The following is a 57,671-nucleotide window of genomic DNA, read 5'->3' on the forward strand; positions in this document are numbered from 1 at the left end:
TTAACTGCATTTTTATAAGCACTTGTAATCGCTTCTTGTTCTGCATCTTTTAGTAAAGAATCTTTATATCTATCCAAAACAACATTTACAGGAACTTTGCCTTTTCTAAAACCAGCAACTTGCATAGTTTTACTAGCTTTTACAGCTATTTCTTTAACCTTTTCATCTATTAAAGATTTTTCTATAACACCACTTACTGAGTAATTAATTTCATCAATTTTTGTTGTACTAAGTTTCATTAAACTACCTTTTGTAAAATATTTCGCACAATTCTAGCTAAAAAAATTAATCATTGGCAAAATATAAAGGTAAAGAATGCAAGACTTAATTAAAAATTTATTAATAAAAATTGGTGAAAATCCAAATAGAGAAGGATTAGTAAAAACACCTGAAAGGGTTCAAAAATCATATGAATTCTTATGTAGTGGCTATACAAAAAATCCAAAAGAAATTTTAAACGAAGCTATTTTTAACACTGATAACAATGAAATGGTTTTAGTAAAAGACATTGATTTTTATAGCTTATGCGAACACCATTTATTACCATTTTTTGGAAAAGTTCATATTGCTTATATACCTAATGGAAAAGTAGTTGGGCTTTCAAAATTACCTAGACTTGTTGAAGTTTATTCAAGAAGATTGCAAATCCAAGAACAATTATGCGAACAAATTAGCCTAGCTTTATATGAAATATTAAAGCCAAAAGGTGTTGCTGTAACTATTGAAGCTGAGCATTTATGTATGCAAATGCGTGGAATTCAAAAAGTAAATTCTAAAACAATAACAAGTTCTCTTAAAGGCATATTTTTAAGTGATGAAAGAACTAGGAAAGAATTTTATTCACTAATAAAATGAACTTAGAAAAACTTAAAAATAAAATATCAAAAATACCAATTTCACAAAATTTTGGCTTTATATACAAAATCTCTGCAATTAGTATAGAGATTAAAGGATTAATCACTAGCGTAGGCGATGTTATAAGACTTGAAAACGAGGAAAAAACCGCTTATGCAATGGTTGTTAAGATTGAAGAGCATATTTCATTTTTAAGCCCTTTTGATTTTGTAGAAGGCTTTAAAATCGGAGATAAAGCATTTTTAGAAGAAGCAGGAATGAAAATTCCTTGCTCTATGGAATTACTTGGGCGTGTGGTTGATCCATTTATGCGTCCAAAAGATGGAAAAGAAAAAATCACACCAAGTAAAATGATGCCCATTTTAAGAGCACCAATAGACGCACTTAAGCGTGGGCTTATAAGCGAGCCTTTTCCTGTTGGTATTAAAAGTATTGATGGGCTTTTAACTTGTGGAGTAGGACAAAAATTAGGCATTTTTGCTGGCTCTGGGGTTGGTAAATCAACTCTTATGGGAATGATAGTTAAAAATGCCCCTGCAGCCGTTAAAGTAGTTGCTTTAATAGGTGAGCGTGGTAGAGAAATTCCTGAGTTTATACATAAGAATTTAGGTGGTAAAATGGATGATACCGTTATGATAGTTGCCACTAGCGATGATAGTGCATTAATGCGTAAATATGGGGCATTTTGTGCTATGAGTGTGGCTGAATTTTTTAAAGAGCAAGGAATGGATGTATTATTTATAATGGATAGCGTTACTCGTTTTGCTATGGCTCAACGCGAAATCGGTCTTGCTCTTGGAGAGCCACCTACTGCTAAAGGCTATCCACCAAGTGTATTTAATCTATTGCCACAATTAATGGAGCGAGCTGGTAAAGAAGAAGGTAAAGGAACTATTACAGCATTTTTTACCGTGTTAGTTGATGGCGATGATATGAGTGATCCTATTGCTGATCAAAGTAGGTCAATTCTTGATGGGCATATTGTATTAGATAGAAGCCTAACTGATTTTGGAATATATCCTCCGATTAATATTCAAAATTCAGCAAGTAGGGTTATGGGAGATGTAGTAACGCCTGAACATAAAAAAAATGCGGCTAAGTTTAAAAGGCTTAATTCAGTTTTAAAAGAAAACGAAACTCTAATTAGAATTGGTGCTTATGTAAAAGGTAGCGATAAAGAGCTTGATTTTGCAATGAGTAAAAAAGATTATATGAATGATTTTTTAAGACAAGGAAATGATGAGGCTTTTGCTTTTGAAGAAGTTTTAAGTATGCTTGAGCAAATTAATTAATCCGAATTAATATTTAAATTCTTATAAAGAATTTAAATATTTTAATAAAGTATCTATTATATCATCATCGCTTTTGCTTGGTGCTTTTAAAATAATTCTTTCATCATTATCTTTTAAAAGTTTTATATTTTGCTCATAATTACTAACTTCACAAAATCCGTGCTTAATACATAAAATTTTAATTGCCATAAGTGAAAAATAATTTCTTGTATAGCTATCGCATTTGCCAAATCTATCGTTAAAAGAATCTTGCATAGTAGATAAACTAGCTAAATTATCGCACTCATTTATTTTTCTATAAAGGCTTAATCTTAGCTTATCGTTAGGCACTAAATAATCACTTATATAAGCATTTACTAATAATTTTTGCTCGTATTTAATCTCTTTTGTGATATTTCCTTTACTTAGTCGATTAATTTCAGCTTCTAGCATTTTAATATAAAGCGCATAGCCAAGTTGTTCTATATGACCGCTTTGTTCAGCACCTAATAAATTACCACCACCCCTTATTTCTAAATCCATTTGAGCTAGAGTGCTACCACTGCCTAAATACGAATTACTAGCTAAGCTTAATAATCTTTTCTTAGAATCTTCACTAACACTTTCTTCGTTATCAACTAGAAAATAACAAAATCCTTGTATTTTGCTACGACCTACTCTACCACGAAGTTGGTGCAAATCAGCTATGCCGAAATGATTTGATTTTTCTACTATTATGGTGTTTGCATTTGCTAAGTCAATTCCACTTTCAACAATGCTCGTGCATAATAATAAATCATATTTTTTCTCTTCGTATTCAAATAATTTTTCTTCAGCTTCATTTGCTGGTATTTTTGAATGTAAAACTAAAATTCTAAGCTTTGGATAAAGCTCTTCTAAATAGCGTTTTTTATGTTCAATTGAAGCTATGTGATTGTGTATGTAAAATACTTGCCCACCACGCCTAAGCTCTCTTGCTATGATTTCTTTAATTAAAGCGTCATCATAAGTTTTTACAAAAGTTCTTACATCTAATCTATCATTAGGTGGAGTTAGAATTTGAGAATAAGTCTTAAGTGTGCTTAAGGCTTGATTAAGCGTTCTTGGGATTGGGGTAGCACTCATACTTAATTGATGAGCTTTTATGCTTATATCTTTTAATTTTTCTTTTTGTTTTACACCAAATTTATGCTCTTCATCAATTACGATTAGCCCAACATCATCAATTGCTAAGCTAAGTAAAGCGTGAGTTCCTATAATAACCTTTGGCTCTTTTGTATTCATAATAGCTTTTTTAGTATTAGAAAATCTATCAAGTCTAAAAACTTGAATTCCAAAAGGCTCTAAACGATTTTTAAGTGTTTTATAATGTTGAGAGCATAAAAGTGTAGTCGGGACAAAAAATAAGGCATTTAAACCATTTTTAACACAGGCAAAAATTGCGTGCATTGCGACTTCGGTTTTACCAAAACCAACATCAGCACTAAGTAATCTATCCATAGGAGTGCATTTGCTTATCTCTTCAAAAATATCATTAACTGCTTTTTCTTGATCACTTGTTAAAACAAATCCTGCTTTAGCCTTAAATATCTCATAATCAAGTGGTTTTTTAATAGCCTTTGTTACAATTAACTGCCTTTTTGCTGCTAGTTCAGTAATAGCACCTGCAATTGCTAATAATTTAGTTTTAAGTTTTTCTTTGAGTTTTACAAAAGTATTTTTGCCTAATTTATCAAGTTCAGGAATTGAGCTTGAAATGTATTTATCAAGCAAATAAAGTGAGCTAGTTGGAAGTAGCAATTTGTTTTCATTTTGATATTCAATCACAATAAATTCTTGCTTTTTTCCTTCATTTTCTATTAATTCTAATCCTAAAAATCTACCTACGCCGTATCGCTCATGAACTACATAATCATTTTTTATAAGCTCATCTAAAACTATGCTTGATTTATATTTTTTCTCTTTTTTATAATATTTATTAAGACTTAATATTAATTCATCATCGCTTTGAATATTTAAAACTGCATTTGAGATGATTTTTTCTACATTTTCACCTAATTTATAATCTAAGAATTTATTCTCATTACTAGCTAGTAATTTTATTTTTTTATTTGAGTTTAATTTGAAAAAATCATTGCTAGGATTAAACACCATATCGCTATATTTTTTAGCTTTAGAAATTATATTTCCTAATTCAAATTCTTTCGTGCAAACATAAGAAAACTCTAAATAATTACTAAGTTTTAAATGCCAATAAAATACGCTTTCGTATTCATTTAAATCATCATTATTTAAAATACTTTCTTTGATTTCTTCGTATTTTTCTTCGCTTACATAAGAAATTAACGGCAAAATATCGCAATATTCACACTCTTCTTTATAGCTAAGTCCAGAACTTGCATCAAAATATTTAATACTTTCTACTTCATCATCAAATAAAACTATTCTAATTGGATTTTCATATTTCAATGAAAAAATATCAATTTTTTCATGACCTATGCTGAATTCTCCTGGACTTTGAACCATATCAACTAAATTATAATTTAACCTTAAAAGCTCTTTTGCTAAAGAATTTAAATTAATCCTATCGTCAAATTCAATCTTTAAACACTTTAAATTATCTTTACTTGGAAGTGGTTTTTTAATAGTATTAATAGGGATTATTAAAATCTTTTTATCTTGATAATCGTAATAATCACTTAAAACTTTTGAAATATCAAATAATTCCATAGAAAACGAGCGTAAATCGTCATTAATCTCTGCTCTAAAATCAGGTAAAATAAAACTATTTATCCCTAAATATAAAGCTACATTTGATAAAGATTTTGCTTCGTTTAAGTCTTCACATATAATAATTTTTGCATAATTTTTATTATTTATTAAATACTCATAAAGATTTGCTTGCATAAAATCTCAAAAACCTTTCTACTAGCATAAAAGAGCCAAAAACTGCATAATTTTTATCTGTATCAAAATCACTAAAATCACTACATTTAATATCTAATTCTTTGCAAATCTCTTTAACATTTGCTAAGGCTCTATGTTCGCTTTCATAGTTAAAAACCAAAACTTCATTAATACTTGGCTTTAAAATACTTAAAATATCTTTTACATCTTTATTAGCAAAAAAATTAGCAATTAAACTAACTTTAGTTGGGAATTGTTTTTTAATTTCTTGATTTAAATTCTTTGCAGCTGCAGCGTTATGCCCTACATCTATTATTAAATTACTTGCTAATTTTTCACATCTTGCTCTTAAATCTAATTTAATTGCTTTACCTATATAAAAATGTTTTTCTAACTCAAAATATGCAAGTTGAGCTAAGCTAAAATTATGTTTTAAAAACTCATTTTCATCAAGGCATAATTTTGAATAATCAGCACTCAAAAAACTAGCCTTAACTCCTTTTTGAATGGCCGCTTTTAATATCATCTCATTTTTATTAGCAAAAATATTAACACCACACATTGCTTTAATTTTAGTTCTAAAAATATCATCTAAATTAGAACCTAAAATATCAGCATGGTCAATACTAATCGGAGTAAATACACATAAATCTCTTTTAAAAATACTTGTAGCATCGTATTCTCCACCAAGTCCAGCTTCAAAAATAACATAATCACACTCACTAAAAACAATAGGTGATAAAAAGCATAAATATTCAAAATAACTAAGATTTTCTTTTAAATTAAGATTTTTTAATTTATCTTGCAAAATATTATGAGCTATGTCTAAATCAATATCTTGCATAACTTGATTTTGAAATATACTAAATCTTTCTTTGTAAGAGAATATATGTGGACTTATAAAATGCCCTACTTTATACCCGCTATCACTAAGCATTAAAGCAAGGTATCTTCCCGTACTACCTTTACCATTAGTGCCTAAAATTTGCACTACTTTTGTATCAAAATCATAATTTAGCAAATGCTTAAATCTATGAGCCTTAAAAAGGTCAAATTTCTCGTAAAATTCCGCTAAATTATCTAAATAATTTGAAAGTTTATTTTCTACTTGCACTTTTTATATTATTTCTACCTGCATTTTTTGCTGCGTATAATAATTTATCAACAGCTTCAATAAATTGCTCTTGGGTCTCATAGCTTCTTCTATCACTAACCCCACCGCTTACTTTTATACTAATAGTCTTACCTTTACATAAAAACTTTTGCTCTGATACTAAAACTCTAATTTTTTCAGCAAATTTTACTGCATCATCAATTGATGAATGTGGAAGAATTACCATAAATTCTTCCCCACCATATCTCCCCGCACAATCTAATTTTCTAATGTTATTTAAAATAATATTTCCTAAATTAGCAAGTATAGTATCTCCTGCTGCGTGTCCATAGGTATCATTTATAAACTTAAAATGGTCAATATCAAAAAATGCTATTGAATAATTTATATTATATCTTTCATAAGATTCTTCGGCTAATTTTAATTGTTCTTCTAATTGACGCTTATTTGCAAGTTGAGTTAGAAAATCTACTTGAGTTTCTTCTCTTAGTTTGTTAATTTCTTGCTCTAGTCCTTGAACTTTAATTTTAAGATCACCTAAAGTATCGGCATCTAATTTTGTTTTTTCTTTTAAATCTATTATTTCTTTTTCAAACATAGCAACTATAGCTATCAATCTTGCTTTAATAGTCTGCATAGCTTCATCTTCAGCTTTAATACTTTCAATTTCTTTTTTAATTTCTTGAACTTTTTGTTGAGAATTTGTAGCCATGCTAAGAATACTTACAATCTTATCGCTAATTTGCTCTAAAACATCATTTAAAACTTTATTTGAACTTGAAATTTCTGCTCTATCAATATCTATTCTTTTTTTAACTAGATTTCTAAATTGCTCTGTAATTTGCTTTACGCCTAATATTTGCGGTTCTGCATTTATACTCTCACAAAACTGATTGATTTCATCATTTACATAATTAGCAATTGATGGAGTTAAAGAATAAGCCACAGATGGAGCTAAATTTTCACACACTGCATTAGAATTATTTCTTTCAATTTTTAAAGATAATTCATCTAAAATTTCTAAAAAATCATCTCTTGAGTTTAATCCTAAATGTTGAATTTTATTATTAAGTTCTAATAAATCATCATCTACCCTAATCCAATCTTTTTTTAATTCTTCTAATGTTTTTAGACTTGAATTATTTAATTTATTTAAAGCTTCTTCACTAAGAGTTTTAGTTGATTTATTTGGTAAATTTGATAATATTTTTAATAATTTTTTACAAATTATATTATAGTTTATTATGAGCTTTTTATCACTATTATCTTCTTTTATACCATTAGCTTTAGAGATTAAAAATACTACTAATTCTTCTAAGCTTTTTACATTTCTTCCTTTTACATCTTGAGCTAATGTGGGATTTAATTTAGAAATATACCCTTGAATTTTATCAATATTTTGAGTTGTTCTTCCATACTTTTTAGCAATCTCATCAAAAACTTCTGAATAATTTTCAGGAGTTAATAATAAGTTCCTTTTGGTAAGTTCTACAATTGTTTCTTTAGCAATCACATTAATATTAATAGACATTTTTTCTCTTTAAAATTTTTTCTTAATACTAACAAAACAAAATTAATTATTAACTACATAATAATTCTTAAAGCAAATTCGTTAAACGCCTTTTGGCTAGCTAAATTAATAGCTCTACTTTTTTGCTCATCACTTAAAACACTAATTGTATTTGTATTAAAAATATGCTCGCCTGAAGTTATAATTTTTTTAGTTGTTTCATCTTGAAAAGTTACATTAAATTCTAATCTAATAATAGCTTTATAGCTCTTAGCGTATCCAAATTCATCATAATATAAAGGTATAAATTCACTACTAAGAATTCTTAAAATAATCTTACTATCTGCAGTTTTACTAACACTTTTATGCATATAATGTTCTACATAATTCGTAAAATTATCATTTAAAGTAATACTATCTTTAGGTTCAGCCTTATTTATAATAGTAATTACATTGACACTTTCGCCTAACATTTTGCTAGTGGCTACATTCAAAGGTGCATAGCCACAAGCACAAAAAAATAATGTAAAACTTAAAAGTATTTTTTTCATTTAATTACAATATTTACTAATTTATTAGGAATATAAATTTCTTTTACGATAATCTTATCTTCTAGCCATTTAGCTGCTTTATCTTTTGCTATTTTGATAATTTCATCTTGATTAGCATTTGCATCAACTTCAATCTCTGCTCTATTTTTACCATTAATACTAATTCCAAGTTTTATTGTATCACTTACAAATACTTCTTCTTTTAATTCATAAGTTTTAATATTTGTTCTATTAAATAATTTCTCACTTAACTCACTTGCTAAATGTGGAATAATTGGGTCAAGTATGCTTAAAATTATTGCAAAACCTTCACTTAAAACTTCATCACTACTTGCGTTATTTAAAGCATTTAAGCCTTCCATACAAGCAGCTATTAATGTATTAAATGCGTAAGTTTTATTAAATACATCATCAGCCTTTTTTAAAGCTTCATATACTTTAAGTCTTGCTAATTTATCATCTTTACTAAGATTTGCGTGATTTATATTACTAAAATCAACTACATTAATCCCTAAAGCCTTATCATAAAGTCTATTTAAAAATCTATAAGCACCTTCAACCGCACTATCATTCCATTCTAATTCTTTTTGAGGTGGTGCAGCAAAAAGTATGAAAAGTCTTGCAGTATCAGCTCCGTAATTTTTAATAATATCATCAGGATCAACCGTATTACCCTTGCTTTTACTCATCTTAGCACCATCTTTTAAAACCATACCTTGAGTAAGTAGGCGTTCAAACGGCTCATCTACATTTAAATATCCTAAATCCCTTAAAGCTTTTTGGAAAAATCTAGCATATAATAAGTGTAAAATCGCGTGTTCAATACCACCAATATATTGATCTACATTCATCCAATATTTTGCTTCATCATCAATTGCTTTTGTATTCCAATTGCTAGGATTACTTGCAAATCTTGCAAAATACCAAGAACTTTGGAAAAATGTATCCATTGTATCGCTCTCTCTAATTGCGTCTTTTCCACATTTAGGGCATTTACATTGTTTAAATGTAGGGTGTTTTTCAAGTGGATTTCCTTCTCCATCAATTACTACATCTTCAGGTAAAGCTACAGGCAAGTTATTCTCAACTACACTTCCACAAGTATCGCATTTAACAATCGGAATAGGAGCTCCCCAATATCTTTGACGAGATATACCCCAATCTCTTAATTTATAATTGATTATACTTTTACCGATTTTTCTATTTTCAAATTCTTTAGCAATCGCAATTCTAGCACTAGCACTATCTAAGCCACTAAATTCTGCACTATCAAATAAAATTCCATATTCAGTAAAAGGTTCATTATCTTTTTTATTTTCGCCATTTATTACATATTTTATATTTAAATTATATTTTTTAGCAAACTCAAAATCTCTTTCATCGTGAGCTGGAACTGCCATAACAGCACCACTACCATAATCAGCTAAAACGAAATTTGCTACCCATACAGGTAATTTTTCTTTAGTTATTGGATGAATTGCATAAATACCTAAAAATACGCCTTCTTTTTCACTTTGAGCTCTATTTTTAGCACTCATATTTTGCATAGCTTTAATTTTGTCTTTATCATTTTCACTTATTAAATTAGTTTCTAAAACTTTTTTAGTAATTTCATGTTCAGGTGCTAAAGCAAAATAAGAAAGTCCAAAAATCGTATCAGCACGGGTTGTAAATACACTGAATTTTAATCCATCTAAATCTTTATTAGAACTTGATACATCTAATTCAAATTCCAATCCATCGCTTTTGCCTATCCAATTTTCTTGCATTGTTAAAACTTGATTTGGCCATTTATCTTCTAAATATTTTAAATCTTTTAATAATTCTTCAGCATATTTTGTAATTCTTACATAATAGCCATTCATAGATTTTTGCTCTACTTCATGACCACATCTCCAGCATTTGCCATCTTCAACTTGTTCGTTTGCTAAAACGGTTTTATCATTATCACACCAATTTACATTAGCTTTTTTTGTATAAATTAGACCTGCTTCATACATTTTTGCAAAAATTTCTTGCTCAAATTTAGTATAAATCTCATCACTTGTAGCAAGCAATCTTGTCTTAGAAAACGAAAAACCTAAAGAATAAAGCTCTTTTTTCATATAATCAATATTTTCATAAGTCCATTTTTTAGGATGAAGCCCATATTTTATAGCAGCATTTTCAGCAGGCATACCAAAACTATCAAACCCTAGTGGGTGTAAAACATTATAGCCCATAGTTCTAAAGCGTCTTGCTAAAGCATCACCTATTGCATAGTTTCTTACATGTCCCATATGGATTTTACCACTTGGGTATGGAAACATTGATAATATATATTTTTTTTCTTTACTAAAATCATTACTAGGTTCGTAATAATTCTCTTTATCCCAAATTTCTTGCCATTTTTTCTCAACTTCTTTTGCGTTGTACATAAATTAGTCCTTAAAATTCATCTTTATTTTTAATAGCTTCAATCAATACTAAAATAAGTGTAAATATATTTGATATTACAGCACCTATTGTCATACTATATACCAAATCACTCATACTAGTTCCATAAATTTGAGTTAAAACAAAAGCTATTATTAAATGCACATCAGTTACAAGTGAACTTGCAAAAATCTCTGTGCTTAAAATATTTCTAACACCAATTTTTAAAAGTGTTGAAACCAAATTAATGCTAGCTGCTATAAATAATGCCACAGGGCTTTGATAATATAAAAAGCCAGCCGTTGTAGTTAAGCTCATCAATGTAAAGAATATATGAATTACTCTTCCAAAATCCATTATAATTGTCCTTTTTCATACATTGCTCTTAGGCGTTCTTTTTCTTCTTTTTTCTTAATTTTATCAAGTTCTTTAGTTCTATAATTACTAACACTAAAATTAAACCACATTAAAAGTGGGCTTGCTACAAAAATTGAACTTAAAGTTCCTGCAATAACCCCAACTATTAAAGCAAGAGAAAAGCCGTGTATCATATCTCCACCATAAAAAAACAAAATTAAAACCGTAAAGAGTGTTGTTCCTGATGTAAGAGTTGTTCTTGATAGGGTTGCTGATACGCTTTCGTTAATAATACTGCCTAAATTAGTGCTTTTACTCTCTTTTATGCTTTCACGAATTCTATCAAAAATAATAATTGTATCATTTAGTGAATAGCCTAAAACGGTTAAAATAGCTGCTAAGGTATCAAGATTAACATCAATTTGAAAAAGAGAAATCGCTCCAATAACTATTACAATATCGTGAATTTCACTAATAATTGCAGCCATAGCAAAACGCCATTCAAACCTAATAGCTATATACACTAAAATAAGTGCAAAAGATACTAAAATAGCCATTAAACCTTTTTGTCTTAATTCTCCACCAACTTTTGGTCCAACAATATCAACTCTTCTTAGCTCAATATCACCTGTTGAAGATAACATTTTTACAATAGTATCTCCTACATCTTTACCTAAACTATCACTTGAACTTGAAAATCTAATTACTACTTCATCACTACTTCCAAATTCCGTAACGCTAGCACCTTTTAAAGCTTCATTTTGATTTAAAATATTACGAATATCATCTAAAGGAGCATTTTTATTAGTATATTTTATCTGAACTAAAGTCCCACCACTAAAATCAATTCCGTAATTTAGACCTTGTGTAAATAATAAAATAATAGAGCCAATAACTAAAACAAAAGATAAGCCAATAGATGCAAATCTAAGCCTCATAAAATCATATATTTTTTTACTAGAAAATACTTGCATCACACTCTCCTATAACCAAACCAAAGTCTTGTATTGCCACTTTTTTCAATTCTATTAGCAAACAAATCAAATAAAGCATGAGTTCCTATAATTGCTGTTATCATAGATGCAATTATTCCTATACTCATAGTAACAGCAAATCCTTTAATAGCACCAGTTCCATAAGCATATAATGCAGCACTTGTAATTAAAGTAGTTAGATTACTATCCAAAATCGCACTCATTGCGTTATGATAACCATTATTTATAGCATCTCTTAAATTAACGCCATCTCTTATAAGCTCTCTAATACGCTCATTAATAATAACATTCGCATCTACAGCCATACCGACGGTTAGAACAATTCCAGCCATACCAGGAAGAGTAAGCGTTGCTCCAAAAAGTGCCATTACTGCTACTAATAAGAATATATTAGAAATTAGAGCAATATTTGCAAACAAACCACTAATTCCGTAATAAACTCCCATAAAAACAACAATCATCAAAAATACACCTAAAAGTGCAACTAAACTTTGCTCGATACTATCAGCACCCAAACTTGGTCCTACGCTTCTTTTTTCAAGTAATTTAACAGGTGCTAATAAAGCCCCACTTCTTAGTGCAATAGCTAAATCGTGTGCTTCTTCAACACTGAAATTCCCACTAATTTGTCCGCTACCACCACCTATTCTTTCATTAATTCTAGGAGCTGAATATACCTTACCATCTAAAACTATTGCTAATTGATGACCTACTTTTTTACCTGTGAAATCTCCAAATATTTTTGCACCTTCTGAATTAAGTGTAAAATTAATAACAGGTTGAGCAGTTTTATCAGAAAATCCTACTCTAGCATCAATTAACATAGAGCCATCTAAAATAGGTAATTCTTTTAAAACATATTTAATATTTTTATCTTTTACATCAGGTAAAATAATATCTCCATAACTTGCTGCTTCTTCAGGACTTAACATATTGCCTTGATCAGCCTTAGCTCTATCTACTTCCATCAGTTGTAAATGTGCAGCTTTAGCTATTAAATCTTTAGCTCTTTGCTCATCTTCAGCAGTTTTTACGCCTGGAATTTCAACCAAGATTTTATCTTCACCTTGTTTAGCAACAGTTGGCTCTGAAAGTCCAAATAAATCAAGTCTATTTCTAATAGTTTCTACAGCTTGATCTATTGCAAATTTAGCAGTTTGAACTTCTTCTTCAGGTGTTAAAGTAATCTCATAAAAAGAATTATTAACACTAACTTTTAAGCCTTTTAGTTCTTTAATTATTTTATCTACTTTAGCAGTATCATCTTTATCTAGTAGTTCAAAATGTATTACACCATCATTACTTTTAAATCCATCAGTTAAAATATTTTCTTTATTAAAAGAATAATTAATACTTGAAGCGATTGATTTTACTTTAGACTTTATAGCTTCATTGGTTTCTACACCTAAAAGCATATGAAGTCCGCCTTGTAAATCAAGCCCTAAATTAATCTTAGGACCATTTATAGAAAAAAAGCTTGGCACACTTAAAAATATGCCAAAAAGTGTAACAAAAACTAAAACATAAAAACGATATGTGATACTTTTTGTTTTTTGATTACGCATTATTTTGTTGCTTCCGAATTATTTGTGTTTTCTACTTTTCTAGCTACAAAATTTTTATCTAATTTAGCAACAACATCATCATTTAATCTAATTTTTAAATAATCATCTTCAGCTTTTACAACTTCAACAATTAAACCACCATTAGTAACTATTTTATCACCTTTAGTAAGTGAATTTAGCATTTCTTTATGTGCTTTTGCTTGTTTTTGTTGTGGGCGAATAATTAAAAAATAAAAAATCGCAAATAATACGATTAATGGTAAAAATTGAACTAAAGCATTTTGTTCCATAGAATATCCTTTTAAAAAATAAAATAGTTATCATTCTACATAAAAAGATTTAATCTAAAGTTCTTACTATAAGGCTTGTTGGTAAATTAAATTCTTTTATTAGCTCAATCTCTTTTGCTCTCATTTCGCCATTATCTATTTCGTGGTCATACCCTAATAAATGTAACATTCCATGAATAAATAATAAAGATATTTCATCTTCTAAACTATGCCCTAATTCACAAGCTTTAGTTTTTGCTAGTTCGGTATTAATAACTAATGAGCCTAAAAAATTAGTATCTAAAAAAGAATTATCGTGTGGAAAACTTAAAACATCAGTAGTTTTATCAATATTTCTTGTATTTTTATTGATTTCTTGCATTTCATCATTATTGGTTAAAACAAGCTCAATATCTTTAGAGCTTAGATAATTTGCTAGTTTTTCAAGGTAGGTAATTTCTTCTAAATTATCGTATAAAATCATAGTATTTTGCCCCAAAAAGGGGCTAAGAATTATTTATCTCTAATGTTTAATTCGTTAATTAATTTAACATAAACATCGTATTTTGTAGCTTTTAAATATTTTAAAAGTCTTTTTCTTTGACCAACTAATTTAAGTAGTCCTAGTCTTGATGAAAAGTCTTTTTTAAATACTTTTAAGTGTTCTGTTAATATTGCAATTCTTTCTGTAAGTAAAGCAATTTGAACTTCAGACGAACCTGTGTCGCCACCAAATCTTGCATATTTGCTGATAATTTCAGCTTTTCTTGCCGAATCCAAAGCCATTTTGACCTCCAAATTGGTGTAAATTAAAAGCTGTGATTATAAAACAAATTGATTAATAAGATTATTAATTTTTATAATTATAATAAGATTTTTTTGGGGTGCTTTTAGCTGAGATTAAACCCATTGAACTTGGACAGGTAATGCTGATTAAGGAGATATTATGAGATTATTTTTAACTTCGCTTATTTTTAGTTTAGCTTTTGCTTATTTTACCAATTCGAATGTTTTAAACTTTTTTGCCCTTTTTACTGGAATTTTATATGTATTATTAATGGGAGTAAAAAATAAATTATGCTTTATTGTAGGTGTATTTAATGCTTTAATTTATGCTTATATTGCTTATATAAATAGACTTTTTGGAGAAGTATTTTTGTATTTATTATGCTATTTTCCTATGATGATTTATGGCTATTTTTATTGGAATAAAAATACTTTAATTAAGACTTTAAGCTTGAAAAATTTTATATTAATTTATATAGCAATTTTTATTATTGCTTATTTTTATTCTTTTTATTTACAGAATTTAGAATCAAGATTTATTTATCTTGAAAGCTTTATATTCTCAAGTGGGCTTATAGCAACTATTTTAAGTCTAAAAAAAATAATAAATCATTATATTTATATAAGTATTTCAAACATTGCTTCTATTTATATTTGGACTATTCTTTACATTGAAGATAGTTCTAATTTAGCTGTATTAATGCTTATGATTTTATTTTTTATCTTAGGTATTATTTACTTATTTTCTTGGAAAAAGGATTTAAAATGACTTGCGTGATTATGGCTAATGGGGAGTTTTGCACCAATAAAATAACCTTAAATTATCTAAAAAATGCTGATTTTTTAATAGCTTGTGATGGGGCTGCTAATTTGCTTTTGGCTAATAATTATGAGCCTAATGTAATTATTGGGGATTTAGATAGTTTTCAAAATCTAAAAACAAAAGCAAAAATAATTAAAGTCAAAAATCAAAGCACAAATGATTTAACAAAAGCCTATAAATACGCTTTATCAATGGATTTTAGTGATATTTTTATCCTTGGTGCTGGGGGCAAAAGAGATGATCATTTTATAGCAAATATAGCTTTATTGTTTCAATATTTTAAATTAAAAAATCGCTTTAATAAGACAATAAATCTAAAACTAATCACAAATTACGGGGAATTTTTTATAAAAAATACTGATTTTACTGCTAATTCTTATAAAGGTCAGCAAATATCATTATTTTGCCTTGATAAAAGAGCTAAATTTAGCTCACAAAACCTTAAATATGAGCTAAATAATTTTAATTTTAAATATCTAAATAGTGGGACTTTAAACGAAGCATTAGGCAATACTTTTAGTATAAAAAATCATAATAATAAAGAACTTTTAGTATATTTGAATTTTACTTAATTTATAAATTAGAATTTGATTTAAACTCTTTAATAATTAAATCTAATTTTTTTTCATATTTTTTATAATCTTTCACAACATCTTCATATATATTTAATTTATCATAATATTTTCTTCTTGATAAAAATAATGATTTTTTACTATTTTCTAATTCATCTAAAATATTTTTATCATCAATTTTTTTAACCCAATTAAAAGCATTAGAAATTTTCGTAGGCATTAAAAATTCATCTTTTTTTAAGTATTTTCTAAAAGAATTTAAATCATATAAAAATAAAGCTATTTCGTCTTTATTGTTTTTATCCAATACATAATTTACAAATTCCTTAGTTTTTTTAAGATAAGTATTAAGAAATTTTCTTTCATCTTCTCTTAAACTACTGGTTAGAGTTTGAGCGTATTTTTCACTTCTACTAGCTATTAATAAAAGCAACATATGTTTTTTATCAATTAGGCTAAATTGTGATATTTGTATTCTATCTACAAATAAATCTAAATCAGAAAAAATTATTCCTTTATAAAGGTTATAAAATTTAATAGAAATAATATTTTTTACAATATTACTAAGATTTAAAGTGTCTTTTGAACTAGCTATGAAATTTGCTTGTTCTAATTCTATAAGTGCTAAGGAATTATCCTTAGCAAACTTATTAAATTCTGTTACAAATTCTATAACTTTTTTCATCATTTATTCATTGAAATATAGCTATTTAATGCACCTAAATATGCCTTAGCACTAGCTTTCATAGTATCAAGGTCAAGCCCGTGACCAATGATTGCACGCTGACCTTCAAAGCTAACTTTTACACTAACTTGAGCTAAAGCATCTTTACCTTTACTAACCGCATCAACCTTATAATCAAGTAAGCTACCATTTACCTTGCTAGCTCTATCAATTACTTTAAATACCGCATCAATTACACCATCTCCAATAGCAGCTTCGCTAAATATTTCTCCATCGCACTCCATAGTAACAGCAGCAGTCGCAAGTGCTGATGAACAATCGCTTACTTGAAGATTTATAAGCTTAAATTTCTCTTCTATTTTAATCTTATCAGCAGCCACTATTGCTATTAAATCCTCATCAAATACTTCTTTTTTCTTATCGCAAAGGTCTTTAAACTCTGCAAATGCACGATTTAACTCATCAGTATCTAATGTAAAGCCAAGAGATTTTAATTTATCATTAAACGCTGCTCTTCCACTATGTTTTCCTAAAACTAAATTATCTTGAACTAATCCTATATCACTAGCTTTCATAATCTCATAAGTTTCAGGGTGTTTTAACACGCCATCTTGATGAATTCCGCTTTCGTGAGAAAAGGCATTTTTACCTACTATTGCTTTATTTGGTTGTGGATTTACACCGATTATATTTGACAATAATCTACTTGATGGATAAATTTCTTTATGATTAATTGTGGTATAAAACTCGCCTAATTCATCAGCTCTAACCTTTAAAGCCATCACAACTTCTTCTAAAGCAGCATTTCCTGCACGCTCACCTAAGCCATTTAGAGTTACTTCAATTTGTCTAGCACCACCTTTAATAGCAGCAAGTGTGTTTGCAGTAGCTAAACCTAAATCATTGTGATTGTGTGCTGATACTATAAGTCTTCCTTTTGTATAATCGCTAATTTCTTTAAATACCTTATAAATCTCATCAGGTAATCTATATCCAACCGTATCAGGGATATTAAATGTCCTTGCACCTGCTTCATAAACTGCATCAGCCATTTCTTTTAAAAAATTTACATCACTTCTTAAAGCGTCTTCACAAGAAAACTCAACATCATCGCATAAACTCTTAGCTAATTTTACATTCTTAACTGCAGTTGCTAGAACTTCTGCTGGAGTTTTTTTAAGCTTGTATTCCATATGAATTGGACTTGTCGCAATAAAAGTATGAATGCGTTTTTTAGCTGCTGGCTCAAGTGCTTTACCTGCTTGAATAATGTCGTTTTCTACACATCTTGCAAGAGAACAAACGCTTGAGTTTTTAATAATTTGTGCAATTTTATTAATCGCTTCGTAATCTCCTGGACTAGATGCTGCAAACCCTACTTCCATAACATCAACACCCAAACGCTCAAGCGCTAAAGCAATTTGGATTTTTTCTTCTGTATTCATTGAAGCACCTGGACTTTGCTCACCATCTCTTAAAGTTGTATCAAATATTATAATTCTTTCACTCATTTTTTCTTTCCTTTAATTTAATGTATTGTTAGTATATGTATTATTAATAAATTTTTAGTCTATATCGCCCTTGTTTGGGCGAAGGAGTGTAGAATTTTTCACAAGATAATAAGTACATCTATCATCAGATACTTTTTCTTGATATTCCTTATGTTTTAAAATAAAATTCTCAATTAATTGTCTAAAACTACTAAAACCATAATTTTTAGCATGAAAATCAGAATATTTTTTCTGCATATATGTATTTATTACTGCATATTCTGCTCTAGTTTTTTCATCAATTAAATTATCTATTATTTGTTCTAATTCTTTTAATTGCTCTTTTGGAATTGCTTTTAATCTGTCTTTATCACTACTTTTAACTTTTTCATTATCCAAATAAAAAAACTCATTAAATGAATTTACATATGATTTTAAAGATTTATTAGTCCCTATTCCAATTACTAATTTTTTGTTTTCTCTTAATTTTTGAGCCAAACTCGTATAATCACTATCACCTGAAACTATAACAAAAACATCTATTTGTTTTTCATAAAATATGCTTAAAGCTTCGGTTGTAAGATACATATCAGATGAGTTTTTACCCGATGAAGTAGAAAATTGCTGCATTGCAATAATGCCATAATCAAATATTTTTTCACGCCAATTTTGAATATTTTCTTTACTCCAATCAGCATATATTCTTTTAATAATAACATTTCCATAATTAGAAGCGTAGTCAAATATTTCTCTAGCATATTTAGCAGGTATGTTTTCTGCATCTATAAATACTGCTACGCTACTATTATCCAACATATTTATCCTACTTTTTTAATCTTTTTTATATATAAATTATAAATCGCTCTTGATAAACCATAAATAACATAAGCGCTCATTATTAAGGTAAAAATCTCTAAAGGGCGTAAATATATAAGAGAACAAATAAAAATTAAAATCACTAAAGCTTTTAAAATATTTGCTTTTTGAAATTCTATCTTTTTAAAACTTGGATACCTTACATTACTCACCATCAAAAACGACAATAAAAACGTAAGAAATATAATAAAAATTTCTATAAATGAATTATTATCAAAATGGTGCTTATAAAACACAACCCAAATACCTAAAACAACCGCAGCTGTTGGAATTGGAAGACCTATAAAAACTCTTGGGTCATATGTGCCTGTTGTAACATTAAATCTAGCCAAGCGAATTGCACCAAATATTATAAAAACAGCCATAGCAAGAGAACCAAGTCTTCCATACTCTTGACCTAAATTAAAATAAAATAGTACCGCAGGTGCAACTCCAAAAGCAATAATATCAGCTAAACTATCAAATTCTACTCCAAATTTTGAAGCTGTATTTGTAAGTCTTGCCACACGACCATCAAGGCCATCACAAATCAAACTTACTATAATTAAAATCATAGCTTTATCATAATCGCCTTTAATAGACGCTAAAATACTTAAAACGCCTAAAAATATAGATGCTGCTGTAAATAAATTAGGTAAAATATAAGCTAATTTATGAGAATTTTTTTCCATTTTATTCTCCAATCTTTGCAATATCTGCATTAGCTAAGATTTTATCGTGCATTCCAACTAATAAAGTGCAATTATATGGTAATTTTATATCAACTAATCCTGTTGAAAAAAATCCAATTCTTTGACCTTTAAAAGCTTTTTTTATGTCATAAAAAGAATTTACACAATACTTAGCAGGTTTTAAAATTAATGAAATATCTTTATTGAATACTATTTCAGTAGCATTAGAATAAAAATTATCATTATATTTTAAACCATTAAATTGCTTTTTATAAATATCTTCAGACTTTATCACACTTCTAACTTCTGAAGAATTTAAAAATAAGCTAAAATAATTTTTTTCTAAAGTTAATACTATATTTTTATTATCTTCATCAACATATATTCCAACTACCTTTGCATCAATTGGACTTACTATAGTATTATTATCATAATCAGTGATTTCTCTCTCAACCCTTTTATAAAATAAATGTAGTAATACTAAAATTAAAAATAACAAACAAGAAAAAGAAAATATTAAAGTAAATAATATAAATATTATCCAAGCAATTAATATTATCTTTTTTCCACAATTTGCTATTAAATTCATTTTTCTATCTCACTTAATCTAGTTTCAAAATTATTTTCTATTTCATAATTTTTAATTATTTCTCTTACTTCACTACCTTCTATTACTTCTTTTTCATAAAGTTTTTCAACCATTGTTTCAATTGCTCCACTATATTGTTCTAAAGTAGCAACAACAGATTTAAATCTCTCATCAAGTAAGTTTTTAACATATTCATCTAATTTATGAGCCATATCATCTGAATAATCCTTGATAGTTTGACCACCACCTAAGAATTGATTTCTTTGTTTTTCTAAAACCATAAGCCCAGCAATATCACTCATACCATACATAGAAACCATTGCTTTTATAATATCGGTTGCTCTTTCTAAATCATTACTAGCACCTGTTGAAATCTCTTTAATAAATACATGCTCAGCTGCACGACCACCTAAAAGAACATCAACTTCTGCAATCAACTCATGTTTTTGCATTAAGAATTTATTTTCTTCAGGAGTATTTAAAGTATAACCAAGCGCTGCTAAACCTCTAGGAATAACAGAAACTTTTGTAACTTTTTTAGCACCTTTAGTTGTCTCTGCTATTAAAGCATGTCCACACTCATGATATGTTACAATTTTTTTCTCTTTATCACTTATTCTTCTTGATTTTTTCTCAAGTCCTGCAATAGCTCTTTCAACTGCTTCAGTTAAATCGCCTTGCTCTACTTCTTTTTTATTATTTCTTCCTGCAAGTAATGCAGCTTCATTTATTATATTTGCCAAATCAGCCCCAGCAAGTCCTGCCGTAAGTCTTGCAATATCTTCAACTTTAACTTCTTTAGCAATTTTTACATCTTTCATATGAACGCTTAAAATATCGCATCTTCCTTTAAAATCTGGCTTATCAACTAAAACTTGTCTATCAAAACGACCCGGTCTAAGTAATGCTGCATCTAGCACTTCAGGTCTATTTGTAGCCGCTAATACAATTACAGGGCTTTCTGAACCAAACCCATCCATTTCAGCTAAAAGCTGATTTAAAGTTTGTTCCCTTTCATCGTGCCCGCCCATATGTGAACCTGCTGCACGAGATTTACCAATAGCATCAATTTCATCTATAAAAATAATTGCCGGAGCTTCTTTTTTAGCGTTTTCAAATAAATCTCTAACGCGGCTAGCACCAACACCTACAAACATTTCTATAAAACTTGAACCCGAAACACTAAAAAATGGAACATCAGCTTCACCTGCAACTGCTTTTGCTAAAAGAGTTTTACCTGTGCCTGGAGGTCCAACCAATAATAAACCTTTTGGAATTTTAGCACCTAATTTAATATATCTTTCTGGGTATTTTAGAAAATCTACTATTTCCTTTACTTCTTCTTTTGCTTCTTCAACACCTGCTACATCATCAAATTTTACTTTTGGTTTTTCAGAGTTTACTAATTTTTTTGAGTTTCCAATTCCTAAAATTCCGCCACCCATTTTCTTTTGCATTCTATTTGTAATAAATCCCCAAATAGCAAAAAATATAAAAATTGGAATTATCCAAGTAAATAATAAATTAGATAAAAAGTTATTTTCAGAATAAGATGTGTAATTTACATTTTTACTATCAAGTAAAGTAGTAAGATTTGAATCTCTTACTAAGTTTGCAGTATAACTAGAGTTAAGACCGCTACCTTTTATTTGAGTTTGTCCTATTTGAACTTTTGTTATTTCACCTGTCTCTATTTTTTTCTTAAAGTCAGAATAACTTATTTTATTTCCATTATCAGCTATTCCACCTTCTTCAAAAAATAAAGAAAACCCACCAAATACCAATAGTGAAAAAATTAAAAATATAACTATTGGATTTTTATTAGAATTCTTATTTTCATTATTATTCATTTTTCACCTTATAAACTAAAGTTAGCCAATCTCCTTTTATTTTCTCATCAACTAAAGTTAGTGAAGAAAATTGACTTTTAATCCTTTCAGAATAAGTATTTAAAATACCAGAAAGAATTAAAACTCCGTTCTCATTAAGACTTTTTATCAAATCACTTTTAATAATTAATATCACATCGGCAATTATATTTGCTACTACTAAATCATATTTCTTTTTGGCTTTATCGCAAGAACCTTGCCAAATATTATTAATTTTAAGATTATTTAACTCAAAATTATTTTTAGTACTCATAATTGCTAATTCATCAGTATCACAAGAATCAACACTAATGCCATAATTAGCCATAACTAAAGATAAAATTCCACTACCACATCCTACATCAAGGCCTGTTTTACAACCCTTATAATATTTTTGCAAAAATTCTACACAAGAATTTGTGCTTTCATGATGACCTGAGCCAAAAGCTAAAGCTGGGTCTATTTTTAGATTTACATAGCCTGCTTTAGGCTCTTGCCAAGTAGTATGTATATATATATTATCTATTAAAATTGGCTTTATATTTTTCTTATATTCATTAATCCAATCCTTATTCTCTTTTTCACAAAGTTCATAAGTAAGATTAATATTTAAATTAGCATCATTAAGTTTTTGTTTTAACTCGCTTAATGCAAAAACTAAATCATCAAGATTATTATCACTTCTTACAATTAATTCATCATTTTTTTCTTCAATTGCATCAACATCAAACGCAAATACAAAATCACTAATAAACTCCAAATTATTTGTTTTAATAACTAATTCTTGATAAGTATTACGCATAATTATCCTAAAACATCTTCTAATTTTTCTTTTAATACTTGTGGAGTAAAAGGTTTTACTATATAGTTATTAACACCAGCTTTTAATGCTGTAATAACTTCTGCTTTACCACCTTCAGTAGTTACCATAATGATTGGCATATCTGCATATTTAGCTTCAGCTCTTACTTTTTTAACAAGTTCAAGACCATTCATTTCAGGCATATTCCAATCTGTTATTAAAACATCAATATCGCTATTTGCACACAACAATCCCCAAGCTTCCACGCCATGTTCAGCTTCTAAAACATCCTCATGACCTAATCTTTGTAAAGTATTTTTAATAATTCTTCTCATTGTAGAGCTATCATCTACTACTAATAATTTCACTTCAAAATCCTTTTATAATATTATTTTTCATGGTGCGTTTAGCGAGACTTGAACTCGCACACCTGTTGGCACTACCCCCTCAAGATAGCGTGTCTACCAATTCCACCATAAACGCAAAAAAGGCTACAAAAGTAGCCTAAAATTATCCTAAAAATGGGTTAGCGTATAATAATACTAATCCAATAACTAGAGCATAAATTACTTGTGCTTCAATTAACGCAATAGCAATAAACATAGTTGTTGATAATTTACCACCTAAACTAGGGTTTCTAGCAGTTCCTGCAATAGTCGCAGCAGCAGCATGACCCATACCAATAGCACCACCAAGTGCAGCAACACCTAAGCCAATACCAGCAGCTAAAACAGAACAAGCTTTTAATAACTCGCTACCAATTTCAGTTTCTGCAGCAAAAGCAACACTAGAAAAAGCAAGTAAAACTAATAAAAACTTTTTCATAAAATCTCCTAATAAAAATATATATAATTTTCCTTTCGGCTTGCGTATCCCTACTAAAAAAATTATGCTCTATATTCTATTAAGCTAAAGTAAATAAATTAAGACCTAGTAAAAAAACTAAGAGTTGTGTTGCCGAATTTTTTTACCTTAAATAAGGTATATTTTAAAGATACAAATTCAACCTTGCTAGAATGCTCTATAATGACAATATCACAATCTAAATTCTCATACAAATTCTTGATTTTCAAATATACATCGCTAAAACCATCTCTAATATCAAATGGCGGGTCTAAATAAAGAATAGTTTTTTCATTTTGTAATTTAGTAATAATATTAGGTAAAGCTTTAAAAGTATCGTCATTTAAAACTTCTATATTTAAATCTTTTGTATTTTTTAAAGCACTTTTATACGCTAATTTATCAATCTCAATAGCAAATGCCTTTTTTGCATAATTACTAATAGCCTCAATCGCCATACTAGCACTACCGCCAAATGCTTCTATAAAAACATATTCCCTTAATTCATCTCTTAAAACATTAAAAACACAAGACTTAACTATACTTTTTGTAGCTCTTGTAGTATCTTTTGATGGATTTTCTAAAATTTTACCTTTTAAAAAACCACTCTGAACTCTTAAAACATTATTTTTCATACATTAATTGAAGTAAATCATATTTAAATTTATTAAGTAATTTATCAAGTTTTTCTTCAAAACTTAAAACCTTATTATCATCTTGATTTATTGTGCTTGAAAACTCATATAAAGCATCAATTAATTGCTCTTTACTAAAAGGCAATTTTAAATGTGCATTATTAAAACCTATTATAAATTGTGGTTTTTTTGCGTGCATTAATTTTTCATCAGTGATTAAAAAATCGCAATCTTTTTTATTTGCTAAATAATCTTGTAAAAATAATATTAAAGTCTTTTCTAATAAAATATCCTTGCACGCAATGGCTATTTTCATACCAAACTAACCTTTAATTTATGTTCTTTAAGACTAGCTGGAATATTACCATTAGCTAAACTTATAAACTCAGCCATATGTAAAATATAAAAATCACTAAAATCTCTATTAGATACTTTTTGTAATTCACCACTTAAAGTATCAAACATTTTAAAGCTTAAACTATCGCCAACCACTAAAAAATCAGCACCGCTATCATAAGCATCTAAAACTATCTTAGCTGCTTTTTTATATGCTACTTGTTTATCAAAATCTAAAAATCTAAAACCATTTTCAAATTCTTGAGTTTCGTAATTTATTAATTTTGCCTTAGTCTTTTTTAAAAAATGTAAAAATAAATCAATGGTAAAACCACGATAAACAGCTACATTAAAACCATTAAAATCGTTTTTAATTTCTATATTTTGTAAATCTTGAATAATACATGAAGCGTTTTTATAATTTTTCTTTGCATAATCTAAAATACTAGTATCGCAGATTAAATTCATCTCTCCTAAACAAGAATCAAATTCTTTTTTATATTCATCTGCTTTATATTCACTCATAAAACTAGGTGTTTTTACATAGGTTTTTCTATAATCACCTTTTAATAAATTAGAAAAATTAAAATCATCATTTATTAAAGTTATCATCTAATCTCCTTTTGATGTTTTAAAGAATTTTTAATTTCTTCATATTTTTCATAATCACTATATAAGAATGGTTTTAAGCTTACACTATACTCAATTCCTTTTTCCTTATCAAAAACAATATCTAAAATATCTTTTCTTTTATTAGGATATTTTTCTAATAATTTATTTGCAAACACAAATGCACTATCACCTAAAAATTCATCATTATATTCACGAATATCACTTGCATAATATAAAAATTTATAAGTTAAATAATCTTTATAATCATCTGCATTGCAAATATTTTTAAAATAATCAAAAACTTTTATAAAATCACTATCATCACACATTAAATCAAGCTTTGCTCTTTTTAAATCAATTGCACTTACACAAAAATCATTTCCAAATTTTTTAATAAGTTCATTTATGTTTGTATTAAGTGATAAAACTTTATTTTCAATCCTTACAAATTCATTACAATCTGGCATATTAAAATATCTATCTTGTTGTTTTACTAACCCTAAAACATCGTAAAGTGTAGAACTATCGTTAATGTCTTTTAAATTAATCTCATATGGCTTATAGTAAAACTCATAATCTCTACTAGCATCAAATCTAAATACTCTTAAAATAAAACTTCTCATAACAAAATTCCTTTTTTACTAATTTATATCAAAAAAATGTTATAAATTATTAAAAGGATTTAATATGTATTTAAGAGCAAACACTCATTCAAAAATCAATGTTTATTTTTCAAAAAATTCTAGCGATTTCGTAGTGCGTGAAATACCATTATACGAATTTAGTGGCTCTGGAGAGCATTTGATTTTACATATACAAAAGAAAGATTTAAGCACAAATGAACTTTTAAAAGATTTAAGTGCAGCAACAGGAATTAAAGCAAAAGATTTTGGTTACGCAGGTCTTAAAGACAAGCAAGGACTTACATTTCAATACATTTCAATGCCTAAAAAATACGAGAAAGAATTAGCTAAATTTTCTCATGAAAAATGTAAAATTATTGATACTTTTTTACACAATAATAAATTAAAAATCGGACATTTAAAAGGTAATTCATTTTTTATAAGATTAAAAAAAGTTAATAAAATTGACGCCTTAAAGATTGAACAAATTTTTACAAATATTAAAGAAAATGGCTTTCCTAATTATTATGGCTATCAGCGTTTTGGCAAAGATAATGATAATGCAAAAACAGGCTTAGAAATATTAAAAAACGAATTAAAATTTAAAAATAATAAATTAAATAACTTTTTAATTTCTGCATTTCAAAGCGAATTATTCAATACATATTTATCAAAAAGAATAGAAATTTCAAGATTTAGCAATGATTTTTCTAAACAAGAATTATTAGCACTTTATAAGGATAAAACTTTAGTTGAAAATCTAAAAAAACAAGAGCAATTTTTTAAATTATTTGATAATGAAATATATGAGCATTATCCTTACGGCAAGGTATTTAATGAGAATTTAGAAAATGGTTTAAAAAGATTTTTAGCAAGAGATATTAGCCCTTCTGGATTGATACTAGGAAATAAACCTAAATTAAATGAAGGTTTTTTAGGCGAAATTGAAAATAGCATATATAAAGATTATTTTGATTTATTAAAAACTCAAAATGGTTCAAGAAGATATTTATGGACTTACACAAATGATGAAAAAATTAACTATAATGAAGAATTAGCACAACTTAGCCTTGAATTTAGCCTACAAAAAGGCTCATACGCAACAGTCGTGCTTGATGAAATAATACATTTAGAAAGGAATGAAGAATGATTTTAATTACAGGCGCAGCAGGTTATATTGGCTCAATTACAAGTTATCATTTTTTAAAGAATAATTATAAAGTTATAGGTATTGATAATATTAGCACTGGAAATGCAAGGGCTTTAGAAGTGTTAAATAAATTTGATAATTTTAAATTCTACGAAGGAAATTTTGGAAATTTAGAACTAATAGAACAAATAGTAACCAATAATAAAATAGATTGTGTAGTGCATTTTGCAGCTAATACTAGCGTATTTGAAAGCACGCAAAATCCATTAAAATATCATGATAATAATGTATCAAATATGATTAATTTATTAAAAATTTGTGAAAAATACGATATTAATAATTTTATTTTCTCAAGTTCTGCTGCAACTTATGGAGAACCAAAAACTAATGAATTAATCACAGAAGATACTCCAAAAAATCCTATAAATCCTTATGGTTTAACAAAACTAATAGGCGAATATATATTAAATGATTTATCAAATGCTAAGAAAGAATTTAATTTCATAGCATTAAGATACTTTAATGTTGCAGGAGCAAGCCTAATTGCACCTTTAGGTCAATTTAGTAAATCTAGCTTGCTTATAAAAATAGCTGCTGAATGTGCTGCTAATAAAAGAGATAAAATGTATTTATATGGTAATGATTATAATACCCCTGATGGAACTTGCGTAAGGGATTATATACACGTTGATGACTTGGCTATCGCACATATTGAAGCATTAAAATATTTAAAAAACCAAAAAACAAGTCAAGCCTTTAATGTTGGGTACTCAAAAGGAACTAGCGTAAAAGAAGTAATTGATATTATGAAAAAAATCAGTGGTAATGATTTTAAAGTAGAAATGGCAGATAGACGCACAGGAGATCCTAGCTCACTTGTAGCATCTAATAAAAAAATAACTTCTTTAACAGATTGGAAATATAGTAACGACAACCTTGAATTAATTTGCAAAAGCGCTTATGAATGGGAGTTAAAAATATAAACTCAATTCCTATTTTAAATTCAATACATTTTAAGAATTTAAAATAGGAGATAATACTTTAAAATAAAAAGCAAATTAATATTATATTGTTAATTTCAATATTTTAAATATAAAGATATTTTAGAACTTATATATATTTTATTTTGTATTTGTAATAAACAATATTTACGATATTAAAGATTTTGGAATTTAAAATCAAAACTTTATATAAAATTAAAAAAATAATATCTTAAAATAGCTCTTATTATTTAATAATATTTTATATAAAAATTAAGATAACTAAAACTATAAAAACTTATCTTATAAAATGAAAATTTATTTCATTATTTAAACAGTACACTGCCTAAGCGTATCATATTTGCTCCACTTTTAATAGCTATTTCATAATCACTACTCATACCCATAGAGCAAATCTTAGCTCCATCTTTTTTAAGCTCATCATAAATCTTATAACACAAATCAAAACTCTTAATAATTTGCTTAATATCATCGCTCATAGCACCTATACACATAACTCCTACAGGCTTTATGAATTTACAATTTTGTTTAATCGCTAAATACTCATCAATCGCTTTACTTGGATTAATACCAGCCTTGCTATCTTCGTTAGCCACATTTATCTCAAGCAATGTATCTAGCTCATAATCAAGTCTAGCATCAACATATTTTGCAAGGTCTAAATTAATGCAACTTTGCCACATAACAGGCTTTGTTTTTATAAGTAAATTAGCTTTGTTTTTTTGCAAATTTCCTATGAAATGCCAGTTAATATCACTTGATAATTCAGCCTTTTTTCTAGCTAAATCCTGCACTTTGTTTTCACCAAATTCAATTTGCCCTAATTTATGTAAAGCCATTATTTTCTCATCTGTTGTGTATTTACTAACCGCTATAATTCTTATATCTTTATATTTTTCTTTTAGTTCTAAATAAGTCATTTTTCTACCTTAATGAATATAATTTTTTTCTCTCGCTTGAGCTTGGAATATCTAGTAATTTTCTATATTTTGTGATAGTTCTTCTTACTATTTTTACATTAAATTCTTTTTCTATTTTTTCTAAAATTAATTGATCGCTTAAAGGTTTTAAGTGATTTTCATTTTTGATTAATTCGCTTACAAATTCTTTGATGGTTTTATTACTTGTGCCATCGTTTAATTCTGCTGCAAAAAAGTCTTTAATAGCTATTATCCCACGATTTGAGCTAATGTATTTATTAGCTATTGCACGGCTAATTGTGCTAGTATTTCTATCAAGTTCAGTTGCTAAATCCTGCATTTTTAATGGCTTAATATCTCCACCTAAAAAATAATCATATTGATATTCAACTATCATTAAGGCGAGTTTTTTTAAAGTCGCCTTTCTCATCTCTAAAGCATCTACTAAATTTTTAGCATTTTTTACTTGTTCTTTTAACTCTTTATAGTCTTGAATTTCAATCTGCGGATAATAATCATCATTGATAATTATTTCTAATTTTCCATTCTCATTTAAAATATAAATATCAGGAATAATCTCTTTGCTATCTTCTAAATCATCAATAAAAGGCGGTAGATTAAAGCTTTTTATAATTCTTATTGCGTCTTTATATAAAGGATTTTTAGTATATTTTGATAAATTATCCAAATCATTTATAAGCTTTTTACATAATAAAAATAATTCATTTTCTAAATTCGCATTCAATAAGCAAAACTCTAAAGCTTCAATATAATTAATCGCACCAACTCCTAAAGGCTCAAGGTAGCAAAATCTCTTTCTAACTTTTTCTATATCTTCTAATAAATATCCTAAACAAATATTTTCATCATATACAAAATATCCATTCTCATCAAGGCAACTTATAATAATTCTTGCAATTTCTTGAGATTTTTGAGTAGGAAATAAAGTCTTATTAAGCTGTAATTCTAAATCATCATATATGCTTTTTTTAGCGATATTTAATTCTTCAATCAAACCACCGCCTTTAGAATATAATTGTCTTATACTTTTGTTAGATTTTTTATCATTTATTTCTTTTTTTGAGCTAATTTTTATGCAAGGATTATCTTTTGCTAGATTATTTACTTCATCTTCTAAATCATCACTACTAGCTTGAAGCAGTGGCAACCAGCTTCTAAGGGTTTGAGATAATTTTGGCTTTTGGCTTACTTGCTGACGGACTTTTAACATTATAAAGAAAAGTTTTTACCTAAATATTTGCTTTTTACTATTTCATTATTTGCAATTTCTTTAGCACTTCCACTAGCTAAAATACTGCCACTATCTAAAACATAAGCTTTATCACAAATTCTAAGGGTTTCACGGACATTATGGTCAGTAATTAATACGCCTATATTTAAATCTTTTAAATCCTTAATAATGCTTTGAACATCATTAATACTTTTTGGATCAACCCCAGCAAAAGGCTCATCAAGTAATAAAAACTTAGGCTCTAAAACTAAAGCTCTAGCTATTTCTAATCTACGACGCTCCCCACCGCTAAGACTTTTTGCAAGGCGGTCTTTTCTATCATAAATCTTTAAAAGATTTAATTTTTCTTCTATTAATTCATCTATATTTTTAAGCCCTTTAAGTTCTGCTGCAATTTGCATATTTTCCCAAACACTTAAATCTTTTAAAACACTTGAATCTTGTGGTAAATAACCAATGCCTAGAATTGCGCGTTTATGAAGTGGCTCGTTAGTAATATTTAAATCATCTAAAAAAATATCCCCAGCACTAGGACTAACAAGTCCGCAAATCATATAAAATGTAGTAGTTTTTCCTGCACCATTACTTCCAAATAATCCTACTATTTGAGAATTATCCATACTAATATCTACATTTTTTATAATTTCTATATTTTTTATACTTTTTTTTAGACCACACGCTTTTAAATTAACTAAACTCATAAAGCCTACCTTCATTATTAGTGCTAATTTTTACAATCTTGTATTCAAGTGCAAATTGCTCTAATATTTTTATAAAATCATCATCAGCCCATTCAATTAAATGAAGACCATCATTAAACAAATTCTCAAACAAACCATTTTCTATAAAAGCTTTTGTTCCTTTTTGATAAATATCATAATGATAAATCGTATTAGTATCGTTTTTATAAGTATTTAATACACTAAAAGTTGGAGAAATTGCTTTTTGATTTAATTTTTTATTTGCTATTTTATTTACTAAAGTAGTCTTGCCACTAGCTAAATCGCCTTGTAATAAATAAATCCCATTATCACCAAACTCATTTACCACTAAATCTAAATTATCTAAATTAGCCTTGATTATCATCTAGTTTTTCCACATATTCATTTGATTTTGCTTTAGCTACATTTTTAGTTGTAGGTAAAGCTAATACCTTAAATCTGATTTGCTCGTTTAAAAGATTTAGACTTATAATATCGCCAACTTTTACTTCTTTACTAGGTTTAACAACATTTCCATTTATACAAATTACGCCGTTTTTACACATATCAAGTGAAATTGAACGGCGTTTTGTGATATTTACTGCATTTAAAAATTTATCTACTCTCATAAAGAGCATTTTAGCTAGTTAGGAATAATTATTGCTTACAATTTAATCGTTTTTAAGAACTCAAATCTTTTTTTATACATTGAGCGTTTTTTTGATGGTATTTCTTCTAAATCTTTTTGCAAATATTCTAATACATAAAATGATTTTTCTTCTTTAATAATTTTTGTATTTTCTTGCCATATTTCATCATAATTTGGTATTACAAATACTCTTCCATCTCTTTTTCTATTGCGTTTAAATCTTGATACTAAAAATCTATCCTTTACTCCGCAAACTTTATTTATACCTAAAAACTCAGCAAAAATAAAAGCAAAAAATATAATAAAATTAAGCGGTCTTAAACCAAAATAAACTTTAGTAAATTCTTTTATCTCATCTTTAGTATTTAAATTACCCTGTAAGGCCGTGATTAATAAAGCATCATTTAATAAAACAAAACTTAAAGAATATAAAAGCTCATTTTTATAATGCAAATGAATTGTAAAAAGTCCTTCGCTAATTACTTTAGGATTTGAGCTAAGCGTAATTTTTAAATCAAATTCATTAAAAATAATCTCATCATTACTTAAAATATCCGAAAATCTATTTGTAATAATTTCTAAATCCCTTTTAAAACATTCATTTGAATATTCAAAAGTAAAATTAGTAGCCCCGTATTTTTTGCATAACATATCATTGTGATATTTTAAATTCTCGCTAAATTTATTAGATAATTTCGGATAATCTAGTAGAATTTGATTTAGGAATTTATGATTTTTAAAATGAATTATCTTTCTTAAAAAAAATCTAATATTTAATAATTTCTTAGTTTTCATTTCTTCGCTTTTATTTTTAAATATGTGAAAATTACAATCAATAAAACAAGTAAAATAATTGGCATATAAGATGAATATTCATCAAAAGTTTTAGCCAAACTATCTCCTAAATAAAACGCAGCATAAAACACCACAACAGCCCAAACAAAACAAGAAATTAAATTATAAATACTAAATCTAAAAAAGCTTAATTTTGAAATCTCAGCTGCTATTGGACCTAAGGTTTTAAGCCCATAAACAAACTTACAAACTAAAGTAAAAATAAAGCCATTTTTTCTAAATAAAACTACTAAAAGAGCTAGTTTTCTTTTATGCTTTACAAGATGTTTTTGAAAGTCTTTTTTACTAGCTCTAGTAAAATAAAATAAAGCTGACGAGCCTAAAAAATTACCCACAAAAGCTACTAAAATACTAATATAAGGATTTACATTATAAGCACTTGCAAACACTCCTAAGGCAAGCAGTGCTAACATACCGCCGCCTAAAGAGTATAAAAATACTAAAATATATCCGTATTCTACAAATTTTTCTATAAATTCTTGCATTATTTCGCTAGCTCCACAGCTCTAGTTTCACGGATAACATTTACTTTAATTTCTCCTGGAAATTGTAAGCTACTTGTTATTTCACTAGCTATTTCTTTAGCTAAAAGAACACTTTCATCATCATTAATTAGCTTAGCATTTACAATAACTCTAATTTCACGACCAGCATTAATTGCATAAGCTTTTTTAACTTGAGAATGTTGTTTTGCAATAGCTTCAAGCTCACTAACACGCTTTAAAAACGCTTCTAAAACTTCTCTTCTAGCACCTGGTCTTGCCGCACTTAAAACATCAGCTGTGCAAACTGCAGCAGCTTCAATACTTAGAGCATCTTCATGCCCATGGTGAGCAAAAATAGCGTTTAATACCACAGGATGCTCTTTGTGCCTTTCACAAACCATAGCACCTAAATCAACATGGCTACCTTCATATTCGTGAGTTAAAGCCTTGCCAATATCATGTAAAATTCCAGCACGCCTTGCAAGTCTTGTATTACCACCACATTCAGCTGCGATAATTCCTGCTAAATGTGCAACTTCTAAGCTATGTGCTAATGCGTTTTGTCCGTAACTTGCACGATATTTTAAACGGCCAATTAATTTTACTAATTCAGGAGCCATTTTTGTAAGTCCTAAATCCATTATGATATTTTGACCTTCATTAAACATTTCTTCTTCAAATTCTTTTGAAACTCTTTCGTGTAATTCTTCAATTCTAGCTGGCTGAATTCTTCCATCATCTATTAACAAATCAATTACTTTTTTAGCAATTGCACGGCGTAAAACATTAAATGAGCTAATAATAATTGCGTTTGGAGTATCATCAATAATTACATCAACACCTAAAACCATTTCAAGTGTTTTTATATTTCTTCCTTCTTTACCTATAATTCTTCCTTTTAAATCATCGCTTTTAAGATTTATTACGCTAATTAATCTCTCACTTGCATATTCACCTGCAAATCTAGTAGTAGCTTGTGCTAGGATATATCCTGCTTTTGCTTTTGCTTGAGATTTTGCTTCTTCTTCGCATTTTCTTACGATATGAGCGATTTCATCTCTTGCATCTTCTTTAGCTTGATTTATTACTAATTCTCTTGCTTCGCTTTGAGTTAAACCACTTATATTTTCAATACTGCTTAATAATTCTTGCATTTTTGCTTCGCAAGATTTTTTAAGTATATTTGCTTCTTCCATCAATTCATTTGCAGCTTGCTCGCTTTTTACAATACTTGCTTTAAATTCATCTAATTTTTGTTCGTTTATTGCTAGAATTTGCTCTTTTTTCTCAATTTCTAGAATTTTCTTATCGTGTTCTTTTTGAAGTTCTAAAATCTTTTCATCATAAGATTTTTTATAACTCAACTCAATCTTACCCTCACTTGCTTTGGCATTTTCTAGAACTTTATCAGCATTTCTTAGTATTTTTTCAGCTTCATATTCAATCACTTTTGCTTTTGCTTTTGCTTGTTCTTCGTGAATTTTAAAATGAGCTTCGTGTATTCTTTTGGCTACTAAAACTCCTAATGCTCCTCCTAGAATAAATACCGCTAATAACGATATAATTTCAACTAATGTCATAACTTCTCTTTCTTTTTATTGTTTTACCATTTGCGATATAAAAATCGCCTTGAATATCCGATTTTAAACAAATTTTGTTTTTAGTAACGGATTTTATATTTTGAATAAAAATAATTAATAAATCATAATCAATTTTAGAAAAAGTTCTATCGTAAAATCCTTTGCCAAAACCTACTCTTCTAAAATCCTTATCAATTCCTAAAACAGGTATAATTGCAATATCAATTTTAATATTTTCAATCTTACTTGAGCTTTCTTTTATTTTAAATCTAACTTCACTTAATGGAAACCTTAATTTATTAAAAGCCAAACTATTATCACTAAGCATTTTTGGAATATAAATATTGAATTTTTTACATAAAAATCTTTTGTATTTATATAAATTTATTTCTTTATCTTTTGCAATATAAATTAAAAGATTTAATTTTTTATTTGTTTTAACTTTAGATATTATTTTTAAAATAGCTCTAAAACTTCCGTAATTTTTACAAAATTTATAATTTTCTTTATGAAATTTTTCTCTTATTAACTTTTTATCCATAATCTAACCTAAAAAATTTATAAGCATATTACATAAGGAATTAAAATGAAAGCTATATTGCTAAGCGTTGCTTTATTGTTTTTTACCGCTTGTTTTGATAAGAAAGAAGATAAAAAAGAAGAAGAAAGCGAACAAATTACTCAAGTTGAAGTTAAAAAAGAACCTGATTTTAATAGACTAATTAAATTCTCTTTAAAATTTTATAATAGCGATGAGATTTTTGAAATTAAAAGAATTAATAATGATAATAAAGACTTAGAATTTACTTCAAATGATAAAATTATATTATTTAATTTCTTTACTACTTGGTGCCCACCTTGCAAGGCTGAAATTCCACACTTAAATGATTTAGCATTAAAATATAAAGATAGATTAAGAGTTATTGGTGTTTTATTAGAAGATAAAAGTGATGAAGAAATAGCTAAATTTATTAAGGATAATGGTATTAGCTATGATATTGTTACAGGTGATAATAATTACACATTTTTAAAAGTTTTAGGAGAAATTAACGGCATTCCATATATTGCTTTATACGACCAAAATGGTAAAAACATAAACAACTATCTAGGTGCAGTTTATGAAGAAATGCTTGATATTGATATTCAAAAGGTTATGAAATAATGTTAGATTTTTTAAAAAAAGGCTTAGCAAAAACACTTGAAGCTATAAATCAAGTAAAACCAAAAAACGAAAAAATAAGTAAAGATTTATTAGAAGAAATGCTAGTAAATGCTGATATTACTTATGAAATAGTAGAAGAGATTTTATACTACTTACCACCTAAAGATATAGTTGAAAGAGCAGATTTAGAAAGAGTAATGAGCTCATATTTTATGTATGAAAATCCTAATTCAAATTCTAATGATAAACCATTTGTAGAATTGATATTAGGTGTAAATGGAGTAGGAAAGACTACAACCATAGGAAAATTAAGTAATTTTTATAAAAATCAAGGCAAAAAAGTTTTACTAGGAGCTTGTGATACTTTTAGAGCAGGTGCAATTATGCAACTTGAACTTTGGGCTAGTAAGAATAATTGCGATATTGTAAGCACTAAACAAGGGCATGACCCAAGTGCAGTTGCTTTTGATACCATTACAAAAGCACTTAGCAAAGGTTATGATAATGTGATTATTGATACAGCAGGAAGATTAGAAAATAAAAAAAATCTAGCAAATGAACTAGAAAAAATAATAAGAATTTCATCTCGTGCTTATGAAAACGCTCCACATAGAAAAATTCTAGTCCTAGATGCAACTCAAGGAAATAGTGGTATTAATCAAGCAAAAGTTTTTAATGATTTAGTAAAGCTTGATGGAGTAATTATTACCAAACTTGATGGAACAAGTAAGGGTGGTTCATTATTTGCAATTGCAAGAGAATTAGAACTACCAATTTTATATTTTGGATATGGAGAAGGTGCAAATGATATTGCTCCTTTTAAAGCAAATGAATATTTAAAGGTTCTTTTAGACGGAATTTTTAACAATGGCTAAGAAAAAATCAAGCCTTTATGAATGCCAAGCTTGTGGTAATCAGCAAATTAGATTTTTAGGCAAATGCCCTGAATGTGGGGCATTTAATTCATATTTAGAATTAAATCAAACTCAAATTGAAGTATTAAAAAACGAAATAAAACCAAATTCAAATAAAGCAGTTAGTATTAAAGAAGTTTTAATTGAGCAAGTTGATAGATTTTCAACTTATGATAAAGAGCTTGATTTGGTTTTAGGTGGTGGGCTTGTTGTAGGCTCATTAGTTTTACTAGGTGGCTCTCCTGGTGTTGGAAAATCAACTTTACTCTTAAAAACCGCTGCAAACTTAGCAAAAAATGGCAAAAAAGTCCTTTATGTTAGTGCTGAAGAGAGTAAAAGTCAAATAAAACTTCGTGCAAATAGATTAAATGCTAATGAAGATAATTTGTTTTTACTTACAGAACTTTGTTTTGAAAATATTAAAAATGAAGTTTTAAGCAATAATTATGAAGTCTTAATTATAGATAGTATTCAAACTATTTATTCAGAAAATATAAGTTCATGTGCTGGTTCAATCACTCAAGTAAGAGAGCTTACATTTGAGCTAATGAAACTAAGCAAAAGCAATAATATTAGCACATTTATAATAGGACATATCACTAAAGAAGGCTCAATTGCAGGACCTAGAGTGCTTGAGCATATGGTTGATGTGGTGCTTTATTTTGAAGGTGATGCTAGTAAGGAATTAAGAATTTTAAGGGGATTTAAAAATCGTTTCGGAAGCACTAGCGAAATAGGCATTTGGCAAATGAGCGAAAATGGACTTATAAGTGCAAACAATATTAAAACTAGATTTGTAGGTAAAAATCACGCAGGAAGTGCTTTAACTATTATTTTAGAAGGTAGCAGAGCAATTACTCTTGAAGTTCAGGCTTTAGTATGCGAAAGTGCATATCCTAAAAGAAGTGCAACCGGATTTGATAGAAATAGACTTGATATGATTTTAGCCTTGCTTGAGAGAAAATTAGAAATTCCACTTGCAAGATATGATGTATTTATAAATATTAGCGGTGGGATAAAAGTTAGTGAAACTGCTGCTGATTTAGCAGTTGCAGCTGCTATAATATCTAGCTTTAAAAATAGAGTTTTAAGCAATGAGAGTGTATTTATTGGAGAGCTTAGTTTAAATGGTGGAATTTGCGAAGTTTTCAGCCTTGATATTAGACTTAATGAAGCAAAAAATCAAGGTTTTAAAAATGCTATAATTCCAAATAAAAGTAATTTTAAAGGTATTAAATGCTTTGTAGCTAATGAGTTAGCTCAAGTTTTAGAATGGATGTAAGTATGAAAAAAGCTTTTACTATGATTGAATTATTAGTTGTTATGGTTGTTGGTGCTATACTTAGCGCGGTTGCTGTTTCTAAAATACACACAAGTGAATTAATAGATGCTGCTAGAAGTATTGCAAACGATATTAGATATACAAAAATTCTAGCGTTAGGAGATGACGCTTATGATGGAACAAATGGTTATCATAATAAATATTATCGCTTTACAATAGCTTCTAATAAGATTTATAAAATTAGTAAAACCGAATACAACACAAAAGGAAGTACGCCTGTTTTAGCAGAATATGCTGAAGATTTTTTAAATCCTGATAAAAGAATATGTGATTTTGAAAACAATGAAAATTGTGCTACAAGAACAGCTATTCTTAAAATTAAAAAATACAATATAACATTTACCCCAACTACACCAACAACAACTCCTGCTAGCGGTCTAACACCTACGGATACTATTATATTTAATGAATTAGGAGAGCCTTTAAACTTTAATCAAAATCCAAGTGGATTTAAAATAGAAATTTCAAAAGGTAGTGATATAGCTTGTATTTATGTAGAGAAATATTCTGGATTCGTACATATTGACAAAGCTGCGTGCAAATAAGCGTGGCTTTACTTTAATTGAATTAGTTTTAGTTTTAGTTGTAGCTGGAATACTCTCAAGTATAGCAATATCAAAAATCAATTCAAATTCTTTAATCCTAGCAGCTAGGAGTTTATCTCAAGATATTTATATACTTCGTGATTTAGCACTAAATTACGATGTATATGATTATACGACAAATTACGATAAATCATATTGGCAAATATATTTTCATTGTGTAGCAAATACAAAAACTTCATATAACAAATACAAATGCAATCATCAAGAATTTGGATATAGTATTTTTAGCGATAGCATAGGTTCTAGCTCATCAAATCCAGATGCAAATGAATTAGCAAAAGATTTATTTGATAAAACAAAACTAATTGGAGCTAGATATGCAGGAATAAGCGTAGATGATAATTTGCTTACAACAAGGACAAATCTTACAAAAAGCTTTGGAATAACTAAAATTGATGTATTTTATAATCTAAATAATAAATACAAAAAAACTCATAGAATAATGGTAAATGAATTAGGAGAATTATTTTCAAGTTCATATACTAATAAAACAAAAACTTATAATCTAATAAAAGCTAATTCATATATTATTAGACTAAGCAAATCAACTAATATAGACCAAAATAACTCAATATGTATTGTAATAAATAATATAGGTTTTATAACAATTCCTAAAAATAATAACGGACAACTTATTTCTAATATCAAAAAGCCTATATATTGTCATAATTTATAAATTACTAAAATATAAAAATACAAATATAGAATTAACATTTTTTAAAAAGGAGATAATATGAAAAAAATTTTATCAACACTAATATGTGTAATCAGCCTAAACGCACAAAACTTCGTAGGTGCTGATTTTATGGTAGGAAAAGCTAAAGATTACGGGCTTAATTTAAGCGATAATGGTATTTATCAAGGAAGAATTTTTATAAATTCTTATAAACTTAGTAATTATGATAATGATTTTATTTTTGGTGCAGATTTAAGCATTCACGACTTTGATTCAGAATATAAAAATAATATAGAAAGTGGCAAAATTTCAAGCACTTATACTGCTGTTAATGTATTAGGTGGTATTGGATTTTTTAATAATAATGTAGGAGTTAAATCAGGCTTTAATATCTTAGGTGGCTTAGGTCATGAAAAAATCAAAAGCAAAACTAATACTAAAAATTTAGTAGCTAATACTAATTTAATCAAATTAGGAGCTAGCACTATGAATATTTTTGATGAAGGATTAGTTGTTGAAGCTAGTGCTTTTGCAAAATTTTATTTAGATAATAAAAGAGATAAATTATTTAACGAGCAACAAAAAAGACTAAATTATGAAGCAAATCTTATGCTAGGTTATAAATTCACTCGCAATTTAGACGGCTTTTATGCAGGAATTAAAGCAAGTTATACAAATGATGTAATAGCTAAAGGTATTAGATACGGAGTTAATTTAGGATATAGCTTTTAAGAATTTAAAACTAGGAATTAAAATTCCTAGTTTGAATATATTTTTACTAAATTAAGTGCTACTTCATAAGATTTTTCAAGTGATTTAACAGGTAAAAACTCAAATCTTGAATGAAAATTATGTGCTCCTGTGAAAAAATTCGGGGTAAAAAGACCCTTTACACTCAACGCACTTCCATCAGTCCCACCACGCATAGCAATTGTATTTGCTTTAATATTTGATAATTCAAAAGCTTTATATAATTTATCTAAACTATCTTTATTATCATCATTTAAAGCATCTTTTAGATTGTAATAAGTATCGCTCATTTCTAGTTTAAAACTAGCTTTTTTATATTTATTTTGCATAAAATCAACGCAAGTTTTAATGTATTCTTTTTTCTCTTCAAACTTAGTTTTATCGTGGTCTCTTATATTTAAACACACACTAGCTTCGTTTTGATTTGAGTGCATTTCATTTATCCAAATATATCCATCTTTATCTTTAGTATTTTCAGGAGTTTGCAATCTATCAAAAAGATTTATAAACTCATTTGCTAATAAAGTTGGATTTAGCATTATTTTATAAGCATTCATTGGGTGTGCTGATACACCTATTATATTAAGCTTTGCACTTGCTGCATTAAATGTCTCATACATTAATTCCCCAACCTCACAACAATCAATAGTATAAGGATGAGTTGTCCTAAAATCATCTAAATTAAGCTGCTTTGAGCCTAAAAGCCCTATTTCTTCATCTGGCACAAAAGCTAAAAATATATCAGGATGATTAATATCACTATTTTTAAGAGTTTTAATTAAGTTTATAATAACAGCAATTGCAGCCTTATTATCAGCCCCTAAAACAGATGAGCCATCGCTAAAAATAATGTCTTCATTTAAATACTTCATAATTTCAGGGTGTTTAGAAATCTCTAAAACCGCTTTACCTAAATCTAAATCCTTACCTTCAAATCTTAAAATCTTAGGATTTACACAAGGACTAAGCCCAACATCAATAGTATCAAGATGAGCTACAAAACCTAAGCTAGTCTTAGTTTTATCACCAGCTAAAAGTGCGGTTAAAATACCATTATCATTTAGCTTAATTTCGCTAAGTCCTAAATTCTCTAGCTCACTTTTTAATAATTTCGCTAATTGCAACTGCCCTTCGCTAGTAGGAGTATTACTCTTACTAGCGTCGCTTTGAGATGAGATTTTTACATATTTTATAAAGTCTTCTACCAACATATCTAACCTTTAAAATTATAAACATAAGTAGTATCAAATCCTAATGGAAGACCTAAAGCCCAGAATATAAATAAACTACCAACTAAAGCTATCCATAAAGCAATACCAAATGGAAGCATTAATGAACTAAGTGTTCCAACCCCTGTTTTTTTATAATATTTTTGACAATAACCAATCACTAATGGATAAAATGGAAACATAGGTGTCATAACATTTACCGCACTATCACTCGTCCTATATGCTGCTTGAGTAAGTTCAGGACTAATTCCAAGTAACATTAACATAGGAACAAAAATAACGCTTAATATAGCCCATTTTGATGTAGCTGATGTAACAAAAATATTTAAAAAGCTTGTAAATATAATCACTCCTAAAACGGTGAAAACTGAAGGCATATTCATACTCTTTAAAAACTCAGCTCCTGAAATTGCTAATAGAGTTGAAAGATTTGAAGTATTAAATACATATAAAAACTGCCCGCATACGAAACAAAATACTATAAAAGTAGTAAGAGTATTTAAACTACTTGCAGCCATTTTTGATAAATCACTTGAAGTTTTTATAGAGCCACTAATTTTTCCATATACATATCCTGGAATTGCTAAGAATAAAAATACTAATGGAACAATAGCTTTCATTAAAGCTGCATCAGCACTAGTAAGTGAGCCATTAGCACCACGCATAACCGAATCATCTGGAATTGATACAGCAAATAATAATAAAGCCATAAATATAAATGTTAAAGTTGCTCCCCAATAAGCTTTATTTTCTTGTGAGCTTAATTTCTCATTTTCTAAATGAGCGATTTTGCAATCACTATCAATAGGCATAGTTTTATTTAGCATAGGCTCAATAATTTTTGAGCTAACAAACCAACAAGCAGCAATTACGCTAAAAGTTGAAAAAATACTTAAAAAATAATTACACAATACATTTACGCTTATTTCTGGGTCAATTGTCCTTGCTGCTTTTTGAGTAAATTCTTGCATTAACGGATCAACTACACTTGGAATATAACTAGCACTAAACCCACCTGCAAGTGCAGCAAATGAAGTAGTAATTCCAGCTATTGGATGGCGACCTGCACTATAATACATAGCAGCTGCAATTGGCATTAAAAATACATAAGCACTATCTGATACTATATGGCAAAATATAGAAATTAATATAACCACAGGAACAACAATGCTTTTTGGAACTATTCCTATCATTTTAATTAGTAATGCTCTAATATAACCACTGCCTTCTGCAATACTAACTCCTAAAGTAGCAACTAAAACTAATTGTAAAGCAGGAAAAGTTATAAAATTAACGCCTAATCTAACTATTAGTTCAGTTAAATTATGAATTTCAAACATATTTTTAACTACAATTTTTTCATGACTAACTGGATGAATGTAAGAAAAATCAATAAAACTTAATGCAAAACTTAAAATCATCACAATAAAAAATGCAATTAAAAAAAGAATTGTAATATCAGGTAATTTGTTTCCTAATACTTCAATTTTGTGTAAGATTTTTTCAAATCCATTTCGTTTGATTTGCTGGTTTTCTACCATTAAGGCTCCTTTTTGATAAAATAAAAGGACTTATGTTACAATAAAATCAGATTTTAAGCAAAGAAAATTAGCACTTTTATGTGTTAATGTAACTTTTCGTAACAAATATTAAAAAGGTGATTAAAAAAGATAAATAAAGTGATAAGTGGTGCGGATGAGAGGACTTGAACCTCCACGCATTGCTGCACCAGATCCTAAGTCTGGCGTGTCTGCCAATTTCACCACATCCGCTAAGTGGTACGCCCAAGAGGATTCGAACCTCTGACCTACGGCTTAGAAGGCCGTTGCTCTATCCAGCTGAGCTATGAACGCACACTAAAAATAAAAGCTGTATATTATCCTAATAAAATTAATTTTTGCTTAAATTAAATTATATTTTTTATTATTTTATTTCTACCAGTATTTTTAGCTTCATATAAACACTTATCAACCTTTGTTATATATTCATCTAAAATATTACTTGCAAAACTATTATCAATGTAAATTAACCCAATACTTACACTTGATTTTAATCCCTCAATAGAAAAAGTAGAATTTGCATATTCTATTCTAAAATTCTCACAAGTATTTTCAAAATCAGTTTCTGATACATTATAAGCTAATACTAAAAATTCTTCTCCACCCCATCTACAAATCAAATCAGTATATTCACCAAAATATTTTCTCATAAGATTTGCACAATTTTTTAATACTTCATCTCCAGCATTATGACCATAAGTATCATTTACTTTTTTAAAATAATCAACATCTATTAAAGCAATACTTACTTTATTTTTAATCTCTAAATCTTCAATACTATCCACAAAACACCATCTATTCATAAGCCTTGTAAGATAATCAAAATTAGCACTTTTATCTAATTTTTTATTCATAATTTGCCTATTTTCTAATTCTATATATATTTGTTGTCTTAATGCACTTGATACAATGATAAAAATAGAGCAAATAACAAAACCATTAAAACAATTAAAATAAATTCTAGGGTCTTCGTGAAATAAATATAAAGGAATTTCTAAAGAATTATTCTCTATATAGAAAAAATAATACATAAATAAATAATATAAAAGGCCAAAAAACGCGATTATATAAACTGTTGTTTTTTTCTTATAAACGCCTACATAAAAATAAGACATTATTGGTAATATATAATATTCAAATCCATATCCCCAACCAAGATAGTAAATTGAACTAGCAGAAAATATCAAACTAGCAAAAAAAGTGATATGAATACAAGCATTAAAATTATTACTTTTTACAAAAACTAAAGAGATTAAAAATAACCCCGCTAACATAAAGTATGCTAAAAACAAATAAGGAATATCATTAAGTATCATAATAAGAGCATAAAATAAATTAAATACTATGATACCTTTCATAATTTTTTCGGCTTGTAAAACTTCAACTAACTCATATTTTCTTTTTTCAAAATCTATCATATTTGTCCTAAAACTATAGTTTCTACTTTATTTTTACCTGATTTTTTACCATTATACAAAGCACTATCAGCTTGAGATAACATATAATCAATACTTTCAAGTCTTAAAGAATAGCAAATTCCAAAGGTAATTGTAGTTTTCCTAGCATTGTAACCATCTTTGTGAGTGTAATTAGAAAAATCTTCTCTTATTTCATTAATCAGTTCTTCGCTTTCATCTATATTAAGACCAGTTAGTAAGATTAGAAATTCTTCTCCACCCCATCTTGATACATAACTAGATGCTCTTTTATTTAATTTATCTTTAATAATTTTTGCAGTATTTTTAAGAACAATATCACCAAAATTATGACCGCACTCATCATTTAAGCTCTTAAAATTATCAATATCGCCTAAAACAATTACCATAGAACGAATTTGGTCTTTTTGAAAATAGTTATGATATATATGCAAAATCTCATTCATTGCACGACGATTTAAAATATTTGTCAAATAATCATAATCAGCTTTATTTTGTAATTTAACACTTTCTTTTTCTAGCATTTTGCTTTCATTTACATCAATACTATGAGTATATGAAGAATAAAAAATAATTACAGCAGTAATATTTATAATATTAAATATATATACAAATACTTTATAATCACTTTCAAAATCAGGAATATCTTTAGTAACAATTGCAGTTGCTAAAAATAAAACAACTTCAAAAATACCAATAATTAAAGGATATTTAGAGCTTCTAAAATCATGAACATAGCCTAAAGACAACAACATAATCATAACTATTAAAAAGCCGTATCCTTGACCTAGCATATATGTGCAAATTGAACAAGATATTAAAACTGATGCGTGCGTAAAATAAACGGCAATATTATGATATTTATCAATTTTTAAAATAAAAATAGTAGCTATTAAAGCAATAAATGCTTCAATAAACTTAATATTAACCATAGGATGAAGTCCTAAAAAATAAAAAAGAGTTCCGTAAGAAGAATGTGTAAGTGTTAGTAAAATCATTGTGATTTTTACTAATTGTCTTATATTTTCTATCTGCCTAAATTCATTCATTGTCTATACGCTTTTTGATTCTATCCTATTTCTACCACTATTTTTTGCCACATATAATAATTCATCAACTTCTTTAATATATTTATCAAAATTACTATATACAAAATCACCACTTATATGCAAACATCCTATACTAGCAGTTATACTAAAATCACCAGCACAGAATTTATTATTTTTTAATTCTTTTCTAAAATTATTACAAGCTTCATAAAATTCTTCTTCACTGCAACCTAATGCAAATACTAAAAATTCTTCTCCACCCCATCTAGCAATCATATCAGTATATTTTGAAAAATTAAGTTTTATACAACTTGCAGTTACTCTTAAAACTTCATCTCCAACACTATGACCATAAGTATCATTAACTTTTTTGAAAAAATCTATATCTATTAAAGCAAAATGAAAATTCTTTTTATATTGAATTAAATGAATTTTTTCCATAAAAGCCCAACGATTTAATAAATATGTAAGTGGGTCAGTAGAAGCATTAATACTCAAAACTTCATTCGCATTTTCTTTTATTTCAATTGTTTTATAAACTTTAATTTTTAAAAAATACATAACAATTATAATTGTAAGACAAGCAAAAAGACTATGTATTATGTAAAAAATACCATTAACATCATATCCAAATACATATAATTGATTTTGTAAAGTATATTTATTAACTTCCATAAAAATATATAAAGCTTCAAAAATAATACTTTCAAGAATTGCTAAAGCATAAATTATTTTTCTATTTTCAAATTGACCTACATAACAAAACGCTATGCAAGGTATTAAAAAATATTGAGCCCCAAAACCCCAGCCAAAATAAAGAACCATAAAAATAGCATAAACTATACAAACAAAATGAACGGTATAAACCAAACTATTTATATCTAATGAATCTAGTTTTTTTAAAGAATAAGCATAAACACAAGATAAAAATAAATTAACAAACATAGGATAATTATGACCTAAACTACCCATAAAAATCGCTAAACATAGATAAAGAATAGAAAATATAAGTAATATATATCCCGCAATTCTTTTTGCAATAATCAAGTCATCTTTATCTAAAAAACTTCCCATATCTAACCCAAATTCACTGATTTTACTCTATTTTTACCAGAGTCTTTTGCATTATAAAGTGCTGCATCTGCTTTTGTTATCAAAACATCTTTATTAATCAAATTTATAGAATAACTCATACCTATTGAAATAGTAACACTTGTTTTATTTAATTCATCTTTAATTTGTAATTTTTCAATAAGTTTTCTGCTTTTTTCCAAAGAATGCAAAGAATCATTATAAGAATAATTGCTAAATAGTATTAAAAATTCTTCTCCACCCCATCTAGCTACATAAGTATTTTCATTATTTTCATATTCATTTTTAAACACCCTAGCAACTTCTTTTAAAGCTAAGTCTCCAAAATTATGACCATAAGTGTCATTTAAATGTTTAAAATTATCAATATCGCCTATTGCTACAGCTAAAGAATTTATTTCTTTATTTTTTAATTTTTCTAATACATTATCTAGTATTTCATTCATAGCACGACGATTTAAAAGCGTAGTTAAATAATCATTTTCTGCCTTATATTGCAAAAATTCTTTTCTATCATCAAGTTGCTTAATAATCTTTGCATTCTCTCTATCATTTAGCCAAATATAAACTAACAATGTAACTACCATAAATAAAAAATTAGCGATATTTATATAAGGCATAAAAGGATTTGGATAATTTGGAGTATCTTTTGTAATATATAACATCACAAAAAAAGCAGTCGCTTCTACAAGTCCAATACCTATTGGAACTAAAAAAGTATTGAAATTTTGCAAATACGCTAATGATAATAAAAGAACTATTATCATAGTAAAACCATATCCCCATCCAAGATAATAAGTGCAATAACAACAAGAAAATAATATATCTAAATGTGCGTATATCGTAGCGATTGCGTGTCCTTTATTTTTGACTAACACAATGTAGGCTACAATTAAAGATATAAGAATTTGAATTATGCTAGAAGGTAATAAGAAATATAAACCAGTTAAGGTAAAACTAATAGTATATATAAGATGAACTAAGCCAATAATAACAACGGTAACTTTTATAATATATTCAAAATTATCAACTCTTCTAATCTCTTTCAACTTGTTTTCCTAAAAACCATAAATCAAAAAATATTTTATAATTTAAACCTAAAATATTATTTAAAATTCTAAAAATTGGCTAGAGAGTGAAGGAATCGAACCCCCCGCAGAATAGTCAACTACCCCACCACAAGATTTGAAGTCTTAGGGCTACACCAGTAGGCCAAACTCTCCATAAAAAAGGCTTAGTTATAACATAAAATGTTTAATGTCTGTAACTTTTAATGAACTTTTCAAAATCACTTTTTGTATTCATATTTAAAAAAATATTATCATTTTTAAAGCTTAAAGTAATTGCCTTTGACTTTATAAAAAAATCTTTAATTTTGCAATTTTCATCTAATTCATCTAAATATTTTAAATCGCTCATCTTATAAAAACCACATAAAAAATGAGTTTTGATACTTTTTGCCACTACTGAACTTTTATATCTTTTATGTTTATAAAAAAGTCTTTTTATAGAGCTTTTATTAATTTTTACAAAATCAACTGCAATTACAAAAACAGAATTTGAATTAGGAATTTTAATATTTGTAAAAGTCTTTAAACCATTAATCGGATGAAAATATTCATAATTATCTTTTAAAAATTTACATTTTAAATCACTTGGCTTAGCCTTAGCACAAAAATATATTTCATTAAATAAAGGCTGTAATTTTTCATATAAATAATTAATCAGGCTAATTTCACGCTTTTTATAAATAAAGCGTAAATTAGCCTTATCTTGCCCCATTCTACTTGATTTTCCACCACCTAAAATTAGGCAAACGCTATTTTTAAAGCTCATCAGGAGAACAAATATATCCTTTAATTGCACTAGCAGCCGCAATTGCACTATTTGCAAGATAAACTTCTGAAGTTCTTGCACCCATACGACCTACGAAATTTCTATTCGTAGTTGATATACAACGCTCTCCATCAGCTAAAATCCCCATATATCCACCTAAACACGCACCACAAGTTGGATTACTAACAACTGCACCAGCATTAGCAAATATATCCATTAAGCCTTCTTTTTGAGCTTGTAAAGCAATTTTGGTTGTAGCTGGAGTAATTATCATTCTTACATCTGAATGAACTTTTTTATCTTTTAAAATACTCGCTGCAATTCTTAAATCACTTAGCCTTCCATTTGTGCATGAGCCTACAAATGCTTGATCAATTTTTACCTTTTCACTTACAGCTTGTTTTATACTTTTACCATTACTTGGTAAGAACGGATATGCTACAACAGGGTCAAGCTTGTCTAAATCAATCTCAATTACTCTTTCATAAACAGCATTTGGCAAATGGCTAAACTCAACGCCTTTTCTCTTTAAATCAACCGAGTTTAAAAACTCTCTTGTAACATTATCAACAGCACAAATTCCATTCTTTGCACCTGCTTCAATCGCCATATTACATAAACTAAAACGGCTATCCATATCAAGCTCTTTAATTCCAAAAAACTCTAATGATTTATATAAAGCCCCATCAACGCCTAAAATTCTAATAATTTCTAAAATTAAATCTTTTCCATAAACCCAAGGCTTTAATTTTCCACGAAACTGCACTTTAATAGCACTTGGCACTTTAAACCAGTTTTTACCTGTTATCATTGCATACGCTAAATCAGTGCTTCCCATTCCAGTAGCAAATGCTCCTAAAGCTCCGTGCGTACAGGTATGGCTATCTGCACCAATTATCACATCACCTGGGCTAATAAGTCCATTTTCAGGTAAAAGTGCATGTTCAATACCCATATTTTTTTCATCAAAAAGATATTTTAAATTATGTTCTTTTGCAAAATCTCTACTAATTTTTGCTTGATTTGCACTTAGAATATCTTTTGCAGGAATATAGTGGTCAAGCACAATTGCAAAGCCATCAGGATTAGCTAATTTTGTAGCACCACTTTTTTTAAATTGTTTAATAGAAATTGGAGTTGTAATATCATTTCCTATTACCATATCAATAGGACAATCAATAATCTCACCTGCTTTTACTTCTTTTCCTATATGATGAGCAAATATTTGTTCTGTTAAAGTCATAGATTTCCCTTTTTTTCTAATTTTATTAATTTTAGCCGTTAAAATTAATAAAAGGATTAAAAATGAATTATTATGATTTAGTGCAAATTAAAGATTATTTAAAGCAATATAAAAAGATAAATCGTGCATATAGAATAAATGATAATTGCTTATGTATTGAGTTTAAAGATAAACTATATTTTGATTTAACCAAGGGCAAAAGTGCAATTTATAGTGGTAATTTATATGCTAAAGATTATACTAGTCCATTTGATTTACAACTTAAAAAAATGCTTTTTAACGCAAGTATTTTAGATATTAAAGTGCCTATAAATAATAGGATTTTAGAGTTTAAACTAGCCTTAGCTCACGCTTATAAAAAAATGGAATTTTATTTAATACTTGAGTTTTCAGGAAAATTTACAAATGCACTAATCTTAGATGATAAAAGAAATATAATAAGTGCCTTAAGATACGGCAAAAACAACCTTAGAGATATTTTACAAAATGAACCTTACATAGATTTAGAACCTACAAAAATCACTGAAAAAAATATAAAAATTGAAGATTTTAAAATTTATTTCGCAAATATTTTTGCAAGTCTTCAAAACGAGAAATTAAACTCATTAAAAGCTCAAAAAATAATGGAAAATGATAAAAAAATTGAAAAATTAGAGCTTTTAATAAATTCTTTAGAAGATGAAGAATTGCTAAACAAAAAAGCACTTTATGAATACGCAAAAGGCGATGCACTAAAAGAAAACTTATATAAAATCAAAGATTACGAAAGAGAATTTGAAATAGGAATTTATAAATATTCTTTAATCAACTCTGCAAAATATGAGCTAAATAATATTTATAAAAACGCTAAAAAATTAAGCCAAAAAGCAAAAAATATAAGCATAGAAAAAGATAATCTAAACGAAAAAATAAATGCTTTAAATAGTCTAAAACAAGCAATAATTTGCACAAAAGATGAAGTATTTTTACGCTCATTATTCGCAAAAAACAATAAAAAAGGCAAAACCCAGCAAAATCCAAACATATTAAATTTTTATGTAAATGATTACAAAATTAGCGTAGGACTTAATGAAAACGCTAATGAATATTTGCTAAAAAATAGCAAAAAAGATGATTTATGGTTTCATTTAAAGGATTTAAAAGGCTCTCATGTAATAATTTCAAGCAACAAAAAAAGCTATGATATAGATTTAATCTATCATGCTGCAAGTCTTTGTGCTTGTTATTCTGGTAAAAAAGAAGGTAATTTTTTAGTAGATTTTACAAAAAGAGCAAATGTAAAAATTATTGAAAAAGCATTCGTTAATTATGTTAATTACGATACTATAAAGGTTTTTTTATGAGTGTAAATAATATTGGAAATATAAATTATATAAATCAAAATCAAGGCGTAGCGATTGATAATCACGCAAAACATAATGCAAAAATGTTTGCTGATGAGCAAATTACTTTAGTTACGCCAGAAGTTAATGTAATAGAAGAAAGTAGCGAAAGCTCAAAAACAAACACAAATCTTGATGATGAAAAATCATATCAAGAAGAACGCCCTAAAAAAGAGCATAAAAGAGCTAATTTTTTCGGTGTTATGATAGAAGAAGATGAAGAAATTGAAGAAATAAAAGAAAGCGATAGGCTTTTTGATAAACTTGTTTAAGGAGTATTTATGTTGAATGAAAAAATAAAAACAGGCTTAATTTTTGCAATAATTGCAGTAATTTTTCTAGCAATAAATTCTTATTATTTATGGCTAATAATATTTTTATTAGCTAGTGGCATTGGATATTTTGAAGCTTGTAAATTATTTGATACTAAAAATAATTATTTAATTTTAGCCTTAGGATTGATATTAGGAATTTATACTCAAATGCCTGTGGTTTCTATGATTTTTGCTATTTTAGTTCTTGCTTCTTTTTTAGCATACAAACAAGGAGATTTAAAAGAAATTCTACCATTTATTTATGCAGGAATTGGAATTAGCTTTATTTTTGAAACTTATATTAGATTTGAATTAAGTGGCTTTATTTGGTTACTTTTAAGTGTTGTTTTATGTGATAGTTTTGCTTATTTTGTAGGTAAAAAATATGGAAAAACTAGCTTTAGCCCAAGTTCTCCTAATAAGACTTTAGAAGGAGTAATCGGCGGAATTATCATTAGCACAATAATTTCAAGCATTTATGCTAGTTTTGTTTATAGTGAGATTGGCTTTTTTGGAGTTTTATTTTTATCATTTTTAATGGCGTTTTTTGCTGTATTTGGAGATTTATTTGAAAGCTATTTAAAACGCTTAGCGAAGGTTAAAGATAGTGGAGAGCTTTTCCCTGGACATGGCGGAGTATTAGATAGAGTTGATGCTTTGATTTTTGCTAGTATTATTATGGTGGTATTCTTATGAGCTTTACTATAAATCCAACAAAACCTGAAATTATAAGCGTATTTGGTTCAACTGGTTCAATCGGCGTTAATGCTTTAAAAATAATAAAACAAGCTGATATTAAATTAGAGTGCATTAGTGCTTATAAAAACTATGAATTATTAAACGAACAAATAAAAATGTTTAATCCTAAAATAGTCTTAGCAAGTGATGAAATACTAGATAAAGTCAATCATTCTAATAAATACTCAATAAAAGACGCTGCATTTATAATGCAAGATTTAAAAAGTGATGGAATTATCAATGCAATAGTAGGATTTGCAGGGCTTAAAATATCTTTACAAACTCAAGAATTAGATAAAAAACTCTTTTTAGCAAATAAAGAAAGCTTGGTTGTGGCTGGAAAATTTCTTGATACCTTTAATATCTCTCCTATTGATAGCGAGCATAGTGCATTAGCAGCACTTTTAAGGGGTATTAAACACCCTAAAAAGCTCACAATTACTGCTAGTGGTGGGGCATTTTTTAAATACAATGAAGTTGCAAATCTAAAAGCAAACGAAGCCTTAAAACACCCTAATTGGGATATGGGAGCAAAAATCACAATAGATAGTGCAACAATGACAAATAAGCTTTATGAATTAATAGAAGCAAAACATTTATATCCTAATTTAGAATTAGACGCAATCATAGAGCCAAGCTCAAGTATTCACGCATTTTGTGAAAGTATAAATGGCTCAATGAGTGCTTATTTTAGCGTGCCTGATATGAAGCTTAGCATTGCAAATGCACTCTTAGGTGAGAGTGATTTTGCTGCTTGTGAATATTTTGATATTTTAAAACTTGCTAAATTAGAATTCTTTGAGATAAATCCTAATAAATACCCTATTTTTAGGCTAAAAGATGAGCTATTAAATAATCCTGATTTAGGTGTTATTATCAATGCTGCTAATGAAGAATTTGTATATAAATATTTAAAAGATGAATGTAAATTCTATGATATTAGTGACGCAGTATTTAAGGCTTTAGATAAATTTGCTGATAGTAAAATAAATACTATTGATGATGTGTTTAGTGTAGATAAAATGGTAAGAGAGTTTTTGAATGCTTAAGATATTTTTAACATTTTTAAGTCTTAATTTATTTGCTTTAAATTTTACTATAAACACTTTAGGAGAATGTGAAAAAGTTTGTGATAATACCGTTTTGATTTTTGGCGGTATTCAAGGAGATGAGCCAGGTGGTTTTCACGCTGCTAGCTTATTAATCACTGATTATAAAATCACTAAAGGAAAAGTAATTGTAGTGCCAAATCTTGCATTTGATTCAATAATTGCTAGAAGTCGTGGAGAATTTGGAGATTTAAATCGCAAATTCGCAGAACTTAGCGAAGATGACCCTGATTATTACACGGTTGAATTAATTAAAAAAATAATAACTTTACCTGAAGTAAAACTCATAATAAATCTTCACGATGGTAGTGGATATTATTCTCCAAATTATATAAATAAGGATAAAAATCCTAAAAAATGGGGAAATTCTTGCATAATTGACCAAGAGCAAATTGACGCAAAATACGGGAATTTAAACGAAATTGCAAGTAAAGCTTGTGAAAGTATAAATAATAATTTATTACACAAATTACATAGCTATCATTTAAAAAACACAAACACAGCAAATGGCGATGAAGAAATGCTAAAAAGCCTAACTTATTATGCAATTACTCAAGGTAAAGCCGCCTATGCAAACGAAGCTAGCAAAAATCTATTAACCCACGAAAGAGCATATTATCATTTACTAGCAATTGAGAGCTATTTAAAGGCTGCTGGAGTTGAGTTTGAGCGAGAATTTGAATTAAATCCTAATGCAGTAAGAGAAGTTATTGAAAAACCGATTTTAATTAAAATTGAAAATCGCTTTTTATTAAGCCTTCAAAAACCAAGAGAAAAAATAAGATTTATTCCAATAAAATTGCCATTTACTTATAAAGCTAGCAATGAATTAACTGCGATTTTTAAAAACAATCAAGATAATGGCTTTAGTATTCAATACGGCAATCGCTTTCAAACTAATTTGTATTTAGAAAAAAATGTTGAATATAGCGATATTATTGATAAGTTAAATTTGGTTGTTGATGATAAAGAAATCACAACTAATTTCGCAAAAATGATTGAAGTAAAAAATTATTTTTTAGTTAAAAAACACGATAAAGTAAGGATAAATGTCATAGGCTATAACGCAAAAGATAGTGAAGATAGTATAAAACTAAGCCTTAAAAATATGCAAAAACAATACTCAATTGATAAAGCAGGTAAGATTTATAGGGTTGAAGCTTACGAAGATAATAAATTCATAGGTGCAATTTTAATTAGATTTGAATGATGAAAAATATTATTTTAATTATTTGTCTTGTAGTTTTTACTTCTTGCAGTAAAAATTATTTTGCTCTTCCATCTCAAGATTTAAATAATTATGAGAGCAATGAGTTTTATATCACTAAAGAAGTATCACAAAAATTAAAAGAAAATTATTTAAAAAACCTATTTTATGTGTGGGGAATTGATAAAACAAATATCAATATGAAAAATATTGCAAATGATATTTTAAAAGACACAGGTTATGGAGAAAATTATCAATTAAATTCTCAAAAATTAATGCAAAATATAGTAGATAATGCTGATTTTGATAATTTAAACAAAATTTCAAAAAATGCAATCATTATTCATTCAAGTAATTTAAGATTATTACCTACTAAAAAACCAAGATTTAAAAATCCTAAATTAGCAGGCGAAGGCTATCCGTTTGATTATTTGCAAAACTCATTTATCTACGCATATACTCCTGTTAAAATCTCTCATTTTAGCAAGGATTTTGGCTGGAGTTTTATTTATAATAGCGTAGTAGTTGGCTTTATAGAAAATAAAAATATTGCATTTATTAGTGATGAAGATTTAAATATTTATAAATCATCAAAAGACTTCATAATGCCTAAAAAAGATAAAATTGCATTAATAGATAAAAATGAAGACTTCATAGAATACGCAAGAATTGGAATGCCTTTGGCATTAAGTAAAGAAAGTGCTAATTTTTATACTATAAGAGTTTTTAAAAAGGATTTAAACAATAACGCAAAACTTATTGAAATAAAGGTCAAAAAAGAAGATTTTTTCAAACTTGGAGATAGTTTTTCTAGCGTTGATTTAAAAAAAATCGCAAATGAATTAATAGGACAAAACTATGGCTGGGGCGGATTAAACGGCGATAGAGATTGCTCTGCTTTTTTAAAAGATGTATTTGGCACATTTGGAGTTTTTCTAGCTAGAAATTCGCAAGATCAAATCTATCAAAAAGATTATTTAAATAGAAAAATATTTTTTAATATCTCAAAACTTAGCAATAAACAAAAATATAATTATATTAAAAGCAATGCAATACCTTTTGCAACCTTGCTAGCTCTAAAAGGTCATATAGTTTTATATTTAGGAGAATTTGATAACAAAATCTATATATTGCATAATTTATGGGGGATTAAAAATTATGAGCGTGGAGTTGAGAGTAGAATTATCGTTGGAAAAGTAGCAATAACCACAATAGATGCAGGCAAAAATCTCTCAAGTGTAAAAGAACAAGATGTAATATTAAGTAGGATTTTTGGTATGAGAAATCTATTTGCTGATGAATTGCAGTTTGAAATTCCTAATTTAAATTCTAATAAGGACTAATTATGGCTATATTACTTGGTATTTTATATTTTTTATTGGTATTTTTCGCTAATGCAAATATGCTTTTAAGAACTATTAAAAATAATACTTTTAATAAATTTAGAAAAATAATTGTGGCTTTTTATAGTATTATTTTTGCGTTTGAACTAAGCTTAATTACTCAAGAAAACTTAATTAAAGAGCTTTTGTATTATTCTTTTATAATTTTAATTGCTTCAACTATTGTATTTTTTATAATTATGAGTTTTTATTATATCAAGACAAAAATAGTCTATGAAGAACATTTTGCAAAAGCAATTGATATATGGGAGATATTCAATTTTTTTCCTATATTTTTTATACTTATTTATTATTTAAAAGATATAAATATTTTAAATTATGAGTATATATTTATTTTCATAGCTTTTATATTTTTTTATAAGGTATCAAAAAACGCAATAAAAGTCCCTAAAATAAAAGAAATAAATCTAAACGAAGATAAACTAAAAAAAGATTTAAAAATCGCAATGATAGCTGATATTCATCTAAAAAAGAATTTAAATGATGAGTTTTTTATAAATATAATTAATAAAATTAATTCTTTAAATCCTGATTTAGTAGTAATCGTAGGAGATTTAGTAGATACAGGTATTAATAATGTCAAAAACCTTAATTATATAAATGAACTAAAATCAACCTATGGCACATTTTATGTCTTAGGAAATCACGAATATTATCACGGAGTAGGCAGTATCGCTAAGGAATTAAAAAAATATAAATTGCATTTTTTAGATAATAAAAGCATAGAATTTGATGATTTTGTAATATCAGGTGTAAATGATTTGATGGGGCTAAAGCTTAAGACTTTTGAGCCTGATATTAGCAAATTAAAGCCTAAATTAGATAAGTTTAATATCTTACTAACCCATCAGCCAAAATTTGTTAAAAAATACGATGTTAGCCCTTATGATTTAATCCTAGCTGGACATACTCACGCAGGACAAATCTTTCCTTTTAGCCTAGCTGTTAAACTTGAGCAAGGATATTTAAAAGGTTTATATAATGTAAAAAATAACAAAATGTATGTAACAAGTGGAGCGGGATTTTGGGGCATAGTAGCTAGGTTTAATGCAAGTAGCGAAATAGTCTTAATTAATGTAAAATCTAAATAATTTACTTAATAGAAATTACTAATTAATAAAATATATCTTTATTTAAAACAAGGAGTATTTTATGAAAAAAATTTTTTTATGTTTATGCTTAGGTGCATTTAGTTTATTTGCTAAAGATTTAAGTCCTCAAGAATTAAACGATATGAAAAAAGAACTAAATGAAAGTATGATGAAAATGCATTCTAAAATGCAAGCAGGTATGAATGAAAACGACCCTGATATAGCATTTGTAGCAGGTATGCTACCTCATCACATTGGTGCTGTTGATATGGCTAAAATCGTTTTAAAATATGGAGAAGATGAAAATATCAAAAAATTAGCTAATGATATTATAAAAGCTCAAGAAATTGAAATTAAATTTATGCAAGAATATTTAGAGAAAAAAGGTTATAAATATCCAGAAGCAATCAATCATCATCAACATTAATAATTTATGCAAGGTAATTTTCCTTGCATAAAACTTCATTTGCCAAATTAAGACAATATCATATTTTTTAGGAGTATAGATGAAAGAAAAATTTTTTATTTTAATATTGGCATTTTTAAGTGCTATTGCCCCACTTGCAACCGATATGTATTTACCCGCATTAAGCTTAGTTCAGCATAGTTTTAATACAAGTGAGTTTTATACTCAATTAAGCATTGCTAGTTTTTTTATAGCCTTTGCATTAGGACAATTATTATATGGGCCAATTAGTGATATTTATGGTAGAAAAATTCCATTAATTATAGGACTTTTCATATTTATAATATCTAGCTTTTTATGTTTTTTAGTTGATAATATTTATACTTTTATTGCTTTAAGATTTATGCAAGCACTTGGCGGATGTGCTGGGGTTGTGATTGCAAGAGCTATTGTAAATGATTGTTTTTCTAAGCAAAAAGCAGTGGCTGTATTTTCATTAATGATGATTAGCTCTA

63 protein-coding genes and 4 tRNA genes (2 of these 67 running past the window's edge) are annotated in these 57,671 nt (G+C 27.6%); 21 read left to right on the forward strand and 46 right to left on the reverse strand.

Annotation, left to right across the window (positions count from 1 at the left end; genetic code table 11):
• Positions 1-239 carry the 5' end (the start) of a trigger factor gene (gene tig / locus AVBRAN12642_RS00550; RefSeq protein WP_336607821.1) on the reverse strand. The gene continues 1,051 nt to the left of window position 1, outside the view, so 239 of the gene's 1,290 nt are visible here — the first part of the coding sequence; its start codon is at positions 237-239; the stop codon falls past the left edge of the window.
• A 76-nt stretch (positions 240-315) separates the two neighbouring features.
• On the opposite strand from tig, the gene folE reads away from it, so the two are divergent.
• Together folE and fliI are read left to right on the forward strand one after the other, a co-directional pair.
• Positions 316-855, forward strand: coding sequence for a GTP cyclohydrolase I FolE (folE, locus tag AVBRAN12642_RS00555; RefSeq protein ID WP_214120540.1), 540 nt, complete (start codon positions 316-318; stop codon positions 853-855).
• Positions 852-2,147 (forward strand): flagellar protein export ATPase FliI, encoded by a 1,296-nt coding sequence (gene fliI / locus AVBRAN12642_RS00560; RefSeq protein ID WP_214115846.1) that lies wholly within the window; start codon positions 852-854, stop codon positions 2,145-2,147. Before folE ends, fliI begins: the two co-directional genes overlap by 4 nt.
• Before the next feature lie 21 nt (positions 2,148-2,168).
• On the opposite strand, the gene AVBRAN12642_RS00565 is transcribed toward fliI, so the two are convergent.
• From AVBRAN12642_RS00565 to rpsO, 11 genes are read right to left on the reverse strand one after another with little or no spacing between them, the layout of a single operon-like run.
• Positions 2,169-5,033 (reverse strand): DEAD/DEAH box helicase, encoded by a 2,865-nt coding sequence (locus tag AVBRAN12642_RS00565; protein WP_336606829.1) that lies wholly within the window; start codon positions 5,031-5,033, stop codon positions 2,169-2,171.
• Positions 5,014-6,147, reverse strand: coding sequence for a Mur ligase family protein (locus AVBRAN12642_RS00570; protein ID WP_336606830.1), 1,134 nt, complete (start codon positions 6,145-6,147; stop codon positions 5,014-5,016). Before AVBRAN12642_RS00570 ends, AVBRAN12642_RS00565 begins: the two co-directional genes overlap by 20 nt.
• Positions 6,131-7,678 carry a GGDEF domain-containing protein gene (locus AVBRAN12642_RS00575; RefSeq protein WP_214115849.1) on the reverse strand — a complete coding sequence of 516 codons (1,548 nt, stop codon included), beginning with the start codon at positions 7,676-7,678 and terminating at the stop codon, positions 6,131-6,133. The genes AVBRAN12642_RS00570 and AVBRAN12642_RS00575 overlap by 17 nt, the downstream gene beginning before the upstream one ends.
• A gap of 53 nt (positions 7,679-7,731) precedes the next feature.
• Positions 7,732-8,208 carry a hypothetical protein gene (locus AVBRAN12642_RS00580; protein WP_214115850.1) on the reverse strand — a complete coding sequence of 159 codons (477 nt, stop codon included), beginning with the start codon at positions 8,206-8,208 and terminating at the stop codon, positions 7,732-7,734.
• Positions 8,205-10,625, reverse strand: a complete 2,421-nt coding sequence (gene leuS, locus AVBRAN12642_RS00585) for a leucine--tRNA ligase (protein WP_214115851.1) — start codon at positions 10,623-10,625, stop codon at positions 8,205-8,207. The genes AVBRAN12642_RS00580 and leuS overlap by 4 nt, the downstream gene beginning before the upstream one ends.
• A 10-nt stretch (positions 10,626-10,635) precedes the next feature.
• Positions 10,636-10,980 (reverse strand): DUF6394 family protein, encoded by a 345-nt coding sequence (locus tag AVBRAN12642_RS00590; RefSeq protein WP_214115852.1) that lies wholly within the window; start codon positions 10,978-10,980, stop codon positions 10,636-10,638.
• Positions 10,980-11,954 carry a protein translocase subunit SecF gene (secF, locus tag AVBRAN12642_RS00595; RefSeq protein WP_214115853.1) on the reverse strand — a complete coding sequence of 325 codons (975 nt, stop codon included), beginning with the start codon at positions 11,952-11,954 and terminating at the stop codon, positions 10,980-10,982. The genes AVBRAN12642_RS00590 and secF overlap by 1 nt, the downstream gene beginning before the upstream one ends.
• A complete protein-coding gene (secD, locus tag AVBRAN12642_RS00600) occupies positions 11,954-13,540 on the reverse strand; it encodes a protein translocase subunit SecD (RefSeq protein ID WP_214115854.1) in 1,587 nt (528 codons plus the stop codon). The genes secF and secD overlap by 1 nt, the downstream gene beginning before the upstream one ends.
• Entirely contained in the window at positions 13,540-13,830 is a 291-nt protein-coding gene (yajC, locus tag AVBRAN12642_RS00605; protein ID WP_214115855.1) for a preprotein translocase subunit YajC, read from the reverse strand. The genes secD and yajC overlap by 1 nt, the downstream gene beginning before the upstream one ends.
• Positions 13,831-13,879: 49 nt before the next feature.
• Positions 13,880-14,293: an rRNA maturation RNase YbeY gene (gene ybeY / locus AVBRAN12642_RS00610; protein WP_214116010.1), complete on the reverse strand. Its 414-nt coding sequence runs from the start codon at positions 14,291-14,293 to the stop codon at positions 13,880-13,882.
• Positions 14,294-14,322: 29 nt separating this feature from the next.
• The gene (rpsO, locus tag AVBRAN12642_RS00615; RefSeq protein ID WP_214115856.1) at positions 14,323-14,595 is read right to left on the reverse strand and encodes a 30S ribosomal protein S15; all 273 of its coding nucleotides are present in this window, start codon (positions 14,593-14,595) and stop codon (positions 14,323-14,325) included.
• 160 nt (positions 14,596-14,755) lie between these two features.
• Between rpsO and pnuC the strand changes: the two genes are divergently transcribed.
• On the forward strand, positions 14,756-15,364 hold the full coding sequence (gene pnuC / locus AVBRAN12642_RS00620) for a nicotinamide riboside transporter PnuC (RefSeq protein ID WP_336606832.1): 609 nt from the start codon (positions 14,756-14,758) through the stop codon (positions 15,362-15,364).
• Positions 15,361-15,990, forward strand: coding sequence for a thiamine diphosphokinase (locus AVBRAN12642_RS00625; RefSeq protein WP_336606833.1), 630 nt, complete (start codon positions 15,361-15,363; stop codon positions 15,988-15,990). The genes pnuC and AVBRAN12642_RS00625 overlap by 4 nt, the downstream gene beginning before the upstream one ends.
• Position 15,991: 1 nt before the next feature.
• On the opposite strand, the gene AVBRAN12642_RS00630 is transcribed toward AVBRAN12642_RS00625, so the two are convergent.
• The 14 genes from AVBRAN12642_RS00630 to AVBRAN12642_RS00695 form a co-directional block, all read right to left on the reverse strand.
• Positions 15,992-16,675 (reverse strand): hypothetical protein, encoded by a 684-nt coding sequence (locus tag AVBRAN12642_RS00630; RefSeq protein WP_336606834.1) that lies wholly within the window; start codon positions 16,673-16,675, stop codon positions 15,992-15,994.
• Positions 16,675-18,186: a 2-isopropylmalate synthase gene (locus AVBRAN12642_RS00635; protein WP_214120014.1), complete on the reverse strand. Its 1,512-nt coding sequence runs from the start codon at positions 18,184-18,186 to the stop codon at positions 16,675-16,677. Before AVBRAN12642_RS00635 ends, AVBRAN12642_RS00630 begins: the two co-directional genes overlap by 1 nt.
• A 54-nt stretch (positions 18,187-18,240) precedes the next feature.
• Positions 18,241-18,978 (reverse strand): NYN domain-containing protein, encoded by a 738-nt coding sequence (locus AVBRAN12642_RS00640; RefSeq protein WP_214116012.1) that lies wholly within the window; start codon positions 18,976-18,978, stop codon positions 18,241-18,243.
• A 5-nt stretch (positions 18,979-18,983) separates the two neighbouring features.
• Entirely contained in the window at positions 18,984-19,712 is a 729-nt protein-coding gene (pssA, locus tag AVBRAN12642_RS00645; RefSeq protein ID WP_214115871.1) for a CDP-diacylglycerol--serine O-phosphatidyltransferase, read from the reverse strand.
• Position 19,713: 1 nt separating this feature from the next.
• On the reverse strand, positions 19,714-20,301 hold the full coding sequence (locus AVBRAN12642_RS00650) for a hypothetical protein (protein ID WP_336606835.1): 588 nt from the start codon (positions 20,299-20,301) through the stop codon (positions 19,714-19,716).
• A complete protein-coding gene (ftsH, locus tag AVBRAN12642_RS00655; RefSeq protein WP_336606836.1) occupies positions 20,298-22,151 on the reverse strand; it encodes an ATP-dependent zinc metalloprotease FtsH in 1,854 nt (617 codons plus the stop codon). Before ftsH ends, AVBRAN12642_RS00650 begins: the two co-directional genes overlap by 4 nt.
• Positions 22,144-22,971: a 50S ribosomal protein L11 methyltransferase gene (locus AVBRAN12642_RS00660; RefSeq protein WP_336606837.1), complete on the reverse strand. Its 828-nt coding sequence runs from the start codon at positions 22,969-22,971 to the stop codon at positions 22,144-22,146. Before AVBRAN12642_RS00660 ends, ftsH begins: the two co-directional genes overlap by 8 nt.
• Positions 22,972-22,973: 2 nt before the next feature.
• On the reverse strand, positions 22,974-23,339 hold the full coding sequence (locus tag AVBRAN12642_RS00665) for a chemotaxis response regulator CheY (protein ID WP_214115879.1): 366 nt from the start codon (positions 23,337-23,339) through the stop codon (positions 22,974-22,976).
• 30 nt (positions 23,340-23,369) lie between these two features.
• A tRNA-Leu gene (locus AVBRAN12642_RS00670) sits at positions 23,370-23,454 on the reverse strand.
• 27 nt (positions 23,455-23,481) lie between these two features.
• Positions 23,482-23,796, reverse strand: a complete 315-nt coding sequence (locus AVBRAN12642_RS00675) for a F0F1 ATP synthase subunit C (RefSeq protein ID WP_214115881.1) — start codon at positions 23,794-23,796, stop codon at positions 23,482-23,484.
• Positions 23,797-23,894: 98 nt separating this feature from the next.
• A complete protein-coding gene (locus tag AVBRAN12642_RS00680) occupies positions 23,895-24,449 on the reverse strand; it encodes an RsmD family RNA methyltransferase (RefSeq protein ID WP_336606838.1) in 555 nt (184 codons plus the stop codon).
• Positions 24,439-24,765: an ornithine carbamoyltransferase gene (locus AVBRAN12642_RS00685; protein WP_214115885.1), complete on the reverse strand. Its 327-nt coding sequence runs from the start codon at positions 24,763-24,765 to the stop codon at positions 24,439-24,441. The genes AVBRAN12642_RS00680 and AVBRAN12642_RS00685 overlap by 11 nt, the downstream gene beginning before the upstream one ends.
• A complete protein-coding gene (locus AVBRAN12642_RS00690) occupies positions 24,762-25,397 on the reverse strand; it encodes an HdrB C-terminal domain-containing protein (protein WP_336606839.1) in 636 nt (211 codons plus the stop codon). The genes AVBRAN12642_RS00685 and AVBRAN12642_RS00690 overlap by 4 nt, the downstream gene beginning before the upstream one ends.
• A complete protein-coding gene (locus tag AVBRAN12642_RS00695; protein WP_214115889.1) occupies positions 25,394-26,020 on the reverse strand; it encodes a DUF5644 domain-containing protein in 627 nt (208 codons plus the stop codon). The genes AVBRAN12642_RS00690 and AVBRAN12642_RS00695 overlap by 4 nt, the downstream gene beginning before the upstream one ends.
• Positions 26,021-26,084: 64 nt before the next feature.
• Here AVBRAN12642_RS00695 and truD point away from each other — a divergent pair, with 64 nt between their 5' ends.
• Together truD and galE are read left to right on the forward strand one after the other, a co-directional pair.
• Positions 26,085-27,170, forward strand: coding sequence for a tRNA pseudouridine(13) synthase TruD (gene truD, locus AVBRAN12642_RS00700; RefSeq protein WP_336606840.1), 1,086 nt, complete (start codon positions 26,085-26,087; stop codon positions 27,168-27,170).
• The gene (galE, locus tag AVBRAN12642_RS00705; protein ID WP_239803387.1) at positions 27,167-28,153 is read left to right on the forward strand and encodes a UDP-glucose 4-epimerase GalE; all 987 of its coding nucleotides are present in this window, start codon (positions 27,167-27,169) and stop codon (positions 28,151-28,153) included. The genes truD and galE overlap by 4 nt, the downstream gene beginning before the upstream one ends.
• Before the next feature lie 323 nt (positions 28,154-28,476).
• On the opposite strand, the gene AVBRAN12642_RS00710 is transcribed toward galE, so the two are convergent.
• Genes AVBRAN12642_RS00710 through AVBRAN12642_RS00750 form a run of 9 tightly spaced genes read right to left on the reverse strand, consistent with a single transcriptional unit; the run spans position 28,477 to position 35,154 of the window.
• On the reverse strand, positions 28,477-29,091 hold the full coding sequence (locus tag AVBRAN12642_RS00710; RefSeq protein ID WP_336606841.1) for a YggS family pyridoxal phosphate-dependent enzyme: 615 nt from the start codon (positions 29,089-29,091) through the stop codon (positions 28,477-28,479).
• 4 nt (positions 29,092-29,095) lie between these two features.
• A complete protein-coding gene (locus AVBRAN12642_RS00715) occupies positions 29,096-30,322 on the reverse strand; it encodes an RNA polymerase factor sigma-54 (RefSeq protein WP_214115898.1) in 1,227 nt (408 codons plus the stop codon).
• Positions 30,322-31,044, reverse strand: a complete 723-nt coding sequence (gene lptB / locus AVBRAN12642_RS00720; protein WP_214115900.1) for an LPS export ABC transporter ATP-binding protein — start codon at positions 31,042-31,044, stop codon at positions 30,322-30,324. Before lptB ends, AVBRAN12642_RS00715 begins: the two co-directional genes overlap by 1 nt.
• Complete coding sequence (gene tsaE / locus AVBRAN12642_RS00725; protein WP_336606842.1) at positions 31,031-31,429, reverse strand: tRNA (adenosine(37)-N6)-threonylcarbamoyltransferase complex ATPase subunit type 1 TsaE; 399 nt, start codon at positions 31,427-31,429, stop codon at positions 31,031-31,033. Before tsaE ends, lptB begins: the two co-directional genes overlap by 14 nt.
• Complete coding sequence (locus AVBRAN12642_RS00730) at positions 31,413-31,673, reverse strand: RNA-binding S4 domain-containing protein (RefSeq protein ID WP_214115905.1); 261 nt, start codon at positions 31,671-31,673, stop codon at positions 31,413-31,415. The genes tsaE and AVBRAN12642_RS00730 overlap by 17 nt, the downstream gene beginning before the upstream one ends.
• A gap of 35 nt (positions 31,674-31,708) precedes the next feature.
• The gene (locus AVBRAN12642_RS00735; protein ID WP_336606843.1) at positions 31,709-32,488 is read right to left on the reverse strand and encodes a DUF535 family protein; all 780 of its coding nucleotides are present in this window, start codon (positions 32,486-32,488) and stop codon (positions 31,709-31,711) included.
• On the reverse strand, positions 32,485-33,033 hold the full coding sequence (locus AVBRAN12642_RS00740) for a DedA family protein (RefSeq protein WP_214120024.1): 549 nt from the start codon (positions 33,031-33,033) through the stop codon (positions 32,485-32,487). The genes AVBRAN12642_RS00735 and AVBRAN12642_RS00740 overlap by 4 nt, the downstream gene beginning before the upstream one ends.
• Positions 33,033-34,613, reverse strand: coding sequence for a ribonuclease Y (gene rny / locus AVBRAN12642_RS00745; protein WP_214120025.1), 1,581 nt, complete (start codon positions 34,611-34,613; stop codon positions 33,033-33,035). The genes AVBRAN12642_RS00740 and rny overlap by 1 nt, the downstream gene beginning before the upstream one ends.
• Positions 34,600-35,154 (reverse strand): 5-formyltetrahydrofolate cyclo-ligase, encoded by a 555-nt coding sequence (locus AVBRAN12642_RS00750; RefSeq protein ID WP_336607822.1) that lies wholly within the window; start codon positions 35,152-35,154, stop codon positions 34,600-34,602. Before AVBRAN12642_RS00750 ends, rny begins: the two co-directional genes overlap by 14 nt.
• A gap of 45 nt (positions 35,155-35,199) precedes the next feature.
• Here AVBRAN12642_RS00750 and AVBRAN12642_RS00755 point away from each other — a divergent pair, with 45 nt between their 5' ends.
• Genes AVBRAN12642_RS00755 through AVBRAN12642_RS00780 form a run of 6 tightly spaced genes read left to right on the forward strand, consistent with a single transcriptional unit; the run spans position 35,200 to position 40,044 of the window.
• Positions 35,200-35,775: a TlpA family protein disulfide reductase gene (locus AVBRAN12642_RS00755; protein WP_214115921.1), complete on the forward strand. Its 576-nt coding sequence runs from the start codon at positions 35,200-35,202 to the stop codon at positions 35,773-35,775.
• Positions 35,775-36,650 carry a signal recognition particle-docking protein FtsY gene (gene ftsY, locus AVBRAN12642_RS00760; protein WP_214119726.1) on the forward strand — a complete coding sequence of 292 codons (876 nt, stop codon included), beginning with the start codon at positions 35,775-35,777 and terminating at the stop codon, positions 36,648-36,650. Before AVBRAN12642_RS00755 ends, ftsY begins: the two co-directional genes overlap by 1 nt.
• Positions 36,643-37,971: a DNA repair protein RadA gene (gene radA / locus AVBRAN12642_RS00765; RefSeq protein WP_336606845.1), complete on the forward strand. Its 1,329-nt coding sequence runs from the start codon at positions 36,643-36,645 to the stop codon at positions 37,969-37,971. The genes ftsY and radA overlap by 8 nt, the downstream gene beginning before the upstream one ends.
• Positions 37,972-37,973: 2 nt before the next feature.
• Positions 37,974-38,576, forward strand: coding sequence for a prepilin-type N-terminal cleavage/methylation domain-containing protein (locus tag AVBRAN12642_RS00770; protein ID WP_336606846.1), 603 nt, complete (start codon positions 37,974-37,976; stop codon positions 38,574-38,576).
• The gene (locus AVBRAN12642_RS00775) at positions 38,554-39,312 is read left to right on the forward strand and encodes a pilus assembly FimT family protein (protein WP_336606847.1); all 759 of its coding nucleotides are present in this window, start codon (positions 38,554-38,556) and stop codon (positions 39,310-39,312) included. The genes AVBRAN12642_RS00770 and AVBRAN12642_RS00775 overlap by 23 nt, the downstream gene beginning before the upstream one ends.
• A 57-nt stretch (positions 39,313-39,369) precedes the next feature.
• On the forward strand, positions 39,370-40,044 hold the full coding sequence (locus AVBRAN12642_RS00780; RefSeq protein WP_336606848.1) for a hypothetical protein: 675 nt from the start codon (positions 39,370-39,372) through the stop codon (positions 40,042-40,044).
• A gap of 26 nt (positions 40,045-40,070) precedes the next feature.
• On the opposite strand, the gene pepT is transcribed toward AVBRAN12642_RS00780, so the two are convergent.
• The 11 genes from pepT to AVBRAN12642_RS00835 all read right to left on the reverse strand — a co-directional run bounded on the left by pepT (position 40,071) and on the right by AVBRAN12642_RS00835 (position 49,506).
• On the reverse strand, positions 40,071-41,273 hold the full coding sequence (gene pepT / locus AVBRAN12642_RS00785; protein ID WP_239803381.1) for a peptidase T: 1,203 nt from the start codon (positions 41,271-41,273) through the stop codon (positions 40,071-40,073).
• Between the two features lie 2 nt (positions 41,274-41,275).
• Entirely contained in the window at positions 41,276-42,832 is a 1,557-nt protein-coding gene (locus AVBRAN12642_RS00790; protein ID WP_239803380.1) for an AbgT family transporter, read from the reverse strand.
• 146 nt (positions 42,833-42,978) lie between these two features.
• A tRNA-Leu gene (locus AVBRAN12642_RS00795) sits at positions 42,979-43,063 on the reverse strand.
• A 4-nt stretch (positions 43,064-43,067) separates the two neighbouring features.
• Positions 43,068-43,144, reverse strand: a tRNA-Arg gene (locus AVBRAN12642_RS00800).
• Positions 43,145-43,197: 53 nt separating this feature from the next.
• Complete coding sequence (locus AVBRAN12642_RS00805) at positions 43,198-44,268, reverse strand: GGDEF domain-containing protein (protein WP_336606849.1); 1,071 nt, start codon at positions 44,266-44,268, stop codon at positions 43,198-43,200.
• Positions 44,265-45,335 carry a GGDEF domain-containing protein gene (locus AVBRAN12642_RS00810; RefSeq protein WP_336606850.1) on the reverse strand — a complete coding sequence of 357 codons (1,071 nt, stop codon included), beginning with the start codon at positions 45,333-45,335 and terminating at the stop codon, positions 44,265-44,267. The genes AVBRAN12642_RS00805 and AVBRAN12642_RS00810 overlap by 4 nt, the downstream gene beginning before the upstream one ends.
• A 3-nt stretch (positions 45,336-45,338) precedes the next feature.
• Positions 45,339-46,409 carry a GGDEF domain-containing protein gene (locus tag AVBRAN12642_RS00815; RefSeq protein ID WP_336606851.1) on the reverse strand — a complete coding sequence of 357 codons (1,071 nt, stop codon included), beginning with the start codon at positions 46,407-46,409 and terminating at the stop codon, positions 45,339-45,341.
• 2 nt (positions 46,410-46,411) lie between these two features.
• Positions 46,412-47,476, reverse strand: coding sequence for a GGDEF domain-containing protein (locus tag AVBRAN12642_RS00820; protein WP_336606852.1), 1,065 nt, complete (start codon positions 47,474-47,476; stop codon positions 46,412-46,414).
• A gap of 76 nt (positions 47,477-47,552) precedes the next feature.
• Positions 47,553-47,651 (reverse strand) — tRNA-Sec (locus AVBRAN12642_RS00825).
• Between the two features lie 30 nt (positions 47,652-47,681).
• Positions 47,682-48,263 carry a molybdenum cofactor guanylyltransferase gene (locus AVBRAN12642_RS00830; protein WP_336606853.1) on the reverse strand — a complete coding sequence of 194 codons (582 nt, stop codon included), beginning with the start codon at positions 48,261-48,263 and terminating at the stop codon, positions 47,682-47,684.
• The gene (locus tag AVBRAN12642_RS00835) at positions 48,253-49,506 is read right to left on the reverse strand and encodes a 3-isopropylmalate dehydratase large subunit (RefSeq protein ID WP_336606854.1); all 1,254 of its coding nucleotides are present in this window, start codon (positions 49,504-49,506) and stop codon (positions 48,253-48,255) included. Before AVBRAN12642_RS00835 ends, AVBRAN12642_RS00830 begins: the two co-directional genes overlap by 11 nt.
• Before the next feature lie 62 nt (positions 49,507-49,568).
• Here AVBRAN12642_RS00835 and AVBRAN12642_RS00840 point away from each other — a divergent pair, with 62 nt between their 5' ends.
• The 9 genes from AVBRAN12642_RS00840 to AVBRAN12642_RS00880 form a co-directional block, all read left to right on the forward strand.
• Complete coding sequence (locus AVBRAN12642_RS00840; RefSeq protein ID WP_214115953.1) at positions 49,569-50,849, forward strand: NFACT RNA binding domain-containing protein; 1,281 nt, start codon at positions 49,569-49,571, stop codon at positions 50,847-50,849.
• Positions 50,846-51,160, forward strand: a complete 315-nt coding sequence (locus tag AVBRAN12642_RS00845) for a hypothetical protein (RefSeq protein ID WP_214119715.1) — start codon at positions 50,846-50,848, stop codon at positions 51,158-51,160. Before AVBRAN12642_RS00840 ends, AVBRAN12642_RS00845 begins: the two co-directional genes overlap by 4 nt.
• Before the next feature lie 9 nt (positions 51,161-51,169).
• Positions 51,170-51,898: a phosphatidate cytidylyltransferase gene (locus AVBRAN12642_RS00850; RefSeq protein ID WP_267524286.1), complete on the forward strand. Its 729-nt coding sequence runs from the start codon at positions 51,170-51,172 to the stop codon at positions 51,896-51,898.
• 32 nt (positions 51,899-51,930) lie between these two features.
• The gene (locus AVBRAN12642_RS00855) at positions 51,931-52,989 is read left to right on the forward strand and encodes a 1-deoxy-D-xylulose-5-phosphate reductoisomerase (RefSeq protein WP_214116014.1); all 1,059 of its coding nucleotides are present in this window, start codon (positions 51,931-51,933) and stop codon (positions 52,987-52,989) included.
• Positions 52,982-54,259, forward strand: a complete 1,278-nt coding sequence (locus tag AVBRAN12642_RS00860; protein ID WP_336607823.1) for a M99 family carboxypeptidase catalytic domain-containing protein — start codon at positions 52,982-52,984, stop codon at positions 54,257-54,259. Before AVBRAN12642_RS00855 ends, AVBRAN12642_RS00860 begins: the two co-directional genes overlap by 8 nt.
• Positions 54,259-55,599, forward strand: a complete 1,341-nt coding sequence (locus AVBRAN12642_RS00865; RefSeq protein WP_336607824.1) for an SH3 domain-containing C40 family peptidase — start codon at positions 54,259-54,261, stop codon at positions 55,597-55,599. Before AVBRAN12642_RS00860 ends, AVBRAN12642_RS00865 begins: the two co-directional genes overlap by 1 nt.
• Before the next feature lie 2 nt (positions 55,600-55,601).
• Positions 55,602-56,750, forward strand: coding sequence for a metallophosphoesterase (locus AVBRAN12642_RS00870; RefSeq protein ID WP_336607825.1), 1,149 nt, complete (start codon positions 55,602-55,604; stop codon positions 56,748-56,750).
• A gap of 61 nt (positions 56,751-56,811) precedes the next feature.
• Positions 56,812-57,177: a CopM family metallochaperone gene (gene copM, locus AVBRAN12642_RS00875; RefSeq protein WP_214119711.1), complete on the forward strand. Its 366-nt coding sequence runs from the start codon at positions 56,812-56,814 to the stop codon at positions 57,175-57,177.
• Between the two features lie 79 nt (positions 57,178-57,256).
• On the forward strand, positions 57,257-57,671 hold the 5' end (the start) of the coding sequence (locus AVBRAN12642_RS00880) for a multidrug effflux MFS transporter (protein ID WP_214115973.1). The gene runs 746 nt beyond the window's last position; 415 of the gene's 1,161 nt are visible here — the first part of the coding sequence; its start codon is at positions 57,257-57,259; the stop codon falls past the right edge of the window.

The sequence above is a fragment of the Campylobacter sp. RM12642 genome, assembly GCF_020137635.1.
In the GTDB taxonomy this organism is placed as follows: Bacteria; Campylobacterota; Campylobacteria; order Campylobacterales; family Campylobacteraceae; genus Campylobacter_E.

Coding starts and splice junctions, on each gene's coding strand:
- folE (WP_214120540.1), top strand. CDS start 316: ATGCAAGACTTAATTAAAAATTTATTAATAAAAATTGGTGAAAATCCA.
- fliI (WP_214115846.1), top strand. CDS start 852: ATGAACTTAGAAAAACTTAAAAATAAAATATCAAAAATACCAATTTCA.
- AVBRAN12642_RS00565 (WP_336606829.1), bottom strand. CDS start 5,033: ATGCAAGCAAATCTTTATGAGTATTTAATAAATAATAAAAATTATGCA.
- AVBRAN12642_RS00575 (WP_214115849.1), bottom strand. CDS start 7,678: ATGTCTATTAATATTAATGTGATTGCTAAAGAAACAATTGTAGAACTT.
- AVBRAN12642_RS00580 (WP_214115850.1), bottom strand. CDS start 8,208: ATGAAAAAAATACTTTTAAGTTTTACATTATTTTTTTGTGCTTGTGGC.
- leuS (WP_214115851.1), bottom strand. CDS start 10,625: ATGTACAACGCAAAAGAAGTTGAGAAAAAATGGCAAGAAATTTGGGAT.
- AVBRAN12642_RS00590 (WP_214115852.1), bottom strand. CDS start 10,980: ATGGATTTTGGAAGAGTAATTCATATATTCTTTACATTGATGAGCTTA.
- secF (WP_214115853.1), bottom strand. CDS start 11,954: ATGCAAGTATTTTCTAGTAAAAAAATATATGATTTTATGAGGCTTAGA.
- secD (WP_214115854.1), bottom strand. CDS start 13,540: ATGCGTAATCAAAAAACAAAAAGTATCACATATCGTTTTTATGTTTTA.
- yajC (WP_214115855.1), bottom strand. CDS start 13,830: ATGGAACAAAATGCTTTAGTTCAATTTTTACCATTAATCGTATTATTT.
- ybeY (WP_214116010.1), bottom strand. CDS start 14,293: ATGATTTTATACGATAATTTAGAAGAAATTACCTACCTTGAAAAACTA.
- rpsO (WP_214115856.1), bottom strand. CDS start 14,595: ATGGCTTTGGATTCGGCAAGAAAAGCTGAAATTATCAGCAAATATGCA.
- pnuC (WP_336606832.1), top strand. CDS start 14,756: ATGAGATTATTTTTAACTTCGCTTATTTTTAGTTTAGCTTTTGCTTAT.
- AVBRAN12642_RS00625 (WP_336606833.1), top strand. CDS start 15,361: ATGACTTGCGTGATTATGGCTAATGGGGAGTTTTGCACCAATAAAATA.
- AVBRAN12642_RS00630 (WP_336606834.1), bottom strand. CDS start 16,675: ATGAAAAAAGTTATAGAATTTGTAACAGAATTTAATAAGTTTGCTAAG.
- AVBRAN12642_RS00635 (WP_214120014.1), bottom strand. CDS start 18,186: ATGAGTGAAAGAATTATAATATTTGATACAACTTTAAGAGATGGTGAG.
- pssA (WP_214115871.1), bottom strand. CDS start 19,712: ATGGAAAAAAATTCTCATAAATTAGCTTATATTTTACCTAATTTATTT.
- AVBRAN12642_RS00650 (WP_336606835.1), bottom strand. CDS start 20,301: ATGAATTTAATAGCAAATTGTGGAAAAAAGATAATATTAATTGCTTGG.
- ftsH (WP_336606836.1), bottom strand. CDS start 22,151: ATGAATAATAATGAAAATAAGAATTCTAATAAAAATCCAATAGTTATA.
- AVBRAN12642_RS00660 (WP_336606837.1), bottom strand. CDS start 22,971: ATGCGTAATACTTATCAAGAATTAGTTATTAAAACAAATAATTTGGAG.
- AVBRAN12642_RS00675 (WP_214115881.1), bottom strand. CDS start 23,796: ATGAAAAAGTTTTTATTAGTTTTACTTGCTTTTTCTAGTGTTGCTTTT.
- AVBRAN12642_RS00680 (WP_336606838.1), bottom strand. CDS start 24,449: ATGAAAAATAATGTTTTAAGAGTTCAGAGTGGTTTTTTAAAAGGTAAA.
- AVBRAN12642_RS00685 (WP_214115885.1), bottom strand. CDS start 24,765: ATGAAAATAGCCATTGCGTGCAAGGATATTTTATTAGAAAAGACTTTA.
- AVBRAN12642_RS00690 (WP_336606839.1), bottom strand. CDS start 25,397: ATGATAACTTTAATAAATGATGATTTTAATTTTTCTAATTTATTAAAA.
- AVBRAN12642_RS00695 (WP_214115889.1), bottom strand. CDS start 26,020: ATGAGAAGTTTTATTTTAAGAGTATTTAGATTTGATGCTAGTAGAGAT.
- truD (WP_336606840.1), top strand. CDS start 26,085: ATGTATTTAAGAGCAAACACTCATTCAAAAATCAATGTTTATTTTTCA.
- galE (WP_239803387.1), top strand. CDS start 27,167: ATGATTTTAATTACAGGCGCAGCAGGTTATATTGGCTCAATTACAAGT.
- AVBRAN12642_RS00710 (WP_336606841.1), bottom strand. CDS start 29,091: ATGACTTATTTAGAACTAAAAGAAAAATATAAAGATATAAGAATTATA.
- AVBRAN12642_RS00715 (WP_214115898.1), bottom strand. CDS start 30,322: ATGTTAAAAGTCCGTCAGCAAGTAAGCCAAAAGCCAAAATTATCTCAA.
- lptB (WP_214115900.1), bottom strand. CDS start 31,044: ATGAGTTTAGTTAATTTAAAAGCGTGTGGTCTAAAAAAAAGTATAAAA.
- tsaE (WP_336606842.1), bottom strand. CDS start 31,429: ATGATAATCAAGGCTAATTTAGATAATTTAGATTTAGTGGTAAATGAG.
- AVBRAN12642_RS00730 (WP_214115905.1), bottom strand. CDS start 31,673: ATGAGAGTAGATAAATTTTTAAATGCAGTAAATATCACAAAACGCCGT.
- AVBRAN12642_RS00735 (WP_336606843.1), bottom strand. CDS start 32,488: ATGAAAACTAAGAAATTATTAAATATTAGATTTTTTTTAAGAAAGATA.
- AVBRAN12642_RS00740 (WP_214120024.1), bottom strand. CDS start 33,033: ATGCAAGAATTTATAGAAAAATTTGTAGAATACGGATATATTTTAGTA.
- rny (WP_214120025.1), bottom strand. CDS start 34,613: ATGACATTAGTTGAAATTATATCGTTATTAGCGGTATTTATTCTAGGA.
- AVBRAN12642_RS00750 (WP_336607822.1), bottom strand. CDS start 35,154: ATGGATAAAAAGTTAATAAGAGAAAAATTTCATAAAGAAAATTATAAA.
- AVBRAN12642_RS00755 (WP_214115921.1), top strand. CDS start 35,200: ATGAAAGCTATATTGCTAAGCGTTGCTTTATTGTTTTTTACCGCTTGT.
- ftsY (WP_214119726.1), top strand. CDS start 35,775: ATGTTAGATTTTTTAAAAAAAGGCTTAGCAAAAACACTTGAAGCTATA.
- radA (WP_336606845.1), top strand. CDS start 36,643: ATGGCTAAGAAAAAATCAAGCCTTTATGAATGCCAAGCTTGTGGTAAT.
- AVBRAN12642_RS00770 (WP_336606846.1), top strand. CDS start 37,974: ATGAAAAAAGCTTTTACTATGATTGAATTATTAGTTGTTATGGTTGTT.
- AVBRAN12642_RS00780 (WP_336606848.1), top strand. CDS start 39,370: ATGAAAAAAATTTTATCAACACTAATATGTGTAATCAGCCTAAACGCA.
- pepT (WP_239803381.1), bottom strand. CDS start 41,273: ATGTTGGTAGAAGACTTTATAAAATATGTAAAAATCTCATCTCAAAGC.
- AVBRAN12642_RS00790 (WP_239803380.1), bottom strand. CDS start 42,832: ATGGTAGAAAACCAGCAAATCAAACGAAATGGATTTGAAAAAATCTTA.
- AVBRAN12642_RS00805 (WP_336606849.1), bottom strand. CDS start 44,268: ATGATAGATTTTGAAAAAAGAAAATATGAGTTAGTTGAAGTTTTACAA.
- AVBRAN12642_RS00810 (WP_336606850.1), bottom strand. CDS start 45,335: ATGAATGAATTTAGGCAGATAGAAAATATAAGACAATTAGTAAAAATC.
- AVBRAN12642_RS00815 (WP_336606851.1), bottom strand. CDS start 46,409: ATGGGAAGTTTTTTAGATAAAGATGACTTGATTATTGCAAAAAGAATT.
- AVBRAN12642_RS00830 (WP_336606853.1), bottom strand. CDS start 48,263: ATGAGCTTTAAAAATAGCGTTTGCCTAATTTTAGGTGGTGGAAAATCA.
- AVBRAN12642_RS00835 (WP_336606854.1), bottom strand. CDS start 49,506: ATGACTTTAACAGAACAAATATTTGCTCATCATATAGGAAAAGAAGTA.
- AVBRAN12642_RS00840 (WP_214115953.1), top strand. CDS start 49,569: ATGAATTATTATGATTTAGTGCAAATTAAAGATTATTTAAAGCAATAT.
- AVBRAN12642_RS00845 (WP_214119715.1), top strand. CDS start 50,846: ATGAGTGTAAATAATATTGGAAATATAAATTATATAAATCAAAATCAA.
- AVBRAN12642_RS00850 (WP_267524286.1), top strand. CDS start 51,170: ATGTTGAATGAAAAAATAAAAACAGGCTTAATTTTTGCAATAATTGCA.
- AVBRAN12642_RS00860 (WP_336607823.1), top strand. CDS start 52,982: ATGCTTAAGATATTTTTAACATTTTTAAGTCTTAATTTATTTGCTTTA.
- AVBRAN12642_RS00865 (WP_336607824.1), top strand. CDS start 54,259: ATGAAAAATATTATTTTAATTATTTGTCTTGTAGTTTTTACTTCTTGC.
- AVBRAN12642_RS00870 (WP_336607825.1), top strand. CDS start 55,602: ATGGCTATATTACTTGGTATTTTATATTTTTTATTGGTATTTTTCGCT.
- copM (WP_214119711.1), top strand. CDS start 56,812: ATGAAAAAAATTTTTTTATGTTTATGCTTAGGTGCATTTAGTTTATTT.